At 62.2% G+C, this 55665-nt stretch carries 58 protein-coding genes and 1 other RNA gene (1 of these 59 only partly in view); 36 read left to right on the forward strand and 23 right to left on the reverse strand.

The features are described 5' to 3' along the window. Together GJ699_RS34855 and GJ699_RS30950 are read left to right on the forward strand one after the other, a co-directional pair. On the forward strand, positions 1-664 hold a 664-nt coding region (locus GJ699_RS34855; RefSeq protein ID WP_229262382.1), incomplete at its 5' end, for an LPXTG cell wall anchor domain-containing protein. A gap of 57 nt (positions 665-721) precedes the next feature. After that, on the forward strand, positions 722-1927 hold the full coding sequence (locus GJ699_RS30950) for an aspartate aminotransferase type Ic (protein WP_154383280.1): 1206 nt from the start codon (positions 722-724) through the stop codon (positions 1925-1927). Between the two features lie 60 nt (positions 1928-1987). On the opposite strand, the gene GJ699_RS30955 is transcribed toward GJ699_RS30950, so the two are convergent. The 3 genes from GJ699_RS30955 to GJ699_RS30965 all read right to left on the reverse strand — a co-directional run bounded on the left by GJ699_RS30955 (position 1988) and on the right by GJ699_RS30965 (position 3635). After that, positions 1988-2266 carry a flagellar protein FliT gene (locus GJ699_RS30955; RefSeq protein ID WP_154383281.1) on the reverse strand — a complete coding sequence of 93 codons (279 nt, stop codon included), beginning with the start codon at positions 2264-2266 and terminating at the stop codon, positions 1988-1990. A 151-nt stretch (positions 2267-2417) separates the two neighbouring features. Further along, complete coding sequence (locus GJ699_RS30960; protein WP_154383282.1) at positions 2418-3245, reverse strand: HDOD domain-containing protein; 828 nt, start codon at positions 3243-3245, stop codon at positions 2418-2420. 93 nt (positions 3246-3338) lie between these two features. Next, entirely contained in the window at positions 3339-3635 is a 297-nt protein-coding gene (locus GJ699_RS30965) for a hypothetical protein (RefSeq protein WP_154383283.1), read from the reverse strand. Positions 3636-3883: 248 nt separating this feature from the next. Between GJ699_RS30965 and GJ699_RS30970 the strand changes: the two genes are divergently transcribed. Both GJ699_RS30970 and GJ699_RS30975 read left to right on the forward strand, forming a co-directional pair. Then, entirely contained in the window at positions 3884-4516 is a 633-nt protein-coding gene (locus tag GJ699_RS30970; RefSeq protein WP_154383284.1) for a class I SAM-dependent methyltransferase, read from the forward strand. A gap of 73 nt (positions 4517-4589) precedes the next feature. Continuing rightward, a complete protein-coding gene (locus GJ699_RS30975; RefSeq protein WP_154383285.1) occupies positions 4590-4781 on the forward strand; it encodes a CsbD family protein in 192 nt (63 codons plus the stop codon). 52 nt (positions 4782-4833) lie between these two features. Here the strand turns inward: GJ699_RS30975 and GJ699_RS30980 are convergent, their stop codons facing one another. Together GJ699_RS30980 and GJ699_RS30985 are read right to left on the reverse strand one after the other, a co-directional pair. Further along, complete coding sequence (locus tag GJ699_RS30980) at positions 4834-7059, reverse strand: S9 family peptidase (protein ID WP_154383286.1); 2226 nt, start codon at positions 7057-7059, stop codon at positions 4834-4836. A gap of 111 nt (positions 7060-7170) precedes the next feature. After that, positions 7171-8529 carry an MATE family efflux transporter gene (locus GJ699_RS30985; protein ID WP_154383287.1) on the reverse strand — a complete coding sequence of 453 codons (1359 nt, stop codon included), beginning with the start codon at positions 8527-8529 and terminating at the stop codon, positions 7171-7173. 97 nt (positions 8530-8626) lie between these two features. Between GJ699_RS30985 and GJ699_RS34290 the strand changes: the two genes are divergently transcribed. From GJ699_RS34290 to GJ699_RS31005, 4 genes are all read left to right on the forward strand, one after another. Next, on the forward strand, positions 8627-8965 hold the full coding sequence (locus GJ699_RS34290; protein WP_195763688.1) for a beta/gamma crystallin-related protein: 339 nt from the start codon (positions 8627-8629) through the stop codon (positions 8963-8965). Positions 8966-9083: 118 nt separating this feature from the next. Beyond that, positions 9084-9776: a beta/gamma-crystallin gene (locus GJ699_RS30995; protein ID WP_154383289.1), complete on the forward strand. Its 693-nt coding sequence runs from the start codon at positions 9084-9086 to the stop codon at positions 9774-9776. Positions 9777-9852: 76 nt separating this feature from the next. Beyond that, positions 9853-10806 carry a DnaJ C-terminal domain-containing protein gene (locus tag GJ699_RS31000; protein WP_371867723.1) on the forward strand — a complete coding sequence of 318 codons (954 nt, stop codon included), beginning with the start codon at positions 9853-9855 and terminating at the stop codon, positions 10804-10806. 2 nt (positions 10807-10808) lie between these two features. Then, complete coding sequence (locus tag GJ699_RS31005) at positions 10809-11114, forward strand: chaperone modulator CbpM (RefSeq protein ID WP_154383290.1); 306 nt, start codon at positions 10809-10811, stop codon at positions 11112-11114. Here GJ699_RS31005 and GJ699_RS31010 read toward each other — a convergent pair. After that, on the reverse strand, positions 11092-12126 hold the full coding sequence (locus GJ699_RS31010; protein ID WP_229262383.1) for a LysR family transcriptional regulator: 1035 nt from the start codon (positions 12124-12126) through the stop codon (positions 11092-11094). The genes GJ699_RS31005 and GJ699_RS31010 overlap by 23 nt on opposite strands. A 100-nt stretch (positions 12127-12226) precedes the next feature. On the opposite strand from GJ699_RS31010, the gene GJ699_RS31015 reads away from it, so the two are divergent. The 3 genes from GJ699_RS31015 to pncB all read left to right on the forward strand — a co-directional run bounded on the left by GJ699_RS31015 (position 12227) and on the right by pncB (position 15025). After that, entirely contained in the window at positions 12227-12838 is a 612-nt protein-coding gene (locus GJ699_RS31015) for an FMN-dependent NADH-azoreductase (RefSeq protein WP_154383291.1), read from the forward strand. A 91-nt stretch (positions 12839-12929) separates the two neighbouring features. Further along, positions 12930-13838, forward strand: a complete 909-nt coding sequence (locus GJ699_RS31020) for a cysteine hydrolase family protein (RefSeq protein WP_154383292.1) — start codon at positions 12930-12932, stop codon at positions 13836-13838. Continuing rightward, positions 13835-15025, forward strand: coding sequence for a nicotinate phosphoribosyltransferase (gene pncB, locus GJ699_RS31025; RefSeq protein WP_154383293.1), 1191 nt, complete (start codon positions 13835-13837; stop codon positions 15023-15025). Before GJ699_RS31020 ends, pncB begins: the two co-directional genes overlap by 4 nt. A gap of 9 nt (positions 15026-15034) precedes the next feature. Here pncB and GJ699_RS31030 read toward each other — a convergent pair whose 3' ends face one another. From GJ699_RS31030 to GJ699_RS31040, 3 genes are read right to left on the reverse strand one after another with little or no spacing between them, the layout of a single operon-like run. Then, a complete protein-coding gene (locus GJ699_RS31030; protein WP_154383294.1) occupies positions 15035-15337 on the reverse strand; it encodes a hypothetical protein in 303 nt (100 codons plus the stop codon). Between the two features lie 15 nt (positions 15338-15352). Further along, positions 15353-15652: an antibiotic biosynthesis monooxygenase family protein gene (locus tag GJ699_RS31035; protein ID WP_154383295.1), complete on the reverse strand. Its 300-nt coding sequence runs from the start codon at positions 15650-15652 to the stop codon at positions 15353-15355. Between the two features lie 29 nt (positions 15653-15681). After that, the gene (locus tag GJ699_RS31040) at positions 15682-16326 is read right to left on the reverse strand and encodes a TetR/AcrR family transcriptional regulator (RefSeq protein WP_154383296.1); all 645 of its coding nucleotides are present in this window, start codon (positions 16324-16326) and stop codon (positions 15682-15684) included. Positions 16327-16550: 224 nt separating this feature from the next. On the opposite strand from GJ699_RS31040, the gene GJ699_RS31045 reads away from it, so the two are divergent. From GJ699_RS31045 to GJ699_RS31065, 5 genes are all read left to right on the forward strand, one after another. Next, positions 16551-17297, forward strand: a complete 747-nt coding sequence (locus GJ699_RS31045) for a coiled-coil domain-containing protein (RefSeq protein WP_154383297.1) — start codon at positions 16551-16553, stop codon at positions 17295-17297. Positions 17298-17443: 146 nt separating this feature from the next. Further along, positions 17444-17803: a transfer-messenger RNA gene (ssrA, locus tag GJ699_RS31050) on the forward strand. Positions 17804-18174: 371 nt separating this feature from the next. Then, positions 18175-18414: a helix-turn-helix domain-containing protein gene (locus GJ699_RS31055; RefSeq protein ID WP_371867725.1), complete on the forward strand. Its 240-nt coding sequence runs from the start codon at positions 18175-18177 to the stop codon at positions 18412-18414. A 45-nt stretch (positions 18415-18459) separates the two neighbouring features. Next, positions 18460-18834, forward strand: a complete 375-nt coding sequence (locus GJ699_RS31060; protein ID WP_154383298.1) for a hypothetical protein — start codon at positions 18460-18462, stop codon at positions 18832-18834. 673 nt (positions 18835-19507) lie between these two features. Then, positions 19508-21025 (forward strand): S10 family peptidase, encoded by a 1518-nt coding sequence (locus GJ699_RS31065; RefSeq protein WP_229262384.1) that lies wholly within the window; start codon positions 19508-19510, stop codon positions 21023-21025. Positions 21026-21215: 190 nt separating this feature from the next. Here the strand turns inward: GJ699_RS31065 and GJ699_RS31070 are convergent, their stop codons facing one another. From GJ699_RS31070 to GJ699_RS31080, 3 genes are all read right to left on the reverse strand, one after another. Then, complete coding sequence (locus GJ699_RS31070; RefSeq protein ID WP_154383299.1) at positions 21216-21920, reverse strand: PEP-CTERM sorting domain-containing protein; 705 nt, start codon at positions 21918-21920, stop codon at positions 21216-21218. 145 nt (positions 21921-22065) lie between these two features. Beyond that, entirely contained in the window at positions 22066-22530 is a 465-nt protein-coding gene (locus tag GJ699_RS31075; protein ID WP_154383300.1) for a carboxymuconolactone decarboxylase family protein, read from the reverse strand. Positions 22531-22613: 83 nt separating this feature from the next. Beyond that, positions 22614-23489 (reverse strand): RNA polymerase sigma-70 factor, encoded by an 876-nt coding sequence (locus GJ699_RS31080; RefSeq protein ID WP_154383301.1) that lies wholly within the window; start codon positions 23487-23489, stop codon positions 22614-22616. Positions 23490-23624: 135 nt separating this feature from the next. Here GJ699_RS31080 and GJ699_RS31085 point away from each other — a divergent pair, with 135 nt between their 5' ends. After that, positions 23625-24896: an O-acetylhomoserine aminocarboxypropyltransferase/cysteine synthase family protein gene (locus GJ699_RS31085; protein ID WP_154383302.1), complete on the forward strand. Its 1272-nt coding sequence runs from the start codon at positions 23625-23627 to the stop codon at positions 24894-24896. Here the strand turns inward: GJ699_RS31085 and GJ699_RS31090 are convergent. The 5 genes from GJ699_RS31090 to ompA all read right to left on the reverse strand — a co-directional run bounded on the left by GJ699_RS31090 (position 24893) and on the right by ompA (position 29493). After that, on the reverse strand, positions 24893-25987 hold the full coding sequence (locus GJ699_RS31090; protein ID WP_154383303.1) for a hypothetical protein: 1095 nt from the start codon (positions 25985-25987) through the stop codon (positions 24893-24895). The genes GJ699_RS31085 and GJ699_RS31090 overlap by 4 nt on opposite strands. A gap of 108 nt (positions 25988-26095) precedes the next feature. Beyond that, positions 26096-27127, reverse strand: a complete 1032-nt coding sequence (locus GJ699_RS31095; protein ID WP_154383304.1) for a hypothetical protein — start codon at positions 27125-27127, stop codon at positions 26096-26098. A gap of 179 nt (positions 27128-27306) precedes the next feature. Beyond that, positions 27307-27990, reverse strand: coding sequence for an HAD family hydrolase (locus tag GJ699_RS31100; RefSeq protein WP_154383305.1), 684 nt, complete (start codon positions 27988-27990; stop codon positions 27307-27309). A gap of 2 nt (positions 27991-27992) precedes the next feature. Continuing rightward, positions 27993-28688 (reverse strand): bifunctional 2-polyprenyl-6-hydroxyphenol methylase/3-demethylubiquinol 3-O-methyltransferase UbiG, encoded by a 696-nt coding sequence (gene ubiG / locus GJ699_RS31105; RefSeq protein ID WP_154383306.1) that lies wholly within the window; start codon positions 28686-28688, stop codon positions 27993-27995. A gap of 94 nt (positions 28689-28782) precedes the next feature. Further along, entirely contained in the window at positions 28783-29493 is a 711-nt protein-coding gene (gene ompA / locus GJ699_RS31110; protein WP_154383307.1) for an outer membrane protein OmpA, read from the reverse strand. 407 nt (positions 29494-29900) lie between these two features. Here ompA and gyrA point away from each other — a divergent pair, with 407 nt between their 5' ends. The 18 genes from gyrA to GJ699_RS31200 all read left to right on the forward strand — a co-directional run bounded on the left by gyrA (position 29901) and on the right by GJ699_RS31200 (position 48640). Then, positions 29901-32531, forward strand: a complete 2631-nt coding sequence (gene gyrA, locus GJ699_RS31115) for a DNA gyrase subunit A (protein WP_154383308.1) — start codon at positions 29901-29903, stop codon at positions 32529-32531. 82 nt (positions 32532-32613) lie between these two features. Continuing rightward, on the forward strand, positions 32614-33705 hold the full coding sequence (serC, locus tag GJ699_RS31120) for a 3-phosphoserine/phosphohydroxythreonine transaminase (RefSeq protein ID WP_154383309.1): 1092 nt from the start codon (positions 32614-32616) through the stop codon (positions 33703-33705). 4 nt (positions 33706-33709) lie between these two features. Next, positions 33710-34783 carry a prephenate dehydratase gene (gene pheA / locus GJ699_RS31125; protein ID WP_154383310.1) on the forward strand — a complete coding sequence of 358 codons (1074 nt, stop codon included), beginning with the start codon at positions 33710-33712 and terminating at the stop codon, positions 34781-34783. A 15-nt stretch (positions 34784-34798) separates the two neighbouring features. Then, entirely contained in the window at positions 34799-35908 is a 1110-nt protein-coding gene (gene hisC, locus GJ699_RS31130) for a histidinol-phosphate transaminase (protein WP_154383311.1), read from the forward strand. Next, positions 35908-36837, forward strand: coding sequence for a prephenate dehydrogenase (locus GJ699_RS31135; protein WP_195763689.1), 930 nt, complete (start codon positions 35908-35910; stop codon positions 36835-36837). Before hisC ends, GJ699_RS31135 begins: the two co-directional genes overlap by 1 nt. A 98-nt stretch (positions 36838-36935) precedes the next feature. Then, positions 36936-38249, forward strand: a complete 1314-nt coding sequence (gene aroA / locus GJ699_RS31140) for a 3-phosphoshikimate 1-carboxyvinyltransferase (RefSeq protein ID WP_154383312.1) — start codon at positions 36936-36938, stop codon at positions 38247-38249. A gap of 5 nt (positions 38250-38254) precedes the next feature. Further along, the gene (gene cmk, locus GJ699_RS31145) at positions 38255-38923 is read left to right on the forward strand and encodes a (d)CMP kinase (RefSeq protein ID WP_154383313.1); all 669 of its coding nucleotides are present in this window, start codon (positions 38255-38257) and stop codon (positions 38921-38923) included. A gap of 73 nt (positions 38924-38996) precedes the next feature. Continuing rightward, positions 38997-40673, forward strand: a complete 1677-nt coding sequence (gene rpsA, locus GJ699_RS31150; RefSeq protein WP_154383314.1) for a 30S ribosomal protein S1 — start codon at positions 38997-38999, stop codon at positions 40671-40673. A 10-nt stretch (positions 40674-40683) separates the two neighbouring features. After that, entirely contained in the window at positions 40684-40989 is a 306-nt protein-coding gene (locus GJ699_RS31155; protein ID WP_008446215.1) for an integration host factor subunit beta, read from the forward strand. Between the two features lie 108 nt (positions 40990-41097). Continuing rightward, positions 41098-41400 (forward strand): LapA family protein, encoded by a 303-nt coding sequence (locus GJ699_RS31160; RefSeq protein WP_154383315.1) that lies wholly within the window; start codon positions 41098-41100, stop codon positions 41398-41400. Between the two features lie 12 nt (positions 41401-41412). Next, a complete protein-coding gene (lapB, locus tag GJ699_RS31165; RefSeq protein WP_154383316.1) occupies positions 41413-42588 on the forward strand; it encodes a lipopolysaccharide assembly protein LapB in 1176 nt (391 codons plus the stop codon). Between the two features lie 12 nt (positions 42589-42600). Beyond that, complete coding sequence (locus tag GJ699_RS31170) at positions 42601-43974, forward strand: UDP-glucose dehydrogenase family protein (protein WP_154383317.1); 1374 nt, start codon at positions 42601-42603, stop codon at positions 43972-43974. 10 nt (positions 43975-43984) lie between these two features. Beyond that, positions 43985-44911, forward strand: coding sequence for a D-glycero-beta-D-manno-heptose-7-phosphate kinase (rfaE1, locus tag GJ699_RS31175; protein WP_371867724.1), 927 nt, complete (start codon positions 43985-43987; stop codon positions 44909-44911). A gap of 167 nt (positions 44912-45078) precedes the next feature. Then, positions 45079-45375, forward strand: coding sequence for a ComEA family DNA-binding protein (locus GJ699_RS31180; protein ID WP_154383318.1), 297 nt, complete (start codon positions 45079-45081; stop codon positions 45373-45375). A 58-nt stretch (positions 45376-45433) separates the two neighbouring features. Then, positions 45434-45598: a hypothetical protein gene (locus GJ699_RS31185; protein WP_154383319.1), complete on the forward strand. Its 165-nt coding sequence runs from the start codon at positions 45434-45436 to the stop codon at positions 45596-45598. Between the two features lie 9 nt (positions 45599-45607). Beyond that, positions 45608-46342 (forward strand): hypothetical protein, encoded by a 735-nt coding sequence (locus GJ699_RS31190; RefSeq protein WP_154383320.1) that lies wholly within the window; start codon positions 45608-45610, stop codon positions 46340-46342. Positions 46343-46406: 64 nt separating this feature from the next. After that, entirely contained in the window at positions 46407-47717 is a 1311-nt protein-coding gene (locus GJ699_RS31195) for an MBL fold metallo-hydrolase (RefSeq protein ID WP_154383321.1), read from the forward strand. Beyond that, positions 47714-48640, forward strand: coding sequence for a polysaccharide deacetylase family protein (locus tag GJ699_RS31200; protein ID WP_154383322.1), 927 nt, complete (start codon positions 47714-47716; stop codon positions 48638-48640). Before GJ699_RS31195 ends, GJ699_RS31200 begins: the two co-directional genes overlap by 4 nt. Here GJ699_RS31200 and GJ699_RS31205 read toward each other — a convergent pair. From GJ699_RS31205 to GJ699_RS31215, 3 genes are all read right to left on the reverse strand, one after another. Beyond that, on the reverse strand, positions 48621-49670 hold the full coding sequence (locus GJ699_RS31205; RefSeq protein ID WP_154383323.1) for a Fic family protein: 1050 nt from the start codon (positions 49668-49670) through the stop codon (positions 48621-48623). The genes GJ699_RS31200 and GJ699_RS31205 overlap by 20 nt on opposite strands. A 110-nt stretch (positions 49671-49780) precedes the next feature. Further along, positions 49781-50308 carry a hypothetical protein gene (locus tag GJ699_RS31210; RefSeq protein ID WP_229262385.1) on the reverse strand — a complete coding sequence of 176 codons (528 nt, stop codon included), beginning with the start codon at positions 50306-50308 and terminating at the stop codon, positions 49781-49783. A 231-nt stretch (positions 50309-50539) separates the two neighbouring features. Continuing rightward, entirely contained in the window at positions 50540-52309 is a 1770-nt protein-coding gene (locus GJ699_RS31215; RefSeq protein ID WP_154383325.1) for an FAD-dependent oxidoreductase, read from the reverse strand. A gap of 145 nt (positions 52310-52454) precedes the next feature. On the opposite strand from GJ699_RS31215, the gene cysM reads away from it, so the two are divergent. Next, on the forward strand, positions 52455-53357 hold the full coding sequence (gene cysM / locus GJ699_RS31220) for a cysteine synthase CysM (protein ID WP_154383326.1): 903 nt from the start codon (positions 52455-52457) through the stop codon (positions 53355-53357). An 83-nt stretch (positions 53358-53440) separates the two neighbouring features. Here cysM and GJ699_RS31225 read toward each other — a convergent pair whose 3' ends face one another. The 3 genes from GJ699_RS31225 to GJ699_RS31235 all read right to left on the reverse strand — a co-directional run. Then, entirely contained in the window at positions 53441-53791 is a 351-nt protein-coding gene (locus GJ699_RS31225) for a hypothetical protein (RefSeq protein ID WP_154383327.1), read from the reverse strand. 416 nt (positions 53792-54207) lie between these two features. Beyond that, positions 54208-55365: a lytic murein transglycosylase B gene (gene mltB, locus GJ699_RS31230; protein WP_154383328.1), complete on the reverse strand. Its 1158-nt coding sequence runs from the start codon at positions 55363-55365 to the stop codon at positions 54208-54210. Continuing rightward, positions 55356-55665, reverse strand: the 3' end of a protein-coding gene (locus GJ699_RS31235; protein WP_154383329.1) for a transglutaminase TgpA family protein. 1832 nt of this gene lie beyond the right edge of the window; only the last 310 of its 2142 coding nucleotides appear in the window; the start codon falls outside the window, past its right edge — the gene reads right to left on this strand; the stop codon is at positions 55356-55358. The genes mltB and GJ699_RS31235 overlap by 10 nt, the downstream gene beginning before the upstream one ends.

The following is a 55665-nucleotide window of genomic DNA, read 5'->3' on the forward strand; positions in this document are numbered from 1 at the left end:
TGCAGCCGACGGCGCCACGCATGGCGCGCCGGCGGCGAAAGGTGCTGGTCCTGCGTCCGCTGATGCGGGAGCGGGCAAGGCTGCGACGACGGGCAAGGGGCAGGGCGCGGGTGAGGCCGCGCCGCACGGTGCCAGCCCGGCGGCGGATGCGAAAGGGGCCGCTGCCACGCCCGGCGCGTCGGTCAGCATGGCCGGCAAGGGCGAGACGGAAGCGCATGCGGCTGAGGCAGCGGCTGGCGGGGCGGCTTCGACGGCGGGTGGCGCGTCGTCAGCGAGTGCATCGGCTGCGGCATCGGCATCATCGGCGGCGGGGGAGGCTGCGGCTTCCGGGGCGGCGTCGGCCGAGGGGGCGGCCAGTACGCCGCCGGTGGCGACCAAGCAGGTGCGCGTGCTGCCCAAGCTGAAATACAAGAAAGAAAAACCGCCCGAGGAAGCCTCCAGCAATACCGTGCCGCTGGCGATTGGCGCTGTCGGGCTGCTGGCGCTGGCCGGCGCGGGCTTCATCTGGTGGCGCAAGAAGCGGGTCGGCAAGGGACCGCTGAAAATCTGGCAGGGCTTCCGCAAGAAGAAACCGGAAGACGCGGCTGCGGCCGCAGAATCCGCTCCGGCCGCCGCCCCGGCCCCCGCCACCGCCCCGGCGGCGGAGCCAGCCCAAGCGGAGTAGCGGCATTCTGGGATATAGTGGTTGGTAGTGTTTTTTCCTCCATTGAAAGAGTCCCCGATGAGCGTCGCAGCACAATATCAAGCCTTCCAACAACTCGGTCTTAAACTCGACATGTCGCGCGGCAAGCCCGCGCCCGAGCAGCTGGACCTGTCCAACGCGCTGACCGGCGCGCTGACCAGCTACCTCGCCGCCGATGGCACCGACTGCCGCAACTACGGCGGCGGCGTCGGCCTGCCGGAAGCGCGCGCGCTGTTCGGCCAGCTGCTGGACGTGCCGGCCGCGCAGGTGGTGGTCGACAGCAGCTCCAGCCTGGCGCTGATGCATGACGTGATTGTCTACGCGCTGCTGAACGGCGTGCCCGGCCACGCGCCGTGGGTGCAAAATCCGGTGACCTTCCTGTGCCCGGTGCCGGGCTATGACCGCCACTTCTCGATTTGCGAGGTGCGCGGCATCAAGATGATCAACGTGCCGATGAACGCCGAGGGACCGGACATGGATCTGGTCGAGAAACTGGTGGCCGAGGACGCCAGCATCAAGGGGATGTGGATCGTGCCGAAGTACAGCAATCCGGGCGGCGTGGTGTATTCGGAGCGGGTGGTGCAGCGTCTGGCGGCGATGAAAACGGCGGCGCCGGACTTCCGCCTGATGTGGGACGACGCTTACCGCTTCCACCATCTGGGCGAGCGCAAGCTGGCGGTGGCCAATATTCTGGACGCCTGCGTTCAGGCCGGCAACCCGGACCGCGCGATCGTGTTCGCGTCCTCGTCCAAGGTGAGCTGGGCCGGTTCGGGCGTGGCGGCGCTGGCGGCCTCGCCGGCCAATATCGCGTGGTGGACCAAACACGCCGGCTTCCGCAGCATCGGCCCGGACAAGATCAACCAGTTGCGCCACGTCGCGCTGCTGAAGGACGTGGCGACAGTGGAAGCATTGATGGAACAACATCGCCAACTGCTGAAACCGAAGTTTGATGCGGTGCTGGCGCAGTTCCAGCACTATCTGGGCGAGGTGCCGGGTGTGTCATGGACGCTGCCGGAAGGCGGTTATTTCATCGATCTGATCACGCCGGACGGCGCCGCCAAGCGCACCGTGGCGCTGGCCAAGGAAGCCGGCATCACGCTGACGCCGGCCGGCGCGGCCTTCCCGTACGGCGTCGATCCGCGCGACCGTCACCTGCGCATCGCGCCGAGCTTCCCGTCGCTGCAGGAAATCAACCAGGCGGCGCAGGGGATCGCGCTGTCGCTGCGGCTGGCGTTGGAGGGCTGAGAATGAAAAAAGCGCCGCAGTCGCGATGACTGGGGCGCTTTTTCAGCGGGGCGGGCCGGTTTATTGACGGGCCATGCCGGGGATGTTGTTCATCCAGGGATCGGTCAAGTCGCGGATTTCGCGGTCGTTGGCCAGGATTTGCTTCAGCAGGTCGATCTTGCGCAGACGCTGGGCGCCGGCCAGGGCGGGTACGCCGGTGCTGGTGGCGCTGGCCTCGGTAGCACATTGCGCTTCCAGGCTGCTCAGGCGGCTGGTATCTCCGATACGCGCGGCGGCTGCCATTTGATTGGTCAAACCGGCAATATTTTCGTACATCGAGAGGACTTCGGAAGAGGTCATAACCCACCTGGCTAGTTAGCGCGGACTACCGCATGTCTGGATTAACGTCGCCTTGAGCGGGAACTTTAGGGTTTTTTGAAAAAAATTTGAAAAAAGTCGAAAAAAAATCCGCCTGCGGTAAAACAGGCGGATTTTGATGATGAAAAATTAATTAATTGACCAGCTCATCCAGGCCGGCGCTCAGTTCGTCCGGTGGCGGCATGTCGTCGATCAGGGCGTTATCGTCCAGGCCCAGTTCCTCGGCCAGGTCGACCGGGTAGCAGGCGGAGATTTCATCGTCGTTCAGACCGGCCTGGGCCACGCGCGCGCGCCAGGCGGCCAGCGCCACCACGGCGGCCAGACGGTTCAGTTCGCCATTGTGGTGTGGTTCTGGGAAGGCCGAGATGGTTTCCGAGAAGGTGTGTGGGAATTTCCAGCGTTTGGCCAGTTCGGCGCCGACGTCGGCAAAGGTATAGCCCAGCGATGCCTGTTCGGCGTCCAGGCGGCGCGGGTCCATCGGACCGGCCACCTTGTCCAGCGCCATCGCCTGTTCCGGCGCGGCCGAGTGCAACACCAGTTGGCCGATCGCGTGCATCATGCCGATGGTGAAGGCGAGGTCGGTGTTTTCCTTGGTTTTCTTGGCGATCCACTTGGCGCAGACGGCGGTGTGCAGGCTGTATTTCCAGAACTGCTTGAGATCCAGGCCGGGCACGGTCTTGAAGCCGCTGACCAGGCCGGAGCTGATGACCAGCGTGCGGACCGTGACAAAGCCAAGCATCAGCACGGCGTCTTCGACGGTGCCGATGCTGCGCGAGACGTGGTAGTAGGCCGAGTTGGCCAGGCGCAGCAGCTTGGCGCTCAGCACAGGATCCGTCGACAATTTTTTCGCGATCTCTTCGGTCGAGACGCTGGCCTTGTCGAAACTGCTGATCAGCTCTTCCACGACTTTAGGCGCGGTAGGCAACGCAGTTGGATTCTGGAACAGGGCATCAAGTTTCATGTTTATCTCCTCGGTAATAGGCGCGTTGCTATAGGCTAACTATATAGGGAATCTTCTCATACCAGAAGAGGTTTGGGAGTCTTTCGTCGCTTTTCAGTAATCGTCGTCCATCAGGTCGTGTTCGCGGCGATTTTTTGGCAGGCGGCGCTCGGTGATGGTGGTGGATTGGTGATCGACGTGTTTGATCAGCAGCATGGCGGCATTCAGCGTGGTGTTCATCGCCTTGGCGGCTTCCGAAATGGCTTCCGCCGGCGACAGCGGCTGATGATCCAGGCGCTTGCTGAGTTGTGCGCGCAGCCGGGCGGCGTTGGCCCAGTTGCGTTCCCCGGGCAGCAGCACCCAGAGGTCGCGCCACGCGTTGCGGCCATCGCCGGCGACGCTGTTGACCATCTACGTGTGAGGAAGAGGTAGCTTTCAAGATGTGCGCGTGGCCGGTGGTATGAAATCGATGCGTGCGGGGATCATGCTATTTCTCCTATCTATTTTGATCTAATTTCTGCTGGCTGCTACTCCTTAGACTGTCGTGCAGTGTGCTAGTTCAAATTTATTAGTATTAGTACGAAATAGGCATCCAAAATAGTAAGGTCTCCCGACGCAGTGAGAAAATAGCGGGGGTACCTGTATTCTCATGGCAAAAAATGGACAAGATTCAAGACATTACGCAGACCACGCTACGGCATTATGAGCGGACCGCCGAACAGTTTTTCGCCGGGACGATCGACCACGATGTGCGTCAAAACATCGCCGCCTTGCTGGATGCGATCGAGGCGCCGGCGCCGTGGCGGCTGCTGGATCTGGGCTGCGGGCCGGGGCGCGATCTGAAGACTTTCAAGGCGATGGGTCACGAGGCGGTTGGCGTTGACGGTGCGGCGCGCTTTGTCGAGATGGCGCGCGCTTACAGCGGCTGTGAGGTCTGGCAGCAGGATTTTGTGCAGCTGGACCTGCCGCCGCAATCGTTCGACGGCATCTATGCGAATGCCTCGCTATTCCACGTCCCCAGCGCCGCGCTGCCCAAGGTGCTGCGCGACTTGCATGCTGCGCTGAAAACCGGCGGGGTGCTGTTCAGCTCCAATCCGCGCGGTCACAACCAGGAAGGCTGGAATGGTCCGCGCTATGGCAGCTACTACGATTACGAAAGCTGGGAGCGTTATTTGCTTGCGGCTGGTTTCAGTGCGGTGCGGCATTACTATCGGCCCGACGGCCTGCCACGCGAGCAGCAGCCGTGGCTGGCCAGTGTGTGGCGTTGCGTTCGCGAGCGCACGGAAGCCTGACGATCAGCGGCCTATAGTAGATCCATGCACACAGCGCTGGGCTGTGTGTCCTTTAGCTACCAAGGAGTTCATCATGAACAAGGATCAAGTCAAAGGCAAAGCCAAAGAAATCGGCGGCAAAATTCAGGAAGAGGCCGGCAAGCTGGTCGGCAGCTCGGAGCAGCAAGCAAAGGGTCTGAACAAACAGGCTGAAGGCAAAATCCAGAAAGGCTATGGCGATGCCAAAGAAGCCGTGGAAGATGTGGCCAAAGGCAACCGTAACTAACGGTTTGCCCGCCACGTAAAAAAACAGCCGCTTTTCAGCGGCTGTTTGTGTTTCAGTTCGATTCCGGCTTCAGATTTTTCTTGAAGAAGTCCGCGATGTTGCCGTACACATGGCGCTGCGGCGCGCGGCCGCTGATGCCGTGCTTGGCGCCCGGATAGGTCATCAGTTCGAAGTGCACATTGCGCTTGACCAGCGCATCGATCATGCGCGTGGTGTTGGTGAACAGCACGTTGTCGTCGGCCATGCCGTGCATCAGCAGCAGCGGCGAGGTCAGCCCATCCAGATGCGAGTACACGCCGCTGTATTCATAGCCAGCCGCGTTTTCTTTTGGCGTGCCCATGAACTGCTCGGTGTAGTGGGTGTCATACAGCGACCAGTCGGTCACCGGCGCCACCGACACGCCCATCGCGATCTTGTCCGACGCTTCGGCCAGCAGGCGCAGCGTCATGAAGCCGCCATAGCTCCAGCCGAACACGCCGATGCGCTTGGCATCGACATAGCTTTGCTGACCCAGCCATTCAACGCCGGTCAGCTGATCCTGCACTTCGACCCGGCCCAGCTGATGGTAGTTGGCATCGGTGAAGGCGCGCTCGCGGCGGCCCGAACCACGGTTGTCCAGACGCCAGACGATGAAGCCTTGCTGCGCCATGTACTGGTCAAAGAAGTTGCCCCACTTGCGCTGCACATGCTGCGAATGCGGGCCGCCGTAGGTGAACAGGAACACCGGATATTTCTTGGCCGGATTGAAGTTGGCTGGCTTGATCATCGAGTAGTACAGCGTCTGGCCATCCTTGGCTTTCAGCGTGCCGTATTCGGTTTTCAGGTGCGCGTCCAGATACTTGCCGTATGGGTGGCTGGCGTTCAGTTCGTTGTGCTCCAGCCATTCGATCATGGCGCCGTCCGGACGGCGGATGCTGATCTGCGGCGGCGTGCTCGGATTCGAATAGGTGTCGACAAACACCTCGCCGTTGCGGGCGAAGGTGGCGTCGTGCCAGCCGTCGCCCTGGGTTACGCGTTGTGGCTTGTCGGCCGTGCTGCCGTCCAGCTTGAGCGCGTAGGTTTGCTTGTCGATGATGGCGTCGCGGTTGGACGAGACGAACACGCGGCCATTCTTTTCATCCACCGCCAGCAGCGCTTCGATGCCCCAGTCGCCCTTGCTGATCGCGTGCTTCAGCTTGCCGTTCATGTCGTACAGGTACAGATGCTTGTAGCCGCTGCGCTCGGACGACCAGATGAAGCCCTTGTTGTCGGCCAGGAAGCGCAGGTCGTCAAAGATGCTGACCCAGGTCGGCGAGGTTTCGGTGACCAGCACTTTTTGCGCCAGCGTGGCGGCGTCGACCGACACCAGTTCCAGCTTCTTCTGGTCGCGGCTCTGGCGCTGGAACAGCAGCGTTTTGCTGTTGCCGGCCCAGTCGGCGCGCACCAGGTAGATGTCCTTGTTGGCGCCGAGGTCGACGTCGCGGATGGCGCCGGTTTCGGGCGAGACGATTTTCAGCTCGACCAGCACGTTCGGATCACCGGCGGCCGGGTAGCGCTGCTCGACCACCTCGGTGCGGTCGGCGAAGATTTCAAAGCGACGCACCACCGGCACCGGGGTTTCGTCGTAGCGCTTGTAGGCGATGGCGGAATCATCCGGCGCCCAGTAGTAGCCGGTGGTCTGGCCCATTTCTTCCTGTGCCACGAACTCGGCTTCGCCGTTGTGGATGTTGGCCTTGCCATCGGTGGTCAGCTGCTTTTCCTTGCCGGTGCTGAGGTCGATGACATACAGGTTCTGGTCGCGCACGAACGATACATAGCGGCCCTGCGGCGAGATTTTCGGATCGAACACATTGCCGGAAGCGACCATGCGCGCCGCGTCCGGTTTGCTGACATCGATCAGGTACAAATTGCCGGCGATCGGCACCAGCAGGCGCTTGCCGTCCGGCGACCAGCTGTAGCTCAGGATGCCCTTGAAGGCGGCAATCCGCTCGCGCTCGCGGCGCGCTTTTTCCGCGTCAGACAGATTTTCTTCCGGCACCAGGATTTTCGAGTCGACCAGGCGGTGTGTGCTCTTGTCCTTCAGGTTGTATTCCCACAGGTCGAGCTGGAACTGGTTGTCGTCGCGGCCGCGCAGGAAGGTGACGCGGGCGCCGTCCGGCGACACTTTCAGGTTGCGCACGCCGGGACCGCTGAGCGACGGATCGCTGTGGATGCGGTCCAGCGTCAATTGGTCGGCCGATGCGGTAACCGTGGCGGTGGCGCCGGCCAGCAGCGCGAGGAAGCAGAGTATGAAGCGCATGGGGTCTCTCTAATAGGCAGAATCCGAGACGATACCAGACGTACACGGCCGTGGCGAGACGGCAAGATTGGGAATCCGTGGCGGAAAACCGCTTTTTCTTCGGCCGCCGCCTCAGCCTTCGCGCACGCGCGCCAGCGCCAGCCGGTGCAAGGCCCAGCTCAGCAGCACCGCCGCCACCGTCAGGCCGATGGTCAGGCCGATCCAGAAACCGGCCGCCGCCATGTCGTGACCCAGCCCCAGCCAGCAGCCCAGCGGCAGCGCGAAACCCCAGAACGCCAGCAGCTGGATTTGCATCGGCGGCCGCGTCACCTTGTAGCCGCGTATCGCGCTGGAAGTGGCGACCTGGGTCGCGTCCGACAGCTGGAACAGCGCCGCGTACAGCAGCAGATAGGCGCACAGCGCCTGCACCGCCAGGTCCGAGGTGTAGGCGGCCGCGATCTGGTGGCGGAACAACACCATCAGCAGCGCCGACAGCACACCGAACGCCAGCGCCATGCCGACCCCCACCCAGGCCACAAAGCGCGCCCGCACCGGCTGGCCTTCGCCCATGGCCTGGCCGACACGGGTGATCAGCGCGATGCCAAAGCTGAGCGGCACCATGAAGGTCAAGGAACTGAAATTGAGCGCGATCTGGTGCGCCGACACTTGCACCACGCCATAGCGCGCCACCAGCAGGCTGACCGCGCCAAACGCGCTGACCTCGGCAAAATAGGTGACGCCGATCGGCAGGCCCAGCCGCAGCGTGCTGCGGATTTCTGGCCAGTGTGGCCATTCCCAGTGCGAGAACGGATAGCTGGCGCGGTAGGCCGGCGCCCAGCGCATCCACAGCAGCATCGCGGCCAGCATCAGCCACATGCACAGTCCAGTGGCGACCGCGCAGCCGACCCCGCCCAGCGCCGGCAAGCCCCAATGGCCGAACACCAGCAGCCAGTTGACGAACACATTGAACAGCAGGCCCAGCAGCGCGATCAACATCACCGGCTTGGTTTGGTTGATCGAGGTGCTGTAGCCGTACAGCGCGCGGTAGGCCGCAAACGGCGGCAGGCCGATGCTGATGATGTGGACGAACAGCGTGGCCTGGTGCTGCACATGCGGCGTCAGGTACAGATGGTCGAACACCAGCGTCGCCAGATTGGCCAGCAGCGCCGCCGCCACGCCGACGCCGAGGCCGGTCCACAGCGCTTGCCGCACCGTGTGCGGCAGCTTGTCGAGCGCGCCGGCGCCGACATCGTGGGCGACGATGCTGTTGACCGCCATCATCACGCCGGTCACCGTCACCATGATGATGCCCCACACCGAGGCGCCCAGCGACACCGCCGCCAGCTCGTCGGCGCTGCTGTGGCCGGTCATGGCGACGTCGGCCACGCCCATGCCGACATTGGCCAGCTGGCCGATCAGCACCGGCCAGGCCAACTGCCACATGGCGGCCATCTCACGGCGGATATTCGGGACGGTAAAAGTATGTGGCATAGGCGGGCGGGGCGTTACAGAAACAGACAATTTTACTGTGTTACTAACGATTTGGCTGCGTTATCATGCCGGTTCAGCCCGTTTTCGGAGATGCTCGATGCACAAACTCATAGCCGCCGCCTTGTTGGGTGCCGTCTGCTGCGGCGCCGCCTCGGCCGGCGAGATCACGCTGTACACGCGCGCACACTTCGGCGGCCCGGCGATCAAGCTGCACGAGGCCACGCCCGATCTCGATCCTGCCGGCTTCAACGACACCACCTCCAGCGTGGTGGTGAACAAGGGGCAGTGGGAAGTGTGCGCGGAAAAGCATTACAAAGGCCGCTGCATGATCCTCAAGGAAGGGCAGTACGCCGAGTTGAAGGGCTTCGACAACATGATCTCTTCGGCGCGCGAAATCGGCGCCGACAGCCGCGAGCAGCGCGCCGAGCGTAAATAGACGCCACGCGCCAGCGCTGCCGCCTTACAATTGCTTGCAATTTGGCTACATTTTTCTGTCAGCGGCGGCGTCGCCGGGCGCGTTGCTGACCTGTCCACCCACTACCTCTGATCTCATCATGAACCGCTTTTTCTCCCGCCTGATTTCCTCCACCGTGCTGCTGGGCAGCGTTTCGCTGGCGGCCGCCGCCGCCCACGCCGGCGAAGTCACGCTGTACGCCGACGACAATTTCGCCGGCCGCTCGGTCACGCTGCGCGGCGCCACCCCGGACTTGGTGCAATTCGGCTTCAACGACCGCACCTCAAGCGTGATCGTCCGCTCCGGCACCTGGGAACTGTGCCAGCACGCCGGCTTCCAGGGCCATTGCATCACGCTGCAGCGCGGCGAGTACCGCCAGCTGCAGGGTTTCAACGACCAGGTGTCGTCGGTGCGCGAAGTGGGCGGCCGTGACGACCGCTATGATCGCGATGACCACCGCGACGACCGCCGTTATGACCGCGACGACCGTGGCGACCGCGATGACCACCGTGGCGATCGCGGCGACCGTGGCGGCTATGGCCGGCCGGAACCGATCGTGCTGTTCGCCCGCGCCGGCTTCGACGGCCGCCGCGTCGAACTGCAGGGCAATGTGCGCACGCTGGACGACCTCGACTTCAACGACAAAGCCGGCTCCGTCATCGTCAACGAAGGCAGCTGGGAGCTGTGCGAACACGCCGACTTCCGCGGCAAATGCATCGTGCTCAATCCGGGCCGCTACGAGTTCCTCAACGACATGAACAACCGCATCTCGTCGGTGCGCCGGGTCCGCTAAACGATAGAGGTCGCCCGCGAGCAGGGCGAGGGTATTTGCGCTAGACTGGCAGCGACCTAATATCGGAGCAGGCAACGTGGAATACAAGGATTACTACCAGACCTTGGGCGTGGCCAAAACGGCCAGCGAGGATGAGATCAAAAAGGCGTACCGCAAGCTGGTGCGCAAATACCATCCGGACGTCAGCAAGGAAGCCGACGCGCAGCTGAAAACCCAGGACATCAACGAAGCCTACGGCGTGCTGGGCGACCCCGAAAAACGCGCCGCCTACGACGAGCTGGGGCGCGGCCACCAGTACCGGGCAGGCCAGCAATTCCGGCCACCGCCGGACTGGGGGCGTGGCTTTGGCGGCGGCGGCGCGGGTGGCCCTGGTGGCCCAGGTGGCGGCATGGGTGGCGGTTTTGGCGGCGCCGACAGCGACTTCTTTGCCGACCTGTTCGCCAACTTCGGCGGCCGCCGCCGGCAGGCGGCGCCGCAGCGTGGCGAGGACAGCCACGCCAGCATCACCATCGATCTCAGCGACAGCTACCTTGGCGCCACCCGCACCATCAGCCTGATGGTGGCCGAGCGCGATGCCCAGGACCGCATCGTCACGCGCGAGCGCAATCTCAGCGTCAACATCCCGCAAGGCGTGACCGCCGGCCAGCAGCTGCGCTTGTCGGGCCAGGGCCAGCCGGGCGCGGCCGGGCCGGGCGATCTGTATCTGGAAATCCAATTCCGGCCGCATGCGCGCTACCGCATCGACGGCCGCGATGTCTACGAAACGGTGCCGGTGGCGCCGTGGGAACTGGCGCTGGGCGGCGACATCGAAGTGCAAACGCCGTCGGGCAAGGTCAATGTGACGGTGCCGGCCGGATCGCAAAGCGGGCGCAAGCTGCGCCTGCGCGGACGCGGCATTCCCGGCAAGGAAGCGGGCGACCTGTATCTGCTGCTGGAGGTGGTGTTGCCGCCGGCCAGCAGCGACAAGGCGCGCGAACTGTATCAAACCATGGCGCGCGAGCTGGCTTTCAATCCGCGCGCGGGAGGATGAGCATGGGACAAGCACTAACCGCGATCGTGGTGGACGACGCCGCGCTGACGCTGGAAGAACTGGCGCAAGCCTGCGCCGTTGAGCATGACTGGGTGGTGGCGCGGGTGCGCACCGGCATTTTGCTGGACGACGCGCCCGACGACAGCGGCGGCTGGCGCTTCACCAGCGCCGACCTGGTGCGCGCGCGCCGGCTGTGCCAGATCGAGCGCGACTTCGACGCCAATGACGACGTGGCGGCGCTGGTGGTCGACCTGTCGGAAGAAATCCGCCGCCTGCGCGGCAAGCTCAGCGCGGCCGGAGTGAAATAGCCGCCGCCACTGCGACTTCCGATGCGGCCTTGGCCGGCCGCCGTCCGTCCAGCGCGTGATAAGCGTGGGCCGGTAGCGGCGCGCCGCCGGTGCGCGCATCGTCTGGCGCCGCCTCCGGCTGCTCCAGCTCCATGAACTGCTGCATCAGCCAGCGCGTGGCCGGGCCCGGCTCGTCATCGCCGCGCCGGATCACATACAGCGGGAAGCTGAACGAGCTACCCTCGGCAATCTGCAGCTGCACCAGCCGGCCCGCGTCCAGATCCCACTGCACAAACTCGACCGGCATATTGCCCCAGCCGATGCCATTGCGCAGCAGCGCGTGCTTGGACGACAGATCGCCCAGCCGCCAGTCGCGCAGCGCCAGCACGCCAAAATCCTGGCCGGCGGTCAGCGTGCTGCGGTCGGTCAGCACCAGCTGTGTGTGCTCGCGCAGGATGGCGCTGGGAATCACACCGTCGATCTGCGCCAGCGGATGTTCGGGCGCCACCACCGGCACCATGGTCACAAAACCGCAGGCCTGGCGTTCGATCACATCCGGCGTGCCCGGCATCCAGCCGCTGATGCCGATGTGGCAGGTCTGATCCACCACCAATTGGGTCACCGCGCCCAGTGCCTCGGTGCGCAAGCGCATCGCCACGGTCGGGAATTCCTTCTGGAAGGCGTGCAGAATCCGCACCAGCTTGCAGGTCGAGAACATCACATCGACCACCAGCGACACCTCGGCCTCCAGCCCGGCCGACAGCGCCTTGGCGCGGGCGCGCATGCCGTCCACCTTGAGCGACACCGCGCGCGCGTCGGCCAGCAGCGCCTTGCCGGCCTCGGTCAGCGTCGGCTTGCGCTTGCTGCGGTCCAGCAGCGCGATATTCAGCTGCTCTTCCAGATTGGCGATGGTGTAACTGATGACCGACTGGGTGCGGTGCAGCGCGCGCGCCGCATGGGCAAAGCCACCGTGGTCGATGACGGCGATAAAGACACGCAACTGGTCGAGCGAGGGCAGGCCGGGATCACGCATGATCGAAATTCTCGATAAATGAAATAGAAATAAACCGCATTTCATCGATATTATAAACGTTCTATGATGCGTCCATACTCCAACCGAAAGGATACGCATCATGGCAAAAGTACTCCACATCGACAGCAGCGTGCGCAGCACCGGCTCCCTGACCCGCCAACTGGGCGGCGAATTCATCGCCAAACTGCAGGCCGCCGATCCCGCCACCACCGTGGTCACGCGCGACCTGGCCAACAGCCCGGTGCCGCACCTGACCGAGCAAATGCTGGGCGCCTACTTCACCCCGGCCGAGCAGCGCAACGCCGAACAAGCCTTCACCATTAAAACCTCGGACACGCTGGTGGACGAACTGCTGGCCGCCGACACCATCGTCATCGGCGCGCCGATGTACAACTTCTCGGTCACCTCCGGCCTGAAAGCCTGGATCGACCACGTGGCGCGCGCCGGCCGCACCTTCAAATACGGCGCCAACGGCCCGGAAGGCCTGGTCACCGGCAAAAAAGTGTACGTGATCGTTGCCACCGGCGGCGCCTACAGCAGCGGCCCGGCCGCCGCGTATGACCACACCACCACCTACCTGCGCTCGGTGCTGGGCTTCCTCGGCATGACCGACGTCACCTTCATCGTGGCTGAAGGCGTGGCCATGGGCGAAGAGGCGGTCAACGCCGCGCTGGCCAAGAGCCGCGCCCAGATCGAAGCGATCGCCGCCTAAGCTTCCCCAGCGTTTAACCTGCGCGGCATCACCGCAGCCCGGCCGCGCAAGGGCTGCGGTATCATGTTGGCTCTTGCCCACGGAGCCATACATGAAACGGAATCTGCATCTGTTGATGATAGACCCGCAAAACGACTTTTGCGACCTGCCGGATAGCTACTGCCCGACCGACCCCGTCAGCCGCCAGCCGTTGCGGCCGACGCTGCCGGTGCCCGGCGCCCACCAGGACATGCTGCGGCTGGCCACCCTGATCAACCGTGGCCGTGCCGGGTTGAGCGCGATCAGCGTCACCCTCGACTCCCACCACCGCTTTGACATCGCCCACCCAGGTTTCTGGCTGGCCGCCGATGGCGCGGCGGTCACCCCCTTCACCGAAATCAGCGCCGCCGACGTGCGCGCGCATAAATTCCAGCCACGCCATCCAGCCGCCTTGCCGCTGGTGCTGAACTATCTGGACCGGCTGGAAGCGGCCGGCCGCTACAAGCTGATGGTATGGCCGGTGCACTGCGAGATTGGCAGCTGGGGCAACAGCGTCCACGCCGACGTGCGCGCCGCCTACAACCAGTGGGAAGACGCCGCGCTGGGCATGGTGGCCAAGCTGGCCAAAGGCTCCAACCCGTGGACCGAACACTATTCCGCAGTACAGGCCGAAGTGCCCGACGCCGACGATCCGGACACCCAGTTCAACTTCAAATTCGTGCGCACGCTGGCCGAGGCCGACCGCATCTACGTGGCCGGCGAGGCCGGCAGCCACTGCGTCAAGGCCACGGTGGAACACATCGCGGATTACTTCGAACAGGAATACGGCGCCGACGCGTTGCGCAAGCTGGTGCTGGTGACCGACTGCATCAGCCCGGTGAACGGCTTTGCCGCCCAGTACCACGACTTCCTGGCCGCGATGAGCGCGCGCGGTGTGCAACTGCTGCCATCGACCGAGGTGCTGGCCGAACTGCTGGACAACGCCAGCCGCCCGGTGGCCGACGCCGTGGAGACCGCATGAAGCCACCGATCGTGCGCAGCCTGCTGGAAACCGATCTGTACAAATTCTCCATGTGGCAGGCGCTGCTGCATGGGCAGCCGGGCGCGCACGCTGAATATGAATTCGTCTGCCGTAACACGCCGGCGTTTCCGCTGACCGAGCTGCTGCCCGAAATCGAACGCGAACTCGATCACCTGTGCTCGATGGGTTTCAGCGATGAGGAACTGAGCTATCTGCGCTCGCTGCGTTACATGAAGAGCGACTTCATCGATTTCCTGACCGTGTTCCGCTTCCAGCGCAAATTCATCGAAGTGCGCGCCGATGGCGACACCTTGGTGATCCACGCCGCCGGCCCGCAGGTGCATGTGATGGGCTTTGAGATTTACGTGCTGTACATCGTCAACGAACTGTACTTCCGCCGCTTCGACCAGGCCGCCGCGTTGGCCGAGGGGCGCGCACGGCTGAGCGCCAAGATCGCCAAATTGAAGGCGTTTGGCACCGAACCGGCGCAGCGCTTTCCGTTTGAACTGTCGGACTTCGGCACCCGGCGCCGCTACTCGGCGGTCTGGCATGACGAAGTGGTGCAGCGGCTGGCGCGCGAAGTGCCCGAGTATTTCAAGGGCACTTCCAACGTCTACCAGGCGATGAAATTCAACCTGATCCCGATCGGCACCATGGCGCATGAATACATGCAATCGTTCCAGGCGTTCGGGGTGCGCTTGCGCGACTTTCAGAAAGCGTCGCTGGAAGCGTGGGTGCAGGAGTACCGGGGCGACCTTGGCATCGCCCTGACCGACGTGGTCGGCATGGATGCCTTCCTGGATGACTTCGACCTGTATTTCGCCAAGCTGTTCGACGGCCTGCGCCACGATTCCGGCGATCCGGTGGCGTGGGGCGAGAAAGCCATCGCCCACTACGCCGCGCTGCGCATCGACCCGGGCACCAAGCGACTGGTGTTTTCGGACGGCCTGAACCTGGACAGCGCGATCGCGCTATACCGCCATTTTGCCGACCGCATCATGACCGGCTTCGGCATCGGCACGCACCTGACCAACGATGTCGGGCTGGCGCCGCTGAACATCGTCATGAAATTGGTGACGTGCAACGGCCAGTCGGTGGCCAAGCTGTCCGACTCGCCGGGCAAGACAGTGTGCAGGGACGAAACTTTCCTGGCCTATCTACGGCAAGTATTCAACCATCCTTTGTGAGCCGGCGGCTCAGGCGTCGCTGGCGCCGTAGCCCCCCATGATGGCGTCGGCCTTGTCGCGGTCGTCGTCGTCATAGACATCGACCGTCAGCATGGCGCCGCTGCGCTGGCGCGCCGCCGCTGCCGCCGCCGGGCCGCCCGGCGTCAACGCATCGAACAGATTGCCGACCGTGCTGGTGGCCACATTCGGCGGCAGCGCGGCGTGCTTGCTCAGCTTGACGCTGGATTGTGGAAAACCGCTGGACAGCAGCGCACTGCGGGCGCTTTCGGCGTCGCTCACCTGCGCGAAGTTGCGATGAATGCTGCGAGACATGATGGCCTCCCTTGCTTAAAAGCCTGCCACCACCGTGGCAAAGTGCTCCACCTTGGGCGGCTGGGCGAAATAGCCGCCGACCAGGCCGCGCCAGTCCTGGAAACCGCTGCTGCCGCGGAAATCGACCGTATGGTTTTCCAGCGTGGCCCAACCGATCACCAGGTGATAGGTATCGGGCACCTCGATGTCGCGGTCGAGACGCATCGACAGACAACCGGTGGCGGCCTTGAAGATCGGCACCGCCTTGGTCACCGCCGCCTGGAAGGCGTCGTGGGCATCGGGCTGGATATACAGTTCGGCGATTTCGTAAATCATAAGCAGTTCCAAGACGATAGTAGATGCTGCTATTGTGCCTCAACTGCGGCCGGCGTGCGCAGAATGAAACGCATGGCCTGGCGCGCCAGTTCCGGCACATCGGCGCCGTTGCCTGGCTTGTACCATTGCACCGTCCAGTTCAGCGCGCCGAAGATCAGCAGACGGTCGAACTGCGACGGCGACTGCCAGTCGCCCGACTGGTGCAGCGCCGCAATCGCACCATCCCACACCGCCTCATAGCGGTCCTTCAGCGCGCTGATGCGCGCGCGCGACGCCTGGTCCAGCGAGCGCCATTCATACAGCAGCACCGCAATGAAATGATGATCGGGCGCCAGCAGCGTGTGCAGATGCGCCTCCACCAGCCGGTGCAGCATCACCTTGGGCGTCAGCGGCTGGGCGGCAATCGATTCCACCTCGGTCAGCGCGTGCCGCATGCCTTGCTCCATGATGGCGGCCAGAATGTCCTGCTTGGTCTTGAAATGGTAGAACCAGCTGCCGGCCTGAATGCCGGTGGCGGCCGCGATATCGCGCACCGTGGTGTTGTCGTAGCCCTTGGTGCGGAACAGCAGCGCCGATTGCTCGATCAGCGCCGCGCGCAGGCCGCCGCTTTCGCCCTTCTGCGGGCGCCCGCGTTTCTTCGGGACAGGGACAGCGGTGATGGCGGCATCATGCATGGCGGAGTCGCGGGCGGAATGTCGATGATGTCATTTTAATACAGGCAGCCGCAGGTATTCAGAAAACGTCAAGCGTGTGCTGCGGCGCAACAACAGGCGCACGTTTGATTTGCGTCAGTTAGCGCTGCATTAGTGCTCCTAAGCTCAGCGCTAGACCCACGGAGACCACCATGCGCGCGCCGGCTCAGCTTGACAGTCCCTATCGTGCTCACGAGGATGAAGTGATGGATACCGCGATCGACACCTTACGCAGCGAAACCAGCGATAGCTTCCGCGAAGTCAACGCGCGGATCGATGTGTTGCGACAAGAAATGCAGCAGCATTTCTTGCTTGTACAGGCGCAGATTGCCGAAGTGCGGCGGGAAGGGCATCAACAGCTGATGTCGCTGCTGGAACAGATCGAAGCGCTGCGCGCGGACACGCAACGCCAATTCATGGCGACACAAGAGCAACTCGCCGCGCTACGCGTGGAAACGCGAGAGCAAATTGCTGCACTACGAGCAGAAACGGGAGCGCAAATTGCCGCGCTGCGAGATGAAACGCGAGAGCAAATTGCCGTACTCCGAGCGGAAGCAGGAGCGCAAATTGGCGCACTCCGAGTGGAAACAGGGGCGCAAATTAGCGCACTCCGAGTGGAAACAGGGGCACAAATTGGCGCACTACGAGTGGAAACGCGAGAGCAGCTCGCTGAGCTGCGGAAGGCAACGCAGCAACAATTTGAAGTCCTGCAGAAGGCCATATTACAAGTCGAGGAGCGGATCAAAGAACAGCATCAGGAAACGCTGGCCACCACCCGCCTGCTGGATGCCCGCATTTTTGAACTACAGCGGGAAACCACCGCGAGGATCGACACCGTCATTGACGAAAGCGCCAAGCGCATGGACCGCAGCGATGCCCAGTTCCGCTGGCTGGCCGGGCTACTCATGGCCAGCCTGCTAGGGATAGCAGGGATGCTGCTCAAGGTCTACTAAGAATTGGTGCCGGTATATTTCCCGACCGCCGGCGCCGGTAGAACCGCCCGCGTGGGGCGCTGATGTGAACATCATAGCCGCCGAATGTGACCGGCGTTTGACGTCATGGCGGCGGCGAGGAAAGTACTGTAGAATGAAAGGTCTGTGGGGACGACCTGGTTTCGACGTGGGTTGCAAAGCAGAGCAGGGCATACCGAGGGCTGGTTACCTCGTAAATACACCCAGAAATCAATAACTGCAAACGATAACTCGTACGCACTGGCAGCCTAAGGGCTGTTAGCTCCTAAACGCTTCTTCCCTGGGGCGGACCGTTAAAAGTCAAGGAGTCATTTACAGGGAATCGCGCTGCAACGGGTCACTTGGAGCAGCGCTAAATTTAAGGTGAATCGCCTGTACGTAACGTGCACATCCGTGCCGTCCGGGTTAAATTAAATGATAGTGCTAAGTATGTAGAACTGTCTGTAGAGTGCTTGCGGACGCGGGTTCGATTCCCGCCGTCTCCACCACAAATTCATCTAGTAGCATCTAACGCCGTCCAAGTGACGGCGTTTTCTTTTGTATTTCCAGACACTTAGCCTCTAACCCCATCTTGCCAAGTCCAACCCCGTCCGGCGATACTGGGGGTATTAACGGGGGTATCCTCGGGAAACGAACAAGGGGGAATTTGATGGCTGGGGTATCGGGTTATCCAAGCTTACGGATAAGGCTGTTAGGGCGTTCGCAACCGCTGCGGAACGTGGCAAGAAGTTGGCAGACGGTGGTGTGTTAAGTCGCATTGAAAATTGACCCACCTTCCCCACGAATTTGCAACGGAATCTGACCCACGTTCATAGCACAATCCTTCCTGTCCTTTCGACAGGAGATCGGAGTGATTGACGTGGATTTATTAGGCATAATTCGACGCTGGCACCTTCGTGACCAGGTTCCCCTTCGAGAGATCGCCAGGCGACTGGGTATCTCCCGCAATACCGTCCGGCGATACTTGCGGTCGGAAATCACCGAGCCCTCCTATACGGAGCGGCGATCATCAAGTCTCTTAGACAAATATTCTGTGCAGCTGTCGGCTTGGCTCAAGGCCGAGGCAGGCACAAGCCCCGAAAGCAACGTCGCAATCTGAAGCAGCTCCACTTAGAACTTAAGGGGCTGGGCTATGAAGGGTCATATGACCGCGCTGCATCTGCCAGGCAGTGGAAGGTGGGTCAATCGGAGTGGGCAATTCTGCGAGCAAACGAACACTCATGCCTTGCTGGTGTCGAAGAACGTCAAGGCGCTAGAGGAGAAATCGATTGAGGACGGCAGCATGCGTAAATGTCCTTCTTGTGCAGAAGTAGTGAAGGCAGAAGCAGTCGTCTGCCGTTTCTGCCAGCGCGAGCTCCCTGCCATCGAAGCACCCGTCAAAACGCAAGCGCAATATGAGGAGGAAATGCTTATCCTGATGGACAAGTACAGTATCTTCTTTGACGGCTTTAATTACTTCTACAAGAAGGAAAAATTCCCGACCTTCGCTGCGGCGCTAGAGCAAGCGAAGGCAGCTTAAACTGGTGCGAATCGGCACGGTCAGTGACGACTCTTGATGTTGTGCGTGTGTACAGTAAAAAACGGTGTTGCAACTTTTTGCTAGCCGGAGAGTTTATCTACGGGCGCCCAGTTGAGGGCATTAATAGCGATAAAATCTGGGGGTAATAGTGGGGGTGTTTAGCGCTTATCGAACTGATGTTGTACTACGTATGTTGTTGTTTTTAAAGGTGCTTGCGGACGCGGGTTCGATTCCCGCCGTCATTCCACCACCGAACAACGCAATACCCTGAATGCCGTCCTCGTGATGGCGTTTTTATTTTGCCCCTTCCTGGATTATCTCAACTGTGAATGTCCCTCATCGCAATTAGGAATTGGATTTATATGTCGTGGCGCAGCATAATTCACCTGTCTCCTCTATCTCCTCCAAGGAAATAGACTTCAGCCCGCCTCTTGAGCGGGCTTTTTTTTGGCAAAACGGACAGCGGGCCGTATTCTTTGTGTTGCTGCCAGGCAAGTCATTGGCAAGGTATTGGTGGCTAGTGGCGGCGATTCGCTTGCCGTCAGATGGGCCTCCTTTGGGATTTCAGAGTAGTTTAACTTGGGCGTTTTTCTTTGGTTTTCCGCTCGGCAAGCTGCTATGCTTGGCGATTGCGCAGAGGTGCGCAACGACTTCATGTAAGGATTCCATGCCTATGACAACTATGTTCAAATTTGCCCGCGTGCTGGCTGTGGCGGGCTTGCTGGCGGGCGGCGCGTCGTTCGCGCATGCTGCTGATACTGCCGCTGCGGCGGCTGATGTTAAAGCCAAATCGGATAACAAGCCCGACCTCGATTTGCCGCCGATGTCCGAGGATAAAACTGTCCGTCAGACGATACAACTGAACGGCAAGCCTTTGCATTACGACGCCACGGTCGGTTCGATCAAGGTGCGCGATGCCAAGGGCAAGGTGATTGGCGAGGTGGTGTACACGGCCTATGTGGTGCCGGGCAGTGCGCCCAATCGGCCGGTGACGTTTGCGTTTAATGGTGGGCCGGGCGCGTCGTCGGTGTATCTGAACATGGGCGCGATTGGCCCGCGCCGGGTGCAGTTTGGCGCGGCGGGCGATGCGCCGTCGGATTCGTCGGAGTTGAAGGATAACCCGCATACCTGGCTGGATATGACCGATCTGGTGTTCATCGATCCGATCGGTACCGGCTTCAGCCGCTCGCTGGAGGAGCCGGCCAAGACCAAGACCGATTTTTACGCGACCGAACCGGACATCAAGTACCTGTCGCGCATTGTGTATGACTGGCTGGTCAAGAATGGTCGTCTGCGCTCGCCGAAATTCCTGATGGGCGAGTCTTACGGCGGCTACCGCGCGCCGCGCATTGCTTATGAGCTGCAAACCCAGCTGGGCATCGGCGTCAAGGGTTTGATTATGGTGTCGCCGTATCTCGATCCGGCCGCGATCGGTGACGATACGGCGCTGTCGCCGCTGCCGTGGATGATTAATCTGCCGTCGATGGCGGCGTCGCATCTGGAAACCCAGCAGCAGCTGACGCCGGCGGCGATGCGCGGCATCGAGGCTTATACCCGTAGCCAGTTCGCCACCGATTTGCTGGCGGGCCGCTCGGACCCGGCTGCGGTGGCGCGACTGGTGGACAAGGTGGCGGGCCTCACCGGTATCGATCCAACCGTTGTCGGTCGTCTGGATGGCCGTCTGGACATCAACACTTTCCTGCGCGAGTTGCATCGTGCCGACAAGAAGATTGGCTCGGTGTATGACTCCAATGTCACGGCTTACGATCCGTTCCCGGCCTCGGCCGAGCGCAAGTCGGGTGATCCGATTCTGAATGCGCTGATTGCGCCGTCAACCAGTGCGATGGTGGATTTTGTCACCCGCGAGGTGGGCTGGAAGTCGGATACTCAGTACAAGGCGCTGTCGTATGAGGTGAACAGCTTGTGGGATCGTGGCGTTACCCAGGATAAGCCGGTGGGCGATTTGCGTCAGGCCATGGCCAACGATCCGAAGATGGGGGTGCTGATTGCACACGGGTATAACGATTTGTCTTGCCCGTACTTCGCTTCGGCGCTGATTCTGGATCAGATGCCGGCGGCGATGGCGGCACCGGCGCGGTTGGCGGTGTATCCGGGTGGCCATATGTTCTATAGCCGTGATGGCTCGGCGCAGTCGTTTAAGCGTGATGCGCAAGCGTTATTCTCTAAGTGAATATCTATCATTGAAAATTGAAATTTGATTTATATGCCGTGATGCAGCATAATTCACTTGTCTCCTCTATTCTCCTCCAAGGAAATAGACTTCAGCCCGCTCCTTGAGCGGGCTTTTTTTTTGCCGCGCTGCGGGACGGCGGGCGAAAAAAAAGCCGCACGGCTGTGCGGCTTGCTCCCGGAGGGATGATTTACTTCTGCTTGCGGCGACGGCTCATCAGGCCGAGCGCGGCCAGACCGGCGAGCAGCATGGCGTAGGTTTCTGGTTCCGGCACCGCCGACGTGATGCTGGTCGAGGACGGGATGGTGGTGGTGCCGAGCGACGTGGTGTCGGTACTGCTGGTGTCGATCGGTTCCGTGGTGCTGGTTTGCGACGGGGTGGTGTCCGTGGTCGTGGTGTCGGTGCTGCTGCCAGCGTCGCTGCTGCTGGAACCGCTGCTGCTGCCGCTGCTGGAACTGCTGGTGCCCGAATTGCTGCTGCTGCCACTGCTGGAACTGCTGCTGCTGCCACTGCCCGAGGAATGGCTGCTTTCCGACGAGTTGCTGCTATTGCTCGTGAAGCTGCTACCGGAGTTGCTTCCTGCGTCGTAGGTGTAGGTGCTGCCGGTGTTGCTTTGGTTGTTGCCGCTATTGTTGCTATTGCTGCTGTTGTTGCTGGAGCTGGAGCTATGGCTGCTGGAATTGCTGCTGCTGTTGCCATTGCTGCTGTTGTTGCTATTGCTATTGCTGCTGCTGTTGCTAGAGGAGTTCGAGCTGGAGCTATGGCTGCTGGAGTTGCTGCTGTTGTTATTGCTATTGCTGCTGGAGCTGCTGGAATTGCTATTCCCCGCCGAAGCGGCGGTGGAGAAGGCGAGGGAGAGGGCGGCGGCGCAGGCGATCAGTTTGGCTGGTTTCATGGTTATTCTGTACATAAATTAGAAAAATATCTCGGCCAGCAACTGCAGTTTTTTGGGCACCCCCAGCCATCCCCCGCACAATAGCACGATCATGCTTTACGGATATGTTAATTTCCGTAAAGTTATTAAAATTATCTATGGGAAATTAAAATCCAGGTGGCGGAACTTCCGGGATCTGGTTGTGCAGACTGGCGTTGATGGCGTTCCAACCGCGTATGGCCGCGATCGCGTAGCTCAGTTCCGCGATCGCGGTCTCGCTGAAATGCTGCTGCAGCAGCGCGAAGTCGGTATCGCTGGGCTGGCGCTGCGGCAGGGCGTTGACCGCTTCCGCCCAGTTCAGCGCCGCCCGCTCGCGCTCGCTGAAGAACGATGCTGGCGCCTCGCGCCAGCCGGCCAGCGCATTCAGGTGGCGCGGCTCGGCTTCCTGCTTGATGAGGTCGCGCCAGTGCATGTCCACGCACACGCCGCAGCCGTTAATCTGCGACACGCGCAGATTAATCAGCTCCACCAGCCGCGCGCCGAGCGAGCTTTTCTTGACCGACGCCGACAGCGCGATCATGGCCTGCAAATTGGCCGGGGCAAGTTGAAAGAAGGGGATACGGGCAGTCATGATGTCACCTTTCAGAGTCAGCGGAAGGCACCGCGCCTTCCATACCCTGTTAGACGCGCCGCCCGCGCGTTTTGTGACAGCCGTCAGAACAGCGTCTGCGGCACGCCGCCCAGCTTGTCCGGATTGCGCATGATGAACACCGCCACGATGCGCCCGTCGGCAATCGCAAACGCCTGCGCGGATTCCAGCTTGCCGTCGACATAGCGCAGCAAGCCCGGCGTGCCGTTGACGCGCGCCTGGCGGTACTCCACTTGCTGCGGATACATATGCTGCAGCGACCAGAACGAGCCCGCCACCCGGCCGGCGCCGCGCAGGATGCGCAGATAGGAATTGACCTTGCCGCCGCCATCGGCCACCAGTTGCACATCGTCGGCCAGCATGGCTTTCATGGCGGCGCGGTCGCCGTGCTGGGCGGCGGTCATGAAGCGTCCCAGCAGCGCGTGATGCTGGTCGCGCGCCACCTCAAAACGCGGCTGTTGCTGCTGAACACGCTGTTGTGCCCGATGCACCATCTGCCGGCAGGCCACTTCGCTTTTGCCCAGCAGAGTGGCGATGTCGGCATAGTCGTGCTCGAACACCTGCCGCATCAAAAACGCCGCCCGCTCTTCCGGCGACAAGCGTTCCAGCACCCACAGAAACGCCAGCGACACTTCGCTGGCCAGCTCGGCTCGGCTTTCCGGCGTCTGCTCGTCCAATTCGACAATCGGTTCCGGCAGCCACCAGCCGACATACTGCTCACGCTCGGCGGCGCGGGCGCGCAGCCGGTCCAGCGCCAGCCGGGTGGCGATGGTCACCAGCCAGGCTTCGGCCGACTGCACCGCCGCCTGGTCGCTGGCCTGCCAGCGCAGCCAGGCGTCCTGCACCACGTCTTCGGCGTCGGCGCGCACGCCCAGCATGCGGTAGGCGATGGAAAACAGGCGCGGCCGCAGCGCCGTGAAGGTTGAAGTTTCGCTAGTCATGAACTTTAGACGCGCCGCGCGCTCAGTTTGTGACAGCGTTAGCTTATCCGGAATGTGCATTTGCATGTACGGATTCATTCGTGGCTGCGGCACCGGATTGCCGCTACCTTTGCATCCACCAACCAAGGAGACCGCATGAAACTCGAAACCATTGCCGTCCACGGCGGCTACACCCCGGACCCGACCACGCGCGCGGTGGCGGTGCCGATCTACCAGACCGTGGCCTACGCCTTCGACGACACCCAGCACGGCGCCGACCTGTTTGACCTTAAAGTGCAAGGCAATATCTACACCCGCATCATGAACCCGACCCAGAACGTGCTGGAGCAACGGCTGGCGGCGCTGGAGGGCGGTGTCGCCGCGCTGGCGCTGGCGTCCGGCCAAGCCGCGATCACCTATTCGATCCAGACCATCGCCGAAGCTGGCGACAACATCGTTTCCGCCGCTACGCTGTACGGCGGCACTTACAACCTGTTCGCCCACACGCTGCCGCAGTACGGCATCACTACCCGCTTTGCCGATGCGCGCGATCCGGCCTCGTTTGCCGCCCTGATCGACGAGCGCACCAAGGCGGTGTTCATCGAGTCGATTGGCAACCCGCTGGGCAACATCACCGACATCGCCGCGATCGCCGCCGTCGCTCATCAGCACGGCGTGCCGCTGATCGTCGATAACACCGTGGCCACGCCGTATCTGCTGCGCCCGATCGAACACGGCGCTGACATCGTGGTGCACTCGCTGACCAAATACCTGGGCGGCCACGGCAATTCGATCGGCGGTGCCATCATCGATTCCGGCAAGTTCCCGTGGGCCGAACACAAGCAGCGCTTCCCGCGCCTGAACGAGCCGGACGTGTCCTATCACGGCGTGGTCTACACCGAAGCGCTGGGACCGGCCGCCTACATCGGCCGCGCCCGCGTGGTGCCGCTGCGCAACACCGGCGCCGCGCTGTCGCCGTTCAACGCGTTCTTGCTGCTGCAGGGGATAGAAACGCTGGCGCTGCGCATGGAACGTATCGTCGACAACACGCTGACGGTGGCGCAATTCCTGCAGCGTCATGCCAAGGTCAAGTGGGTCAATTACGCCGGGCTGGAGGGGCACCGCGACCATGCGCTGGCGCGCAAATACCTGGGCGGCCGGCCGTCCGGCGTGCTGACCTTTGGCGTTGAAGGCGGCAAGGAGGGTGGCGCGCGCTTCCAGGATGCGCTCAAGCTGTTTACGCGCCTGGTCAATATCGGCGACGCCAAATCGCTGGCCTGCCATCCGGCCACGACCACCCACCGCCAGCTCAACGAGGAAGAGCTGGCCAAGGCGGGCGTGACGGTGGATACGGTGCGGCTGTCGATCGGCATCGAGCACAGCGACGATCTGCTGGCCGACCTCGATCAGGCGCTGGCGGCGGTCTAGGACTTGGCGATCTTGTCCGGCACGCGGTTGATGATGACGTTGCCGTCAACGATGCTGCAGTCGATGATGTGACTGCGCGATATCGCCGTGTGCTTGGAGTACAGATCGTGGTACTTGCCGGCATCCTCCAGCCGCAGGTCGATGCGGAAGCTTTCCAGGTTGTTGCTGACCCGGACTTCCTGCACGCGCTGCTTGCGGATGTCGGCTTCCTTGTCGGTGCGGCCGTGCATTTCCGGCCCCTCGAAGTAGCGGATCAACGCGCATTCGATGACATCGATGCGGTCCTTCAGCAGCATGTCGGCGGCCACCGGATTCTGGTTGACCTCCAGTTCGGCTGGGTCGCCATCGTCCGACATCACTTCCACGTTCATGCGCTGGATCAGCAGCAGCATGTCGTTGTTTTCGCTGTGGCGCTGGTGGACCCGTTGCACCGGCATCAGGCGCGCGCGCGCCAGCCGGCCCAGCGGGTCCTTGGTCTGGCCGACGTACTGCACTTCGCTGGCGAAGTTGAAGTTGTTCTCGTACTGCTGCAGCACGTCGTGGATCGACAGTGCCTCGATCAGGCCACCCCAGTTGAGGGTAAGGAAGCGGTCGGTCAGCACCACGCTCGGCTTCTTCAGCGTGGCGGCGAACGGCACCGTCAGCTCGATGGTCAGCGTCTCTTTCTTTTCTTCCACGCCGACCAGCAGCGGCAGCGTCAGCTTGAGCGAGAAGAAGCCCCAGCTGGTGCTGCGCGAGGTATCGAAACGGACGATCGGCCGGCTGACGGCAAAATACAGCAGTCGCTTTTCGCTGGTCGCTTCGAGGTCGAACTGCATGCGGCGCAGGTGGCGGCCGACCGGGTCGCGGATGTCCGGCACCGGCGGGAAGCCGGCGATCAGGTCGTACCAGTGGAATTTGGCGTCGGCCACCGTGACCACCCAGGTCTGCGGTGCGGCGGTGCGTTGCGGCATCAGCGGCAGCAGCTCTTCCATCGCGTCCGGTGGCGGCGCCACCAGGTCGTGGAAGGGCTCCGGCGCGTCCTCCATCAGCGCGCCTATGCCCAGCTCTTCTGGCGACGGATCGGGGTAATCGTCGTCGTCATCGGTCATGTTGCGCGCTCCAGTATCTCATCGTGCGAGGATTATAGTGCCTGTGCTGGAATATTTCTATTGGGAAATTTCAGTGGCCGGCGTTTTATCACTCAATGTAACACTAGTTCAGCCCTTGCTGCCCTTGGGCGTGGCTGGAAGTGGCATTGCCGCAACTTGTGCCTGGCCGTCGGCAATGAAGCAGCTCAGCAGGTGGCGCGGCGCGGCGGTCACGAATTCCGAGCACAGCTGGTCGTAATAATCGGCCTCCGGCAGCGCCAGATCGAGCGTGTATTGCACCAGGTGATTGGCGGTTTGCACTGCGGTCAGGCGCTCGGCGCGCATCTTGCGCTCGTCTGCCGGGCGCAGGCGTGGCGTGCTGCCTTCGAAGTAGCGGATCAGCGCCGCCTCGATCACGTCGGCGCGCTCGGCTTGCAGCGCGTCGGCCGCCAGCGGATGGGCGTTGTGCGGCAGCTCTGCCGGATCGCCCTCCGCGCAGCTGACGTCGACCTCGACGCCCAGCACCAGAATCAGCGTGTCGTAATCCATGCCCAGCTGGGCGCGCAGCTTGTGCAGCGCCGGCAGCCGGCCCTTGCCGAGCCGGCCATCCTCGTCGCGGGTCTGGCCGACGTAGTGCACCTTGCTGGGTAATTGCAGCGTGTGGGCATAGGTTTGCAGCAGATCGTGCACCGAAAACACCTCGACCAGGCCGCCCCAGTTGAGGCTGATGAAATTCTCGGTCAGCGTCACGGTCGGTTTTTTCAGCGTGGCGGCAAACGGCACCTTGAGTTCGATGGTGACGCTGTCCTTGCGCTCATCGGCGCCCATCAGCAGCGGCAGCGTCAGCTTGAGCGAGAAAAAGCCCCATTGCACCACGCCGCTGATGTCGAAGCGCACGCGCGGGCGGCTGACCGCCAGGAACAGATGGCGCTGGTGGGCGGTGGCCTCCAGCTCGAATTGCATGCGGCGCATATAGCGGCCGATCGGATCGCGGATGTCGGGCTTGTCGGCAAAGCCGGCAAACAGGTCGTACCAGTGGTAGCGCGCGTCGGCCACGCGCACCATCCAGCTTTGCGGCGCGGTGGTGCGATGGGGCAGGGCGGCGAAGGAATCGGTGTACAGCTGCGGGATCGGGGCAGCGGCCGGGTCAGGGAGGTTCATGGGGCACCTGATGGAAAGAGGGCTCGGACGACTGCCTTGCTTTCCATCGGCGGGGTTGGGGCTATCAGGAAGTAAGTAACATTACGCAGTCAAGCGAAGACTACGCCTGATATATCCCTGCGGCAACACTTATTTTTACTTTGATACGTCTATACAACGGAAACGTTGCCAGCGCATTACTATGCGGCCAGCGCGCCTGCCGCCAGCGCCGCGCGCAGCAGGTCCAGCAGCTCGGATGGTTGCTGGCACAGATGGTCGGCTTGCCAATCTTGCGGCTCGGTGCTGCCGCAATAGCCCCAGCCGCAGGCAATGGTCAGCATGCCGGCGGCCTGGCCGGCCTGAATGTCGCGCAGATCGTCGCCGGCGTACCAGCATTGTTCCGGCGCCACGCCGAGCTGGCGCGCCGCTTCCAGCAGCGGCGCCGGATGCGGTTTCGGGTGTGGCGTGGTGTCGCCGGAAATCGCGCAGGCCGCGTGGCCGAGGCCGATCTGCGGCAACAGCGGGTCGGTGAAGCGTTTGGATTTATTGGTGACCACGCCCCATTGCAGCCCGGCCGCCTCGATGCCGGTCAGCAGCGCCGGCACGCCATCGAACAAGCGGCTGTGCACCGCGATCGCCGCTTCGTAATTGTTGAAGAAGCCGTCGCGCAGTTCCAGGTAGCCTTCGTCGTCCGGCGTCAGGCCGAACGACGCGCCTATCATGCCGCGCGCGCCGGCCGAGGCGGTCGGACGCAGGATCTCGTAGGCGGTCGGCTCCAGGCCGCGCGCCGTGCGCAGCAGGTTGACGGCGGCCGCCAGGTCGGGCGCGGTGTCGGCCAGCGTGCCGTCGAGGTCGAACAGGATAGCGCGAGGGGCAGTCATCATGATCACAGTGGGCGGCGCGCGGCCACCAGGTAATTGACGCTGGTATCGTCGTTGAGCGAGTAGATCTTGGTCAGCGGGTTGTAGCCCATGCCCTTGAAGCCTTGCACCTCCAGCCCGGCGCTGCGGATGTACTGCGACAGCTCGGACGGGGTGATGAACTTCTCGTAATCGTGGGTGCCTTTCGGCAGCAGGCGCAGCAGGTACTCGGCGCCGATCACCGCGAACAGATAGGCTTTCGGATTGCGGTTCAGCGTCGAGAAGAACACCTGGCCGCCCGGCTTCACCAGCGCCGCGCAGGCGCGCACGATGGCGGACGGATCGGGCACGTGCTCCAGCATTTCCATGCAGGTCACCACATCGTACTGGCCGGCTTCCTGGGCCGCCATGTCCTCGGCGGCGATCAGCTTGTAGCGCACCTGCACGCCGGATTCCAGCGAATGCAGATCGGCCACTTTCAGCGCCTTCTCGCCGAGGTCGATGCCGGTGACGGTGGCGCCCTTGCGCGCCATCGACTCGGACAGGATGCCGCCGCCGCAACCGATGTCGATCACGTTCTTGCCGGCTAGCGGCGCGCGCGCGTTGATCCATTCCAGGCGCAGCGGATTAATCTCGTGCAGCGGACGGAATTCCGAGGTCGGGTCCCACCAGCGGTGCGCGAGTTCGGAGAATTTTTGCAGTTCTAATGGATCAGCGTTCATGGCAACGATTTAAAAAGACTAATTTCGCTATTCTAAAGCAAGAGGCGAAAAAAAAGCCCCGCCTAAGCGGGGCCCTGTGTGGTGCAATCAGCGATTACTTGCTGGTGCCGACCACTTCGATTTCTACGCGACGGTTTTTAGCGCGGCCTTCGGCGGTTTTGTTGTCCGCGACTGGCTGTTTCTCGCCTTTGCCTTCGGTGTAGACGCGGTTGGCTTCTACGCCTTTGGAGATGATGTAGGCTTTGACGGCTTCAGCGCGACGTACCGACAGCTTCTGGTTGTACTCATCGGTACCGACCGAGTCAGTGTGACCGACGGCGATGATGACTTCCAGGTTGATCGAACCCAGTTTCGAGGTCAGGTCGTCCAGTTTGGACTTGCCTTCCGGTTTCAGCACGGCCTTGTCGAAGTCGAAGAAGGCGTCAGCGGCGAAGCTCACTTTTTGCGCGGTTGGCACTGGTACTGGTGCTGGCGCAGGGGCTGGCGCCGGTGCTGGTGCCACTGGCGGTGGTGGCGGCGGTGGGGCTACGCACTTGCCATTTTCCAGTTTTTCTGGCTCAACGCAGATCGGCAGATCGCAACCTGGCACGGCATCGGCCGGGGTCCAGTAACCAGTGCGCCAGCACAGGCCGAACGGGTCGCGAGCGATCACGCCGCGTGCATCTTGCACGTAGGCGCTTTTCGGGGTCGCTGCTTTGATGTCCTGCGTCACAGGAGCATATGGAGGCGCGGTCGGCGCGGTTTGAGCGATCGCCGAACCGGCGAATGCAGCCGAGATGGCCAGCATCGAAATCAGTTTTTTCATATTTTTCTTCCTTTCGGGGGTGATATCTGCAGAAAACTGCGCGACGAGTTCTTTGCGTGGGGCGAATTCTACCATGCAGGGGCGTCTTGCCTGTCCTCCGCTTGCGAATCAAGCAATTGACTTCTCGTCCATTTTGCCACAAGCGCTGAAAGTCGTTTAATCGCCGCCAACATGGCGCCATCGCGCTTTCAACCAAAATGTTGTTTTGTTGCAACGCGATTGTCGATAATAATTGAGTAATGTGTCATGAATATTACAACTTGTTACCGTGCGTTGAATGGCGCACACCCCGCATGGTTGCTGGCATGGCGCGGTTTTTCGCGAGTTGCCTGGCGCGCATGCTAAAATCGTACGCTTGCCTGTCTCTTGGAGAGGCTTAACAAAACCACAGTTAGAACGACCCGCCAATGGATCAATTCGCAAAAGAAACAATCCCTATTTCCCTCGAAGAAGAGATGCGCAAGAGCTACCTCGACTACGCCATGAGCGTGATCGTGGGCCGTGCTTTGCCTGATGTGCGTGACGGCCTCAAGCCGGTACACCGCCGCGTCTTGTACTCGATGCACGAATCGAACTACGTGTGGAACCGCGCCTACGTCAAGTGCGCCCGTGTGGTGGGCGACACCATGGGTAAATACCACCCGCACGGCGACGCCTCGATTTACGACACGCTGGTGCGGATGGCGCAGGACTTCTCGCTGCGCTACATGCTGGTCGACGGCCAGGGTAACTTTGGCTCGGTCGATGGCGACGGCGCTGCGGCGATGCGTTACACCGAGTGCCGTCTCGACAAGATTTCCAGCGAACTGCTGGCCGACATCGACAAGGACACGGTCGACTTCCAGCCCAACTACGACGGCAAGGAAAAAGAGCCAACGGTCTTGCCGACCCGCATCCCCAACCTGCTGATCAACGGTTCGTCCGGCATCGCGGTGGGTATGGCCACCAACATTCCGCCGCACAATCTGCATGAAGTGATTGCCGGCGCGCTGCACGTGCTGCAAAACCCGGAATGCTCGATTGACGAACTGATCGAACTGATCCCGGCGCCGGACTTCCCGACCGGCGGCACCATCTACGGCGTCTCCGGCGTGCGCGATGGTTACCGCACCGGCCGTGGCCGGGTGGTGATGCGCGCCAAGACCCACTACGAGGAATACGGCAAGGATGGCGGCCGCACCGCGATCATCGTCGACGAGCTGCCGTACCAGGTCAACAAGAAATCGCTGCTGGAACGCATCGCTGAAAACGTGCGCGACAAGAAGCTGGAAGGCATCAGCGACATCCGCGACGAGTCCGATAAATCGGGCATGCGCGTGGTGATCGAGCTGAAGCGCGGTGAAGTACCGGAAGTGGTGCTGAACAATCTGTACAAGCAGACCCAGCTGCAAGACACCTTCGGCATGAACATGGTGGCGCTGGTCGACGGCCAGCCTAAGCTGCTGAACCTGAAGGAAATGCTGTCGTGCTTCCTGTCGCACCGCCGCGAAGTGGTGACGCGCCGTACCGTGTTCGAACTGCGCAAGGCGCGCGAACGCGGCCACGTGCTGGAAGGCCTGGCGGTGGCGCTGGCCAACATCGACGAGTTCATCGCCCTGATCAAGGCGGCGCCGACGCCGCCGGTGGCGAAAGCGGCGCTGATGGACCGTTCCTGGGATTCGTCGCTGGTGCGCGAGATGCTGGCCCGTACCGGCGAAGGCACCACCGTCGGCGGTATCGAGGCGTTCCGTCCGGAGCACTTGCCTAAGCACTACGGCATTCAGGCCGACGGCATGTACAAGCTGTCCGACGATCAGGCGCAAGAGATTCTGCAAATGCGTCTGCAACGTCTGACCGGTCTGGAGCAGGACAAGATCGTCAACGAGTACAAGGACGTGATGGCGGAAATCGCCGACCTGCTGGACATTCTGGCCACGCCGTCGCGCGTGACCACCATCATCACCGAGGAAATGACGTCGGTGGTGACCGAGTTCGGCGATCCGGCCAAAGATCCGCGCCGTTCCAACATCGAGCACAACGCCAGCGACCTGAATACCGAAGACCTGATCACGCCGCAGGACATGGTGGTCACCCTGTCGCACACCGGTTACATGAAGGCGCAGCCGATTTCCGAGTACCGCGCGCAGAAACGCGGCGGTCGCGGCAAGCAGGCCATGGCGACCAAGGACGAGGACTGGATCGATCAGCTGTTCATCGCCAACACCCACGATTACATTCTGTGCTTCTCCGACCGTGGCCGCCTGTACTGGCTGAAGGTGTGGGAAGTGCCGCAAGGCTCGCGCAACTCGCGCGGCAAGCCGATCGTCAACATGTTCCCGCTGCAGGATAACGAGAAGATCACCGTGATTCTGCCGCTGTCGGGCGATAACCGCAGCTTCCCTGAAGATCATTACGTGTTCATGTCGACCAGCCTGGGCACCGTGAAGAAAACCCCGCTGAAAGACTTCAGCAATCCACGCAAGGCCGGCATCATCGCGGTCGACCTGGACGAGGGCGACTTCCTGATCGGCGCCGCGCTGACCGATGGCGAACACGATGTGATGCTGTTCTCCGACGCCGGCAAGGCGGTGCGCTTCGACGAGAACGACGTGCGTCCGATGGGCCGTAACGCCCGTGGCGTGCGCGGCATGAATCTGGACGAGGGCCAGCGCGTGATCGCGCTGCTGGTGGCCGAGAACGAGCAGCAGTCGGTGCTGACCGCGACCGAGAACGGTTTCGGCAAGCGTACCCCGATCACCGAGTACACCCGTCACGGCCGTGGCACCAAGGGCATGATCGCGATCCAGACCTCCGAGCGTAACGGCCGGGTGGTGGCGGCCACGCTGGTGGATTCGTCGGATGAGATCATGCTGATCACCACCGGCGGCGTGCTGATTCGCACCCGCGTGTCGGAAATCCGCGAGATGGGCCGCGCGACCCAGGGCGTGACCCTGATCGCGGTGGAAGACGGCACCAAGCTGTCCGGCCTGCAGCGCGTGGTGGAAACCGACATTGACGAAGTCGAGCTGGAACCCGGCCCGGATTCAGTGACGGAGTAAAGCTCACCGTATCGAGCCAGCGGGGCCAAGACTATTGCGCGACAATAGAACTGGCCCCGCTTTTTATTTTTAAAGGAACGCAATGACTCACATCTACAACTTCTCCGCCGGCCCGGCTGTGCTGCCGAAAGAGGTGCTGGCGCAAGCCGCGGCCGAAATGCTGGACTGGCATGGCAGCGGCATGTCGGTGATGGAGATGAGCCACCGCGGACCGGAATTCATATCGATTTACAAGGCAGCCGAGCGCGATCTGCGCGAACTGCTGGCAGTACCGGACAATTACAAAATCCTGTTCATGCAGGGCGGCGGCTTGTCGCAGAACGCCCTGATTCCGTTGAACCTGCTGGGCCACAAGCCCGACGGCGCAACCATCGATTTCATCCACACCGGTTCGTGGTCGGCCAAATCCATCAAGGAAGCCGGCAAATACGCCAAGGTCAACACCGCCGCCTCGTCCGAGACGGCGCTGCCGCCGCAGGCCGAGTGGCGCTTGACGCCCGGCGCCGCCTATCTGCACATGTGCACCAACGAGACCATTGGCGGGGTTGAATATCAGCCCGACTTCAATGATCCGCGTCTGAAGGACGTGACGTTGGTGGCCGATATGTCGTCGCACATCCTGTCGCGCCAGATCGACGTCTCGAAGTACGGCGTGATCTTCGCCGGCGCGCAGAAGAACATCGGCCCGGCCGGCGTCACCATCGTCATCATCCGCGACGACCTGCTGGGCAAGGCGCTGCCGATCTGCCCATCGGCGTTCGACTTCAAGCTGGTGGCCGATAACGACTCGATGTACAACACGCCGCCCACCTACGGCATTTACATCGCCGGCCTGGTGTTCCAGTGGCTAAAGCAGCAGGGCGGCGTGGCCGAGATGGAGCGTCGCGCCGAAGCCAAGGCCAAGCTGCTGTACGATGCGCTGGACGCCAGCGACTTTTACGACACCCGCGTCGCGCCGGCCAACCGCTCGCGCATGAACGTGCCCTTCTACCTGAAGGACGAAAGCAGGAACGAAGCATTCCTGGCCGGCGCCAAAGCGCGCGGCCTGCTGCAACTGAAGGGCCACAAGTCCGTCGGCGGTATGCGCGCATCGATCTACAACGCGATGCCTATCGAGGGCGTGCAAGCGCTCGTGACCTACCTGAACGAATTCGCGGCCAACGCAGTGAAATAATCCAATGAACGACAAACTCAAACCCTTGCGCGAAAAGATCGATGCGATCGACGCGCAAATCCTCGACCTGCTGAACCAGCGCGCGCGCGTGGCGCAGGATGTGGGCCATGTGAAGGCCGAAACCGGCGCGCCGGTATTCCGTCCGGAGCGCGAGGCGCAGGTGCTGCGCGGCGTGGCCGAACGCAATCCCGGCCCGATGGGCAACGCCGAGCTGCAGACCATCTGGCGTGAAATCATGTCGGCCTGCCGCTCGCTGGAGAAGCGCGTCACCGTGGCCTTCCTCGGCCCGGCCGGCACCTACAGCGAACAGGCGGTGTATCAGCAGTTCGGCACCGCCGTCGACGTGCTGCCTTGCTCGTCGATCGACGAAGTGTTCCGTGCCACCGAGGCCGGCACGGCGGAATTCGGCGTGGTGCCGGTCGAGAACTCGACCGAAGGCGCGATCGGCCGCACGCTGGATCTGCTGCTGCATACGCCGCTGACCATCAGCGGCGAAGTGTCGATCGCGGTGCGTCACAGCCTGCTGACCGGCAGCGGCAACATGGAAGGCGTGACCGCCATCTGCGCCCACGCGCAGGCGCTGGCGCAGTGCCAGATCTGGTTGAACAACAACTATCCGGACATCGAACGACGCGCGGTATCGTCGAACGCCGAAGCGGCGCGCATGGCGCGTGACGATCACGCGATCGCCGCGATTGCCGGTGAACGCGCCGGCGTGCGTTACAGCCTGGGCACGGTCAAGGCCAACATCCAGGACGATCCGCACAACCGCACCCGCTTTGCGGTGATTGGCTCGCTGCATGCCGGCCCGTCGGGCGAGGACCGCACCTCGCTGGCGCTGGCCGCGCCGCACAAAGCCGGCTCGATCTACCGCCTGCTTGGATCGCTGGCGCAGCATGGCGTGTCGATGACCCGCTTCGAATCGCGCCCGGCGCGCACCGGCACCTGGGAATACTACTTCTACGTTGACGTCGAAGGCCACGTGCAGAACGAGGCGGTGGCCAAGGCACTGGCCGAACTGCAGAGTAATGCCGCATTCTTCAAGGTGCTGGGTTCCTACCCGGTCAGCCTGACTTAAATCGAGAGAGACACTATGAGCAAGAACTACGGCCCGGAATACGTCCGCGCCATCGCCCCATACCAGGCCGGCAAACCGATCGCTGAAGTCGCGCGTGAATTCGGTCTGGACGAAGCCAAGATCGTCAAGCTGGCATCGAATGAAAATCCGTTTGGCGTGCCGGCATCGGCGCAGCAGGCCATGGCCGCCGCCGTGGCGGAACTGGGACGCTACCCGGACGCCAACGGCTTCGATCTGAAAGGCGCGCTGTCCAAGCGCTACGACGTGCCGGCCGACTGGATCACGCTGGGTAACGGCTCCAACGATATTCTGGAAATCGCCGCGCACGCGTTTGTGGAGCGCGGCCAGTCGATCGTGTATTCGCAGTACTCGTTCGCGGTGTACGCGCTGGCCACGCAGGGTGTGGGCGCGCAGCACATCGTGGTGCCGGCGACACAATATGGTCACGACCTGCCGGCCATGCTGGCCGCGATCCGCGACGATACCCGCCAGGTGTTCATCGCCAATCCGAACAACCCGACCGGCACCTTCATTCCGGCCGCCGAGATCGAGGCGTTCGTCGCCAAGGTGCCGGCCAATGTGGTGGTGGTGCTGGACGAAGCGTACAACGAATTCCTGGCGGCCGAACACCAGTTCGAATCAGCGGCGTGGGTGAAGAAGTATCCGAACCTGCTGGTGTCGCGCACCTTCTCCAAGGCCTATGGCCTGGCCGGTCTGCGCGTGGGCTTCGCGATCGCGCAGCCGGCGCTGACCGATCTGATGAACCGCATTCGCCAGCCGTTCAACGTCAATTCGCTGGCGCAGGCGGCGGCCATCGCGGCGCTGAACGACAAGGCGTTCCTGGAGCAGAGCGCGGCCAACAACGCCGAGGGCTATGTGCAGTTGGTGCAAGCGTTCGAGAAGCTGGGCTTGGAGTATGTGCCGTCGTACGGTAACTTCGTGCTGGTCAAAGTGGGCAATGAGGCCGACGCCGGCGCGCGCATCAATCTGGCGCTGCTGAAGCAGGGCGTGATTGTGCGCCCGGTCGGCAACTACGGCCTGCCGCAATGGCTGCGCATCTCGATCGGCCTGCCGGAAGAGAATGAAGCCTTTGTTGAAGCGCTGACGAAAGCATTGGCCGAGTGATGCTGAACAAAGTCGTTATCTTCGGCGTAGGGCTGATCGGCGGCTCGTTCGCGCGGGCGCTGCGCAAAGCTGGCGCGGTGCGTGACATCGTCGGCGTTGGCCGCTCGTCGGCCTCGATGGCGCGTGCCAAAGAGCTGGGCATCATCGATGCCATCGGCGTCACCGGCGATGCGTCCGAGGGCGCGCTGTCGCTGGCCGAAGCGCTGCACGGCGCCGATCTGGTGCTGCTGGCCGCTCCGGTGGCACAGACCGAAGCCATACTGGCCGCGATCGCGCCGCACCTGCAGCCCGGCACCGTGGTCAGCGATGCCGGCAGCACCAAGTCCGACGTGGTGGCCGCCGCGCGCCGCACGCTGGGTGACAAAATCGCCCAATTCGTGCCCGGCCACCCGATCGCCGGCCGCGAAACCAACGGTCCGGACGCCGCCATCGACCACCTGTACATCGGTAAGAAAGCGGTGATCACCGCGCTGGCCGAAAACAGCGACGCTGACATCGAACGCGTGGCCGCCGCCTGGCGCGCCTGCGGCGCCATCATCCACCGCCTGACGCCGGAAGAGCACGACAAAGTGTTCGCCGCCGTCAGCCACCTGCCGCATTTGCTGGCCTACGGCCTGGTGGACGATATCGCCAACAAGCCGCACGCCGACTTGCTGTTCCAGTACGCCGCCAGCGGCTTCCGCGATTTCACTCGCATTGCCGGTTCATCGCCGGAAATGTGGCGCGACATCAGCCTGGCCAACCAGCCCGCGCTGTTAGCCGAGCTCGACGCCTACATGGCACAATTGACGAGCCTGCGCGCGCACCTGGCCGCCAACGACGGCGTGGCGCTGGAACGGATCTACAGCAACGCCCAGCAAGCGCGTCACCAATGGATCACCGCGATCGAAGCGGCCGAAGCGCCGCCGTCGCCCGATAAAGCAGAATAACCGCCGTCACTCCCGCGCAGGCGGGAGTCCATAGAACGCGCGCTCAGCATGGGTCCCCGCTTTCGCGGGGACGACGGCGGGCGCTAAAGGAAGATTGTATGACTCACGAATATCTCGACCTGCAAACGGTCGCTCACGTTGAGGGCGCGGTGCGCCTGCCGGGCTCCAAGTCCATCTCGAACCGCATTTTGCTGCTGTCGGCGCTGTCGCAGGGGCAGGTGGCGATTGTCGATCTGCTGGCGTCGGACGATACCGCTGTGATGCTGGCGGCGCTGCGCGCGCTCGGCGTGCAGTGGACGGAGGAGAAAACCGCCACCGGCACGATTCACCACGTTACCGGCGTGGCCGGCGTGCTGCCGAATAAGTCGGCCGATCTGTTCATGGGCAACGCCGGCACGGCGATCCGTCCGCTGACGGCCGCGCTGGCGGTGATAGGTGGCGATTACACGCTGCATGGCGTGCCGCGCATGCATGAGCGTCCGATCGGCGATCTGGTCGACGCGCTCAACGCCGCCGGCACCAATGTCGAATACACCGGCAACCCGGGCTATCCGCCGCTGCACATCAAGCAGGGCAAGATCACCACCCAGCGCCTGTCGGTGCGCGGCGATGTGTCGAGCCAGTTCCTGACCGCGCTGCTGATGGTGGCGCCGCTGATGGCCAAGGAACATGCGATCACCATCGATGTGGTTGGCGAGCTGATTTCCAAGCCGTATATTGAGATCACGCTGAACCTGATCCGCCGCTTCGGCGTCAAGGTCGAGCAGAATGGCTGGGAGTCGTTCACCATCCAGCCGGGCCAGGTCTACCAGTCGCCGGGCACCATCCACGTCGAGGGCGACGCTTCGTCGGCGTCCTACTTCCTGGCGGCTGGCGCGATTGGCGGCGGTCCGGTGCGGGTGGAGGGCGTGGGCAAGGACAGCATTCAGGGCGATGTGCGCTTCGCCGCCGCGCTGGCGCAGATGGGGGCCGAGATCACCATGGGCGATAACTGGATCGAGGCGCGCGCCCATGGCCCGCTGAAGGCCATCGACGCCGACTTCAATCACATTCCGGACGCCGCGATGACGATCGCGGTGGCGGCGCTGTATGCCGACGGCACCAGCACGCTGCGCAATATCGCCAGCTGGCGCGTCAAGGAAACCGATCGCATCGCCGCCATGGCGGCCGAGTTGCGTAAGGTTGGCGCCACGGTGGAGGAGGGGCCGGACTATATCAAGGTCACCCCGCCCGCCGCGCTGAGCCCTGCTACCATTGATACCTACGACGATCACCGCATGGCGATGTGCTTCTCGCTGGTGGCGCTGGACGGCGCGCTGCGCAAGGGCGCGCCGGTGCGCATCAACGATCCGAAATGCGTGAACAAAACCTTCCCCGATTACTTCACCGCATTTGCGAAAATTGCAAAATAACTGATATGCCAACTTCCCAGATTCCAGTCATCACCATCGACGGCCCCACCGCATCCGGCAAGGGCACGGTCGCACACCGCGTTGCCGATAAGCTCGGCTTCCATTATCTGGATTCGGGCGCGCTGTACCGTTTGACCGCGCTGTCGGCGCTGCGCCGCGACACCGATCTGACCGACGAGCACGCGCTGGCCAAGCTGGCCGAGCATCTGCAGTGCAGTTTCCAGGGCGGCGCCATCGTGCTGTCGCAGGAAAACGTCACCGACGCGATCCGCGCCGAGGAGGTCGGCAACACCGCCTCCAAGATCGCCACTTTCCCGGCGGTGCGGCATGCGCTGACCGGGCTGCAACTGAGTTTTCGCAAGGCGCCGGGCCTGGTCGCGGACGGTCGCGACATGGGCTCGGTGATCTTCCCGCACGCGCCGCTGAAGGTGTTTTTGACCGCCTCGGTACAGGCGCGCGCCGAGCGCCGTTATAAGCAATTGATAGACAAGGGATTTTCTGCTAATATGCAAGACCTACTGGTGGATTTACAGGCGCGCGATGACCGGGATACCAATCGGACCATCGCCCCGTTGGCACCAGCGGACGGCGCCCACGTGCTGGATACCTCGAATATGACCGCTGATCAAGCGGTTGATCAGGTCTTGCAATGGTACGCCGGTATCACCAAGTAATACCTTTATCAACCCTAACCCAGTTGAAGCCGCATCCTGCGGGCCTTACTGGCTAACCTGGAAGTTTTATAATATGGAAAGTTTTGCAGCCCTCTTCGAAGAATCCCTGTCGCGCCAAGATATGCGCTCGGGCGAAGTTATTTCGGCTGAAGTCGTTCGTCTGGATCACAACTTCGTGATCGTCAACGCAGGCCTGAAATCGGAAGCTTTCATCCCTGTTGAAGAATTCAAAAATGACCAAGGCGAACTGGAAGTCAAAGTAGGTGACTTCGTTTCCGTGGCCATCGAATCGCTGGAAAATGGTTTCGGCGATACCATCCTGTCGCGCGACAAAGCCAAGCGTCTGGCTTCGTGGCTGGCACTGGAAAAAGCAATGGAGTCGGGCGAGATCGTGGTCGGCACCGTGAACGGCAAAGTCAAGGGCGGTCTGACCGTTCTGACCAACGGCATCCGTGCCTTCCTGCCAGGTTCGCTGGTGGACACCCGTCCAGTCAAAGACACCACCCCATTCGAAGGCAAAACCCTCGAATTCAAAGTTATCAAACTGGACCGCAAGCGTAACAACGTGGTTCTGTCCCGCCGCGCCGTGATCGAAGCTTCGATGGGCGAAGAGCGTCAGAAACTGATGGAAACGCTGAAAGAAGGCACCGTGGTGACCGGCGTGGTGAAAAACATCACCGACTACGGCGCGTTCGTGGATCTGGGCGGCATCGACGGCCTGCTGCACATCACCGACCTGGCATGGCGTCGTGTGCGTCACCCATCGGAAGTGCTGACCGTGGGTCAAGAGATCACCGCGAAAGTCCTGAAATACGATCAAGAGAAAAACCGTGTTTCGCTGGGCGTGAAGCAACTGGGCGATGACCCATGGACCGGTCTGTCGCGTCGTTACCCACAAGGCACCCGCCTGTTCGGTAAAGTCACCAACCTGACCGACTACGGTGCGTTCGTTGAAGTGGAACAAGGCATCGAAGGTCTGGTGCACGTTTCCGAAATGGACTGGACCAACAAAAACGTCGCTCCAAACAAAGTTGTCCAACTCGGCGACGAAGTAGAAGTGATGGTTCTGGAGATCGACGAAGAGCGTCGTCGTATCTCGCTGGGCATGAAACAGTGCAAAGCCAACCCATGGGACGACTTCGGCGTGACCCATAAGAAAGGTGACAAAGTCAAAGGCGCGATCAAATCGATCACCGACTTCGGCGTGTTCATCGGTCTGGCTGGCAACATTGACGGCCTGGTGCACCTGTCCGACCTGTCGTGGACCGAGTCCGGTGAAGAAGCCGTGCGCAAGTTCAAGAAAGGTGACGAACTGGAAGCCGTGGTTCTGGCAATCGACGTTGAGCGTGAGCGCGTGTCCCTGGGCGTTAAGCAACTGGAAGGCGATCCATTCAACAACTTCGCCGCCATGAACGACAAAGGCGCGCTGGTTACCGGCACCGTTAAATCGGTTGAGCCTAAAGGCGCCGTGATCCAGCTGTCGGAAGAAGTTGAAGGCTACCTGCGCGCTTCGGAAATCTCGCGTGACCGCGTGGAAGATGCTGGCACCCACCTGAAAGTCGGCGATTCCGTCGAAGCTCTGGTGATCAACATCGACCGTAAAGCACGTTCGATCCAGCTGTCGATCAAAGCCAAAGATTCGGCTGAGACCGCAGAAGCGATGAAAAACATCGCTGCTGACAGCAATGCAGCTTCGGGCACCACCAGCCTGGGCGCGCTGCTGAAAGCCAAACTGGATAACAAGAACTAAGAACTAGTCGATGACTAAGTCCGAACTGATCAACCGCCTGGCTGAGCGTTATTCTCAGCTGGTGGCCAAGGATGCGGAATACGCCGTCAAGACCATTCTGGATGCGATGACCAACGCCTTGGCGACCGGTCAGCGCATCGAGATCCGCGGTTTTGGCAGCTTTGCCCTCAACAGCCGGCCACCGCGCATCGGACGTAACCCGAAATCGGGCGACAAGGTGATGGTGCCGGAAAAACGGGTGCCGCACTTCAAGCCGGGCAAGCAATTGCGTGAGCGGGTTGACGCGATGGTCGGGCAACCGATCATCGAGGACTGAAGCATTCGATAGTTAGCAAAAGCGGCGTCCTTCGGGATGCCGCTTTTTTTTTAGCGGCCGAGGTGCGATACTGACGCTCTCGGAACTCACTCCACAGGACGCTGGCTGATGAAATTCATCTCCACCTTTATCGGTTTTGTCATCTTCATCTTGTTTTTCGGCTTCGCGTTGAAGAACACGCAGGAAGTCGAGCTGCATCTGTTCCTGAACTATGAGCTGCGCGGCCCGCTGGTGCTGATGCTGCTGGGCTTTTTCGTTGCCGGCGCGGTGCTGGGCGTGCTGGCGCTGACGCCGACCGTGTTCCGCCACCGCCGCGAGACCAACAAACACAAGACCACTATTCACACGCTGCAAAGCTCGGCGCAGCAGGCCACCCGCCAGCCGCAGCCCGACAGCGTCAATACACAATAACAAGTACACAGCATGGAATTTGAACTCTGGTGGTTACTGGGCATCCCGGTCTTTTTCGCTCTGGGATGGGTCGCCGCGCGCGTCGACATCCGTCAATTGATTTCCGAGTCGCGCTCGCTGCCGCGCGGCTATTACAAAGGCTTGAACTTCCTGCTCAACGATGAGCCGGACAAGGCGGTCGACGCCTTCATCGAGATTGTGCGGCTGGACCCGGAATCGGCCGATATGCATTTCGCGCTGGGAAATCTGTTCCGCCGCCGTGGCGAGACCGAGCGCGCCATCCGCGTGCACCAGAACCTGCTGGCGCGGCCGGATCTGCCGCAGGAGCAGAAGGAACACGCGCAGCATGAGCTGGGCATGGATTACCTGAAGGCCGGTCTGCTGGACCGCGCCGAGGAAACCTTCAACACGCTGCTGAACAGCGCCTATTCGGCGCAGGCGCGGCGCGCGCTGCTGGAGATTTTCCAGCGCGAGAAGGAGTGGCCGCGCGCGATCGAGGCGGCGATCGGGCTGCAGGAATCGGGCGCCGGTTCGCGCCAGAAGCAGATCGCGCAGTTCTACTGCGAGCTGGCGCAGGACGCGCTGGTGCACATGCATCCGGAACAGGCGCTGGCGCTGCTGGATAAATCGCTGCAGGCCGACCGCGTCAACGTGCGCGCCACGCTGCTGACCGGCGATGCGCAACTGGCGCAGGGCGATGTCGAAGGCGCGCTGCTGACCTGGCGCCGGGTGGAGCAGATCAGCGTGCCGCACGTGGCGCTGGTGGCGCCGCGGCTGATGGATGGCTACCGCAAAGTGGGCCGGCCGCAGGAAGGTGTTAATCTGTTGAAGTCCTATCTGGAGCAGGCCTCGTCGATCGATCTGATCGAGGTGGTCTACAAGGCGGTGCTGGAGCTGGATGGCATCGATGCCGCCAAGGAATTGATTTCGAATGAATTGCGGCGCACGCCGACCCTGCTGGGACTGGACAAGTTCCTGGAGGCGCGTCTGATGGATGCGCCGGCGGCGGTGATGCCGGAGCTGTCGCTGGTGAAGAATCTGGTACACGGCTATACACAGAAGCTGGCGCGTTATCAATGCGGCCATTGCGGTTTCAAGGCGCGCCAGTTCTACTGGCAGTGCCCTGGCTGCAGCCGCTGGGAAACCTATCCGCCGCGCCGCACCGAAGAATTGAATGTCATGAATTAAGGCGGTACCACTATGAAAATCACGATTATCGGCACCGGCTATGTTGGCCTGGTCACCGGCGCCTGTCTGGCGGAGTTGGGCAACGACGTGTTCTGTCTGGACGTCGATCAGCGCAAGATCGATCTGCTGAACAGCGGCGGCATCCCGATCCACGAACCGGGCCTGGAAGAAGTGGTCGCGCGCAACCGCGCCGCCGGCCGCATTCAGTTCTCGACCGACGTCGCGGCCTCGGTGGCGCATGGCGAAGTGCAGTTCATCGCGGTCGGCACGCCGCCCGATGAAGATGGTTCGGCCGACCTGCAATACGTGCTGGCGGCCGCGCGCAACATCGGCCAGCACATGACCGGCTTCAAGGTCATCGTCGACAAATCGACGGTGCCGGTCGGCACCGGCGACCGCGTCAGGGCGGCGCTGCAGGACGAACTGACGGCGCGCGGCGTGGCCGGGCAGGCCAGCTTCTCGGTGGTGTCGAATCCGGAATTCCTCAAAGAGGGCGCGGCGGTGGAAGACTTCATGCGCCCGGACCGCATCGTGATCGGCCATGACAGCACGGCCGACGGCCACAAGGCGGCGGCGCTGATGAAAAAGCTGTACGCGCCATTCAACCGCAATCACGAGCGCACCTTCTGGATGGACGTGCGCTCGGCCGAATTCACCAAGTACGCCGCCAACTCGATGCTGGCAACGCGCATCTCGTTCATGAACGAACTGGCCAACCTGGCCGACCGGGTGGGAGTCGACATCGAGGCGGTGCGGCACGGCATCGGCTCCGATCCGCGCATCGGCCACAGCTTCCTGTACGCCGGCGCCGGCTACGGCGGTTCCTGCTTCCCGAAAGACGTGCAGGCGCTGGAGCGCACCGCGCGCCAGTACGATCAGGATCTGCTGATCCTGCGCGCGGTGGAGGCTGTCAACGACAAGCAGAAGCTGGTGCTGGGCCAGAAGGTCATCAAGCGTTTTGGCGAGGACCTGAGCGGCCAGCATTTCGCGATCTGGGGCCTGGCCTTCAAGCCGAATACCGACGATATGCGCGAAGCGCCGTCGCGGGTGCTGGTGCGCCAGTTGCTGGACGCCGGCGCCACGGTGGCGGTGTACGATCCGGTCGCCATGGCCGAGGCCAAGCGGGTGCTGGCGCTGGACCTGTCGCCGGCCGAACTGGCGCGGGTGCGCTTTGCCGACAGCGCGACCGATACGCTGGGTGGCGCCACCGCGCTGGTCATCGTCACCGAATGGAAGGCGTTCCGCAGCCCGGACTTCGACAAGATCAAGGCGGCGCTGCGGCACGCGGTGATCTTCGATGGCCGCAATCTGTTCGAGCCGCAGGTGATGGCCGAAGCCGGCGTTGAATATCACGGCATCGGCCGTTCCATCCTGACCCGTAGTTAAGAGGCTTATAGTGAGCAAGAATCTGGACCAAGTACGTATCCTGGTGGTGGGTGATGTGATGCTGGACCGTTACTGGTTCGGTGACGTCAGCCGCATTTCGCCCGAGGCGCCGGTGCCGGTGGTGCGCATCGAGAAGCGCGAGGCGCGTCTGGGCGGCGCCGCCAACGTGGCGCGCAACGCCGGCGCGCTGGGGGTGCAGGCCGGCCTGCTGGGCATCGTCGGCAACGACGAAGCCGGCACCGAGGTGGAGCAGCTGCTGGAAGGCGGCGGCATCCGCAGCTATCTGAAACGCGACGAGGCGATTTCCACCATCATCAAGCTGCGCGTGATCGGACGCCAGCAGCAGATGGTGCGCATCGATTTCGAGGAGCCGCCGACCGACACCGTGTTGCGCGACAAGCTGCAGCAGTTCAAGGCGCTGCTGGCCGATTACGATGTGATCATCCTGTCCGACTACGCCAAGGGCAGCCTGGTGGCGGTGGCCGATATGATCGCCGCCGCGCGCGCGGCCGGCAAGGTGGTGATGGTCGATCCGAAGGGCGACGATTTCTCGCGCTACACCGGCGCCACCGTGCTGACGCCGAACAAGTCGGAGCTGAAGCGCATCATCGGTTCGTGGCAGTCGGAAGAGCAGCTGAGCGCCAAGGCGCAGGCGCTGCGCGCCGAGCTGAAACTGGACGCGCTGTTGCTGACCCGTTCGGAAGAGGGCATGACGCTGTACACCGACGGCGCGCAGTACCACACGCCTGCGCAGGCGCGCGAGGTGTTTGACGTCTCGGGCGCGGGCGATACCGTGATCGCCACCATGGCGTGCATGCTGGGCGCGGGCGCCGGCTGGCAGGAGGCGGTGGAAACCGCCAACCGCGCCGGCGGCATCGTGGTCGGCAAGCTGGGCACGGCCACCGTCACGCACGAGGAATTGTTCCCGTCGGCATAACGGCCAGGCCGCCCGACCCGCCCCGCACTGGTGCAGACCGTGCGGGGCTTTTTATTTTCGGTGTTGATCTGGCTCAGCCGTGCGCGTCAACGCGCGGATGGCATGTGTTCGTTAAGGAGTGCGCAAGACGCGATGTTCGCCCTTGCTTAACCTGAACGGAGACAACCATGTATAAGAAATTATTGCTGACCGTGGCCGCGTTGCTGGCCGCTATCAACCTGGCCTGGGCCCAGGTGGACGTCAACAAGGCCGATGCGGCGGCGCTGGATGGCATACGCGGGCTGGGGCCGGCCAAGACCAAGGCCATCCTGGAAGAGCGCAAGAAAGGTGAGTTCAAGGACTGGGCCGATCTGGAGTCGCGGGTTAAGGGCATCGGTGAAAAGAGCGCCGCGCGTCTGTCGGAGGCCGGTCTGCAGGTGAACGGCAAATCCAAGGACGGCGCTCCCGCGAAGACCGCCAAATAGCATCGCCATCGGCCCCACGCTGGCGTGGGGCATTTCGTACCGACACCAGGAGAGCATCATGACTGCGGAAGCATTTACCTTTATTTCGTTTGAGGATGGACTGGCACGGATTGCGCAGGCGCGCAATGAACTGGGCTGGTCCGAGAAGCATGTGGGCGTGCTGAGGTCGCGCGACCCCGCCGCCGCGCGCTTGCGCGAATCGCTGCGCAGCGTGCCGGTCTAGGGGCTGAGCATGGACCGCGCGAGCTTGCGATACGCGCTGCTTGCCGTCGCGTTGTTGCTGACGGCATGTCAGAGTATCCCTCAGACCGAGGGCAGTCCCGCCACCGTTGCCGAGGTGGTTGGAAAAATCAAGACCGACCTGTCGGTTTATCGGGACTACGATGCCCGAGTGGGGCATGTGGCGGCGCTGGCCAACACCTGCAACGGCATCGTCGGCTTTGAGATCAGCAGCGTCAAGGTGGCATTGACCACCCAGACCGAGCAATCCAGCAGCACCTCGGCCGGTGCCACCGTGCCGATCGGGGTGAGCACTTTTAACGGCAACACGGGGAGTACACGTGGATGGAAGGGGACGCAAAACCTGACCTTCATGCTGTATCCGCAGCCCGCCGTGCCGACACCGGTGCCCAATGCCGCTGACATTGCGATCGATCCGCAGGTCTATCCTATTGCCGCCAGTCTGCAGCGGCTGCGGGATGGTTTGCTGGAAGCTAGTGACAGCAAGCCTTGTGTGGCGTTGCGTCCACCGCCGGATGAAAAGGGCAATGTGGTCGATCCGGGTGGCACGTTCGTGTTTGGTTTCACGGTGGTCAAAGGCCAGACTGCCGGCGCGGGGCTGAAGTTTCTGTTGTTCTCGGTGGGCGGCGCGCAGTCGGCCGAGACACAGAGCGGCAATACGATCACCATCGTCTACAAGGCGCGTCCAGGATCGATTGCGATTAATACGGCTGGACTGCAAAAGTAAGGAAGCGGAGCCCTTTTTCGGGGCTTCCTTGTATCATGTCGCTTCCGATACAAGGACCACCCAGATGAAGATTTCGCGCATTCTGCACGCCGGCTACGCTTTTGAAAGCGGCGGCACGCAGATCCTGTTTGATCCCGTGTTTGAAAATCCGTTCAGCAGGAACTGTCACGCCTTTCCGGACGTGAGGTTCGATGCCGCGCGCATCCGCGCGCTGCGGCCGGACGCGGTGTTCATCTCCCATCTGCACGACGATCATTGTTCGATGGAGAGCCTGGATCTGCTGGACCGCGCGACACCGATCTATATGTACTGCATCTTCGACGAACTGTTCGCGATGCTGCGCGCGCTCGGCTTCGCCGATGTGCGGCCGTTGGCGCTGGATGTGCCGGTGCTGGTCGGCGCGTTCGAGGTGATTCCGCGTCGCGCGCTGGAGGCGGATGTCGATTCCATGTTCCAGATCCGCGCCGAGGGCCTGAATGTGCTGAACGTGGTGGATTCGTGGATGGACCCGGAGACGCTGGAGCAGCTCAAGCCATACGCGCCGTGGGATATGGTGTTGTGGCCATTCCAGACCATGCGCGAGGTGGATGTGATCGCGCCGTCGCGCGCCGAGCGCGGACCGGTGGCCTTGCCGGAGGAATGGCCGGAACAGCTGCAAGCGCTGGCGCCGCGCTATGTGGTGCCGAGTTCCTGTCAGTTCCGGCAGGAGCCGTGGTCGTGGTACAACCATGCGCTGTTCCCGATTACCTACCGCCAGTTTGCGCAGGCGGTGGGCGAGTGGTTGCCCGACTCGCAGGTGGTGCGCTTGAATCCTTCGGTGTCGTTGGAGCTCAGCGCGGCCGCGCTGACGCCGGCCGCGCCGCTGGCGTGGGTGCTGCCGGTGGGCGAGCAGGATGTGGATTACGCATACGATCCGGACATCGTTCCGCCGCCGACCGCCGACATCGCCCGCCGTTTCGCGCCGCTGACGGCGGAGCAGGGCGCGCTGGTGCAGGACTTCTGCCGCAGCGGCCTGCTGGCGCGCTATCAGGACATGGAGCTGCCGGAGGATAGTTACTTCGCCACGCCGTGCGTGTGGCAGTTGTCGGTCTACGACCATGAAGGCGGCGCGCAGCGCTTCCGTTATCGCGTGCATGGCGACAGCATCGCGCTGACTGGGGACGAACAGGCGCCGACGTGGCGCACCGAAATCCCGGCCGCCAAGCTGTATGCGGGACTGATGCTGGGCGAGTCGCTGACCAGCATGTATCTGCGCATCGAAGGTGCGCCGGCCGACGCCGACATCGTCGACGATCCGCTGATCCGCACGCTGTTCGACAACGCCATCGGCGCCTATCAGGCGGCGCAACTGCGGCGCATGGGGATCGTGGTATGAAGCCGCGCCGGATCGCGGCGGCGCTGGGACTGACTGTGAGTGCATGGTTGCCGGCCGCGCAAGCGCAATCGGTGGCCTTCACTTTCGACGACGGCCCGCGTCTGGCCGAAACGCCGCTGCTGTCGCCGGCGCAGCGCAACCAGGCATTGCTGGACGCGCTGTCGGCGCAGCAGGTGCAGGCCGCGTTGTTCGTCACCTGCGGCAATGGCGCCGACCGCCCGCAAGGCTACGCGCTAGCGCAGGCTTGGGGCAGGGCGGGCCACGTCATCGGCAACCACACCATGACTCATCTTGATCTGAACAGCGCCAAGGTGACGCTGGCGCAGTATCAGCAAGAGGTGGCGGACTGCGATCGCATCACGTCCACGCTGGCGGGCTACCGCAAATGGTTCCGCTACACCTATCTGCGCGAAGGGAATACGCTGGAGAAGCGCGACGGTATGCGCGACTATCTGCGTCAGAGCGGCTACCGCGACGCCTACGTCAGTCTGGATACCAGCGATTGGCGGCTGGACGAAAAACTGGTCGACGTCCTGCGCGCCAACGCGCAAGCCGACCTGACGCCGATTCGACTAGCCTATCTGTCGCACCTGCGCCAGCGTGCCGAAGCTTATCGCGACCTGTCGCGTCAGCTGGAAGGACGTGACATCCCGCAAATAATGCTGCTGCACCACAATCTGATCAACGCGCTGTGGTTGAAGGACGCGATCCAGCAATTCAAGGACATGGGCTGGACCATTGTCACCCCCGAGCAAGCGTTTGCCGACGCGGTCTACCAGCAGTCGCCGGAAAAGCTGGTGGCTGGACAAAGCCTGCTGCTATCGATCGCCCGCAGCCGCGGCCTCGGCAAGTTCCCTGGCTGGGAGCGGCTGGTGGACGATGGCGACTTCGAGATCGAAGCCCTCAAGGCGCGGGGCCTGTAAGCGCCTCGGAAATGAAGCCCTGCCGCGACAGCATCTGTATCACGCAGCGCAGCAGGTAGTTGTTGGTGAAGCTGATGCTGTATAGTCGTCCGCCCTCACGCACCGGCTGCAGCATTTTACGTTCGACCAGTTTGCGCAACTGATAGGCGCGCTGCGCGCTGCTAAGGTGAGGCACGACTTTGGCCAGGTCCGCAGACCTTGTCGTACCCCGTCGCACGACTTCATTGAGGATTTGCAGTTCCTCGGACGTGATCAGCTGGCGTTGCCGGGACAGCAGCAGCGCCGGCGCGAGTTCGCTACCCTGATCCGCATGGGCCAGCATATCGCAGTATTTTTCGCGGTCGTTGCAGAATACAGCCGTCGGATTCAGCACGCGGCCACCGTCTTTGACGTTGTAGCCGTATTTGATCAGCATGGCGTAAGTGAGTAGCCTGACCACGCGGCCATTACCGTTATTGAATGGGTGTATCCAGCTGAATCGGTGATGTGCCTGAGCTACTTTTATCAGATCATATTTGGGTGCATCGGTACGGTTCACGAAATCCACCAGTTCCTGCATGTAGCTGGCGACTTGCATGGCGTCGGGCGGGAGGTGCTGCGATTGTGCGATCCGCACTTGCGTACAGCGATAGGCGCCCGGTGTGTGATCGCCTTCACGTTCCAGGTTGCGCACTGTGAGACTGTGCAGTTCGCGAATGAATTGCTCAGTGATTGGCATTTGGGGCTGGATTGCAGCCTCGACGTATTTCATCGCGCTCTCGATATTCCAGATCTCGCACAGTTGCTCGTTGTTGTGCGGGCCGCCGTTGACGGCGGCTTCGACGTAATCCGCCAGCGTGGTGTGATTGCCTTCGATACGGGCGGAACCGAGGCTCTCGAGCATGTGGAAAATGTGCTTGATCTGGAAGAACACCACTGGCGGTGTGTCGCCGTGTAATTGCAATCGACGCAAGTGCTCAAGCTCGGTCAAAACATCGACCAGCGGGGAGTCAAATGCCGGGTTGACCAGCTTGAGCGCGAAGTGGGACATCGTGAATGTACCGCGAAGACATCATGAAAAATCTGTGAAAAATCGTCTGCAATCAAAAGCTTAGCAGCGCTCTCGCAAATTGCTATGTCAAATCCGCTGGGGGCGGATGTTTAATCCACGTCCTCCAGCGTATCCCAGCTGCGGCGGTATTTGGGGAGGCGGCGTTCCAGGGTGTTTTGGGCTTGCTGGTTGGCGTGTGCTACCAAGGTGAGCGCGGTGCTGAGGGCGTCGCTCATGGCTTTGGCGGCGATGGTCATCGCTTCGGCAGGCGTGGGTGGGATTTTTTTGGCATCGCGCACCAGTTGCGCGCGCAGGCGCGCGGCGTTGATCCAGTTTCTCTGGCCCGGCAGCAGTATCCACAGGTCGCGCCAGGCGTTGCGGCCGTCGCCGGCCACCTGCTTGGCCATCTGGTTAGGGGAGACGGCGTCGCCGTTGTAGACCAGATCATCGTTGATGATGCTGGCGGTGTACCAGCTGTCGTTGTTGCGCATGCGCAGGCGGCTGCCTTCAGGCAGGAACAGCTGCTTCCATTGATAGCCGCGCGCCGGGATGGCGTCGGCGCGGCCCTTGGCAATCCACTGTTGAACCGCCTTGATCAAGGCTTCGCTGGGCGATAAGGTGCTGCCGCTCTCGCGCAAGTAACTGCGCAGCTCGTCATAAACTATTGCCGGGAGTATAGGTGGTGGGGGCTCTTGCACACTGCCTAATGCACTCATGTCTCATTCTCCTTGCGGGAACTGTCGGTTTTTGTCGCTTCCTGTCTGTTGGACCGCCGGGATGCCGGAGAGTTCAAAAGATGCGAATGCAGACAAAAAGAGACAGCCGTTTGAGACACGTTGCCGCAGGGATGTGTGCAACACACCCCCTACCTATATCCTCAGCTTGTCCGCAGGCAAGTTGGCGAGGAATTGGTGGATCTGTGATACCACCGCCGCGCCTTCGCCCACAGCGGCGGCGACGCGTTTGGTGGAGGTGGCGCGCACGTCGCCAATGGCGAACACGCCCGGCACGCTGGTCTCCAGCGCGGCCCGCGAGGGCAAGTCGCGCGGATATACGCCGTTGGCGAAGTTGGCCTTGCACTGCGACTTGGTGACGTCAAACCCGGTGCGGATGAAGCCATTCGGATCGACGTCCACGCCGCAGTCGCTGAGCCAGCTGGTGTTGGGATCGGCGCCGATGAACAGGAACACGCGGCACACGTCGTAGTCGCATTCCGCTTCAGTGCGGGCATTGCGCACGCGCACCTGGCGCAAGCCATCCTCATCGCCCTCCAGCGCGACGATTTCAGTGCAGGTATGCAGCTCGATATTCGGCGTCGCCTGGATGCGCTCGATCAGATAGCTGGACATGGTGGACGACAGGCTGTCCTTGCGGATCAGCATGTGCACCTTGGACGCATAGCCCGACAAGAACACCGCCGCCTGTCCGGCCGAGTTGCCGCCGCCGACCAGAATGATCTCTTCAGTCTTGCACAGCTTGGCCTCAACCGGCGAAGCCCAGTAGTACACGCCCTTGCCCTCAAACTGCTTGAGGTTGGCCAGCGACGGCCGGCGATACCGCGCGCCGCACGACAGCACCACCGTCTTGGCCTGCAGACGCTGCAGGCTGCCGCACATTTCCACCTGCAGCGGATAGGTATCGCAGATCAACCGCCCGGCCGGTGCCGGTATCGCGATCTCGACGCCGAACTTTTGCGCCTGCACGTAAGCGCGCCCGGCCAGCGCGCGGCCCGACACGCCGGTCGGGAAGCCGAGATAGTTTTCGATGCGCGCGCTGGCGCCGGCCTGGCCGCCGTAGGCGCGGGTTTCCAGCGCCAGCACCGACAAGCCCTCCGATGCCGCATACACCGCCGTCGCCAGCCCGGCTGGACCGGCGCCGACCACGATCACATCCCACACCTTGTCGCTATCCAACTGCGGCAGCATGCCGAGGCAGCGGCCGATGTCGACCACCGAAGGATTTTTCTTGACCACGCCGTCCGGACACACCACCAGCGGCAGTTCCTCGCGTCGCGGCTGATAGTGTTCCATCAGATCGGCGGCCTGGCGATCACGTTCGGGATCGAGCACCAGATGCGGATGGCCGTTGGCCTGCAAAAAGGTTTGCAGCGTGTGAATGCGCTCATGGCCACGCGGCCCGACAATCACCGGCCCGCCCGACGCCTGCTCGATCAGCCCGACCCGGCGCAGGATCAGCGCGCGCACGATGCGCTCGCCCAGATCGGCATGCGCCACCAGCAACTGGCGCAGCGCCTCCGACGGCACCACCAGCACCTCGACATCGCCCTCGGCCAGGCCGTTGCCCAGCGCCGGCCGGCCCGACAGTTGCGCCACCTCGCCGCTGAACTGGCCGGGCAGGTGCGTGGTCACGTAGGCGCTGTTGCCCAGACCATCGTAACGGTTGACGCGGATGCCGCCTTTAATCACCAGCATCAGCCCAAAGCTGGTCTTGCCGGCTTCAAAGATCATATCGCCATCCTTGAAGCACACCACATGGCCGAAGCGGTGCATATGGCGGATGTCGGTGGCGCTCAGCACCGGGAACATCTGGTGCTGGCGTTGTTCCAGGTTGAGGCCGCTCTGCGGCGCCGGATCGTCCGGGATTTCTTCGGGCAGCAGTTCGGTGGGGGCGGTCGTCATGAGGATTCCAGATATGAAGATGGTTGCACGAATGTTGCCAGTCTAGCGGAATCGCTTCCGCGCGTCTAAAGTCTTTGGAGAGGGGCCGGTGGCTTTGCTTTAACTCGGCTAAAATGATTGTTTTGGCGAACTCAAACAAGAAACGATGGCTTACAAGACTCTGGAAGATACGATCGGCAATACGCCGCTGGTGCAGCTGGTGCGCCTGCCGGGCGCCGAGGCCGCGGCCCGCAACAACATCATTCTCGGCAAGCTGGAAGGCAACAACCCAGCTGGCTCGGTCAAGGATCGCGCCGCCATGTCCATGCTGAAGCGCGCCGAGGAGCGCGGCGACATCAAGCCGGGCGATACGCTGATCGAGGCCACCAGCGGCAATACCGGCATCGCGCTGGCGATGGCGGCGGCGATCCGTGGCTACAAGATGCTGTTGCTGATGCCGGAAAATCTCAGTGTCGAGCGCCGCCAGAGCATGGCCGCCTACGGCGCGCAAATCCTGCTGACGCCAAAAACCGGCGGCATGGAATACGCGCGCGACATGGCCGAACAGTTGCAGCGCGACGGCAAGGGCATCATTCTTGACCAGTTCGGCAACCAGGACAACGCGCGCGCCCACTACGAAAGCACCGGGCCGGAAATCTGGCGCGACACCGATGGCCGCATCACCCACTTCGTCAGCGCCATGGGCACCACCGGCACCATCATGGGCACCTCGCGCTATCTGAAGGAACAGAATCCGGAGGTGCAGATCATCGGCGCCGAGCCGGAAGAGGGCTCGTCGATTCCGGGCATCCGCAAATGGCCGGAAGCGTATCTGCCGAAGATTTATGACCGCTCGCGGGTTGACCGCGTGGAGTCGGTGTCGCAGGCGGCGGCCGAGCGCATGGCGCGCCGCATGGCGGCCGAGGAGGGCATCTTCTGCGGCATTTCGGCCGCCGGTGCCTGCGAGATCGCGCTGCGCATTTCCAACACGGTGGAAAACGCCACCATCGTCTTCATCGTCTGCGATCGCGGCGACCGTTACCTCTCCACTGGCGTGTTTCCAGCTTAAAGCGCCGCGTAAAACGACAACGCCCTCAGCCCTTGTGTAAAGGGTGAGGGCGCTAATTTGGCGCTGGTGACAAGCGGGCTGGATCAGCCTTGGTTGTTGTTGCCGCCGCCTGGGGTTTCGCCTTCCTTAGGCTTGAATTGCTTGTCGCTGATGCGGAACTTGTTGCGGCGGTCGCCCATCAAGTAACGCAGGTCGCGGATGCTCAGGTCCGATACCTCGTGCATGCGGATCAGCAGCGAAGCGCCGACCGGCAAACGGTGGTGACGGATTTTGCTGATCACGGGCGGTGCCACTTCCAGCGCACGCGACAGTGCCGCATCATTTTTCAGACGCAGGTTCTCGATCAGGGTATCGAGCAGGCGGTTGGGATTGTACTGCAGCAGATCATCTCCATCCGCATCGTTGTTCATGTCTATGCCGACTTGGTTTGTCATGTCGTTTTTCCTTCTGTAAAGTTGTCCTGCAAAGTACAACACTCGGGCTTTGCTGCGTCAATGTCCATCCTTACCAGGAGAATTCACACACGGACACGGGTTCCAGGATAACAAGTTTCATAATATATACACAATTGTACAACATCGCGCAATCTAATACTCAGCAGCAATACAAAAAAGCCTCTTCCCGCAGGGTATTGTTGTCCGACTGCAACATTGTGTGAGAATTATACACCGACTTGTGTGATAAGCTGCTTGTGCGCACTTTTAATGAATCGCCAAAGTTAATTATATAACAATTCTTGCAAAGTAGTCCGCTTTTTACTGCTTATGTTGGAAGTGTGGATAAATAATTTCCAAGTGTCAACTAAACAATACCGTGGAGCAACCCACGGTACAAGGCGTTTTACGCTTGCTTACATTCCTGAAGCAGCCGTTGACGCCCCTGCGCTCCCTCTGGCCAGCCTCACCGCGCGGCCCAATTCCACCACCGACATGGCATAAAAATAACTACGATTATATTGCGTAATTGCAAAAAAATTGTTGTTTGCGAGCCAATACTCAGTCGGCTCGGCACCATTTTGCAGGTCGACCAGGCCGTACGATTGTTGCTCCGGCACCGGCAAGGCCGAGGTCACGCCGGCCGCGCTCAGTTGCTGCGGCTGATATTTGGCGACCAGCCCCTGGTTCAACATGCTCTCCCAGGCGCGGTTGGGCGAGACGGTGGCGGCGTACACCACCGGCCCGGTCTGCTCGCGCTGCCAGCCGTGCGCGGTCAGGAAGGCCGCCACGCTGCCGATCGCGTCGCTGCTGGAGCCCTGCAGATCGATCTTGCCGCTGCCGTCGAAGTCCACCGCGTATTTCATCAGGCTGCTCGGCATGAATTGCGGCATGCCGATGGCGCCGGCAAACGAGCCTTTCAGCGCCAGCGGATCGCTGCTGGTCTGGCGCGCGAACAACAGCGTGGCCTCCAGTTCGCCGCGGAAGAATTCCATGCGCTCGCGCCGCTGCGGCGCTTCCGGATAAGAGAATGCCAGCGTGGTCAGCGCGTCCAGCACGCGGAAGCGGCCGGTATTGCGGCCGTACACGGTCTCGATGCCGATGATGCCGACCAGAATCTCGGCCGGCACGCCGTACAGCGCTTCGGCGCGGTTCAGCGCGTCGGCGTTGTCGTTCCAGAACTTGACGCCGGCGTCGATGCGCACCGGTTCCACCATCAGCTTGCTGTAGGCTTGCCAGTTCTTCGGCTTGCCGGGCGGCGCCGGCTTGACCAGCTGCACGGCGGCGTCGACATAGCGGATCTGCGCCATCAGCGTATCCAGCTCGGCGCGGTCGAAACCGTCGCGGGCGGCGATGTCGTCAAGGAAGGCGCGCACTTCTTTCCAGTCGCCAAAGTTGACGTATTCGCCGACGTAATCGATGGCCGGCACGGCTTTCTTCTTGGGCGCAGCCGTCTTCTTTTTCTTTTGCTGGCTGGGCGGCAGCGTGTAGCCGTAACGGTCGATGGGCGCGGCGGTGGCGCTCAGGGTGGCTGCGCTGAGCAGCAGGGCGGTGATCAGAGTCTTCATCGGCATAAACGTAACAAGGTTGACAGCGTCGCCAGCGACGCGGTGCGTGATTCGGTCCCGCCGGCGCCATACTTCAGCATACCGTACAGGTGCAAAAATTGGTCCATGGCAGCGTGTTTTTCCGCGCTGGCCGGCATATCGCGCAAGCGTGCCGCGTAGCTGTGCGGTCCCTCGGCCGGGCGGCGCGCATAACCGTGGCGCGCCTGCTGCCGGCAAAAGCGCTGGTACAGCCGCGCCAGCGCATCGACCGGCGGTTGCGCGCGGCGCCGCCGCAGTGCGTACAGCAAGCCTGCCACCCCTAGCGCG

The organism is Duganella guangzhouensis, assembly GCF_009674535.1.
Classification (GTDB): Bacteria; Pseudomonadota; Gammaproteobacteria; order Burkholderiales; family Burkholderiaceae_D; genus Rugamonas; species Rugamonas guangzhouensis.

Bases quoted from the DNA above. Each gene is read 5' to 3' on its own strand.
- GJ699_RS31215 (WP_154383325.1), bottom strand. From the start codon at position 52,309: ATGACGACCGCCCCCACCGAACTGCTGCCCGAAGAAATCCCGGACGAT.
- GJ699_RS31020 (WP_154383292.1), top strand. From the start codon at position 12,930: ATGAAACGGAATCTGCATCTGTTGATGATAGACCCGCAAAACGACTTT.
- GJ699_RS31180 (WP_154383318.1), top strand. From the start codon at position 45,079: ATGTATAAGAAATTATTGCTGACCGTGGCCGCGTTGCTGGCCGCTATC.
- pheA (WP_154383310.1), top strand. From the start codon at position 33,710: ATGAACGACAAACTCAAACCCTTGCGCGAAAAGATCGATGCGATCGAC.
- GJ699_RS31225 (WP_154383327.1), bottom strand. From the start codon at position 53,791: ATGACAAACCAAGTCGGCATAGACATGAACAACGATGCGGATGGAGAT.
- GJ699_RS30995 (WP_154383289.1), top strand. From the start codon at position 9,084: ATGAACCGCTTTTTCTCCCGCCTGATTTCCTCCACCGTGCTGCTGGGC.
- GJ699_RS31010 (WP_229262383.1), bottom strand. From the start codon at position 12,126: ATGCGTGATCCCGGCCTGCCCTCGCTCGACCAGTTGCGTGTCTTTATC.
- GJ699_RS31185 (WP_154383319.1), top strand. From the start codon at position 45,434: ATGACTGCGGAAGCATTTACCTTTATTTCGTTTGAGGATGGACTGGCA.
- GJ699_RS31065 (WP_229262384.1), top strand. From the start codon at position 19,508: ATGACAACTATGTTCAAATTTGCCCGCGTGCTGGCTGTGGCGGGCTTG.
- GJ699_RS31030 (WP_154383294.1), bottom strand. From the start codon at position 15,337: ATGTCTCGCAGCATTCATCGCAACTTCGCGCAGGTGAGCGACGCCGAA.
- GJ699_RS30980 (WP_154383286.1), bottom strand. From the start codon at position 7,059: ATGCGCTTCATACTCTGCTTCCTCGCGCTGCTGGCCGGCGCCACCGCC.
- pncB (WP_154383293.1), top strand. From the start codon at position 13,835: ATGAAGCCACCGATCGTGCGCAGCCTGCTGGAAACCGATCTGTACAAA.
- GJ699_RS31200 (WP_154383322.1), top strand. From the start codon at position 47,714: ATGAAGCCGCGCCGGATCGCGGCGGCGCTGGGACTGACTGTGAGTGCA.
- GJ699_RS30965 (WP_154383283.1), bottom strand. From the start codon at position 3,635: ATGGTCAACAGCGTCGCCGGCGATGGCCGCAACGCGTGGCGCGACCTC.
- GJ699_RS31035 (WP_154383295.1), bottom strand. From the start codon at position 15,652: ATGATTTACGAAATCGCCGAACTGTATATCCAGCCCGATGCCCACGAC.
- serC (WP_154383309.1), top strand. From the start codon at position 32,614: ATGACTCACATCTACAACTTCTCCGCCGGCCCGGCTGTGCTGCCGAAA.
- mltB (WP_154383328.1), bottom strand. From the start codon at position 55,365: ATGCCGATGAAGACTCTGATCACCGCCCTGCTGCTCAGCGCAGCCACC.
- GJ699_RS30955 (WP_154383281.1), bottom strand. From the start codon at position 2,266: ATGACCTCTTCCGAAGTCCTCTCGATGTACGAAAATATTGCCGGTTTG.
- GJ699_RS31095 (WP_154383304.1), bottom strand. From the start codon at position 27,127: ATGAACCTCCCTGACCCGGCCGCTGCCCCGATCCCGCAGCTGTACACC.
- GJ699_RS31190 (WP_154383320.1), top strand. From the start codon at position 45,608: ATGGACCGCGCGAGCTTGCGATACGCGCTGCTTGCCGTCGCGTTGTTG.
- GJ699_RS31080 (WP_154383301.1), bottom strand. From the start codon at position 23,489: ATGACTAGCGAAACTTCAACCTTCACGGCGCTGCGGCCGCGCCTGTTT.
- lapB (WP_154383316.1), top strand. From the start codon at position 41,413: ATGGAATTTGAACTCTGGTGGTTACTGGGCATCCCGGTCTTTTTCGCT.
- GJ699_RS31085 (WP_154383302.1), top strand. From the start codon at position 23,625: ATGAAACTCGAAACCATTGCCGTCCACGGCGGCTACACCCCGGACCCG.
- GJ699_RS30960 (WP_154383282.1), bottom strand. From the start codon at position 3,245: ATGAAACTTGATGCCCTGTTCCAGAATCCAACTGCGTTGCCTACCGCG.
- GJ699_RS31205 (WP_154383323.1), bottom strand. From the start codon at position 49,670: ATGTCCCACTTCGCGCTCAAGCTGGTCAACCCGGCATTTGACTCCCCG.
- GJ699_RS31100 (WP_154383305.1), bottom strand. From the start codon at position 27,990: ATGATGACTGCCCCTCGCGCTATCCTGTTCGACCTCGACGGCACGCTG.
- GJ699_RS30950 (WP_154383280.1), top strand. From the start codon at position 722: ATGAGCGTCGCAGCACAATATCAAGCCTTCCAACAACTCGGTCTTAAA.
- GJ699_RS31170 (WP_154383317.1), top strand. From the start codon at position 42,601: ATGAAAATCACGATTATCGGCACCGGCTATGTTGGCCTGGTCACCGGC.
- GJ699_RS30975 (WP_154383285.1), top strand. From the start codon at position 4,590: ATGAACAAGGATCAAGTCAAAGGCAAAGCCAAAGAAATCGGCGGCAAA.
- GJ699_RS34290 (WP_195763688.1), top strand. From the start codon at position 8,627: ATGCACAAACTCATAGCCGCCGCCTTGTTGGGTGCCGTCTGCTGCGGC.
- cmk (WP_154383313.1), top strand. From the start codon at position 38,255: ATGCCAACTTCCCAGATTCCAGTCATCACCATCGACGGCCCCACCGCA.
- GJ699_RS31090 (WP_154383303.1), bottom strand. From the start codon at position 25,987: ATGACCGATGACGACGACGATTACCCCGATCCGTCGCCAGAAGAGCTG.
- GJ699_RS31135 (WP_195763689.1), top strand. From the start codon at position 35,908: ATGCTGAACAAAGTCGTTATCTTCGGCGTAGGGCTGATCGGCGGCTCG.
- hisC (WP_154383311.1), top strand. From the start codon at position 34,799: ATGAGCAAGAACTACGGCCCGGAATACGTCCGCGCCATCGCCCCATAC.
- GJ699_RS31155 (WP_008446215.1), top strand. From the start codon at position 40,684: ATGACTAAGTCCGAACTGATCAACCGCCTGGCTGAGCGTTATTCTCAG.
- ompA (WP_154383307.1), bottom strand. From the start codon at position 29,493: ATGAAAAAACTGATTTCGATGCTGGCCATCTCGGCTGCATTCGCCGGT.
- GJ699_RS31195 (WP_154383321.1), top strand. From the start codon at position 46,407: ATGAAGATTTCGCGCATTCTGCACGCCGGCTACGCTTTTGAAAGCGGC.
- cysM (WP_154383326.1), top strand. From the start codon at position 52,455: ATGGCTTACAAGACTCTGGAAGATACGATCGGCAATACGCCGCTGGTG.
- GJ699_RS31040 (WP_154383296.1), bottom strand. From the start codon at position 16,326: ATGCATGATGCCGCCATCACCGCTGTCCCTGTCCCGAAGAAACGCGGG.
- GJ699_RS31015 (WP_154383291.1), top strand. From the start codon at position 12,227: ATGGCAAAAGTACTCCACATCGACAGCAGCGTGCGCAGCACCGGCTCC.
- gyrA (WP_154383308.1), top strand. From the start codon at position 29,901: ATGGATCAATTCGCAAAAGAAACAATCCCTATTTCCCTCGAAGAAGAG.
- GJ699_RS31070 (WP_154383299.1), bottom strand. From the start codon at position 21,920: ATGAAACCAGCCAAACTGATCGCCTGCGCCGCCGCCCTCTCCCTCGCC.
- GJ699_RS31005 (WP_154383290.1), top strand. From the start codon at position 10,809: ATGGGACAAGCACTAACCGCGATCGTGGTGGACGACGCCGCGCTGACG.
- ubiG (WP_154383306.1), bottom strand. From the start codon at position 28,688: ATGAACGCTGATCCATTAGAACTGCAAAAATTCTCCGAACTCGCGCAC.
- GJ699_RS31075 (WP_154383300.1), bottom strand. From the start codon at position 22,530: ATGACTGCCCGTATCCCCTTCTTTCAACTTGCCCCGGCCAATTTGCAG.
- rpsA (WP_154383314.1), top strand. From the start codon at position 38,997: ATGGAAAGTTTTGCAGCCCTCTTCGAAGAATCCCTGTCGCGCCAAGAT.
- GJ699_RS31160 (WP_154383315.1), top strand. From the start codon at position 41,098: ATGAAATTCATCTCCACCTTTATCGGTTTTGTCATCTTCATCTTGTTT.
- GJ699_RS30985 (WP_154383287.1), bottom strand. From the start codon at position 8,529: ATGCCACATACTTTTACCGTCCCGAATATCCGCCGTGAGATGGCCGCC.
- GJ699_RS30970 (WP_154383284.1), top strand. From the start codon at position 3,884: ATGGACAAGATTCAAGACATTACGCAGACCACGCTACGGCATTATGAG.
- GJ699_RS31060 (WP_154383298.1), top strand. From the start codon at position 18,460: ATGACCGCGCTGCATCTGCCAGGCAGTGGAAGGTGGGTCAATCGGAGT.
- aroA (WP_154383312.1), top strand. From the start codon at position 36,936: ATGACTCACGAATATCTCGACCTGCAAACGGTCGCTCACGTTGAGGGC.
- GJ699_RS31045 (WP_154383297.1), top strand. From the start codon at position 16,551: ATGGATACCGCGATCGACACCTTACGCAGCGAAACCAGCGATAGCTTC.